This is a genomic window from Streptomyces sp. NPDC042336 (assembly GCF_055581985.1).
Map to the genome: position 1 here is coordinate 1 of NZ_JBVJEA010000021.1, position 55,963 is coordinate 55,963.

The following is a 55,963-nucleotide window of genomic DNA, read 5'->3' on the forward strand; positions in this document are numbered from 1 at the left end:
CTTCCCTTCGGTCTTGCGTTTCCGACTCTATCAGATCTTTCCGATCCGATTTCCTCGGTGCTTTCCAGGTTCCCGCTTTCGCGTTTCCCTTTCCGCCGATTCCGACTCTATCAGATCCTTTCGGTCCTGATTCCCCGTCAGAAGGGGTTGCCGTCCCGGCTGTTGGGCCGTTCCGACGAGATGAGACTCTAGCGGACTCCCGGCTCCCGAGCTAATCGGGGGCCGCGTTCTTTCGAACGTGGATTCCTCATTCCGTTAATACGCGCACCGACAGCACGACGACGCCGACAACGCGACTGTTCGTCGAAGTGTGGTGGGTACTTGCGGAATCGCTGTCCGGGGACCGACCGGGGTCGGCGCTCACGTCGGACAACTCGGAGAACACTAGGAGTGCCTGGCGGTCGTGTCAAATCCCGGGTGGGGCGGGCCGCGAAGGCGTACGGTGGGGCCGTGATGACGCGTACGTGCACCCAGCTCTGGCGGGCCGCCTGACGGCGGCCGTACGCACGTATGCACTCGACGGCCGCCGCTTCGGCGGCCGTTCTCGTATCTCCCTCCAGGAGGGGCGGCCGGCGGGTGGCGGCGGCCCTGACCAGGAGGTGGAGAGATGACACGGGTCTTCAGTGGGGTCAAGCCGACCGGGCACCTGACGCTGGGGAACTATCTGGGGGCCATGCGGCGGTGGGCCGCCGTGGACCAGCACCAGTCGGACGCTTTGTTCTGCGTGGTCGACCTGCACGCGCTGACCGTGGACCACGATCCGGCGCGGGTGCGCAGACTCAGCCGGCAGGCGGCGTCGCTGTTGCTGGCGGCGGGGCTCGATCCCGAGCTGTGCACCGTGTTCGTGCAGAGCCACGTGGACGAGCACGCCCGGCTGTCGTACGTACTGGAGTGCGTGGCGACCGACGGGGAGATGCGGCGGATGATCCAGTACAAGGAGAAGGCCTCGCGGGAACGGGAGCGGGGCGGGAGTGTGCGGCTGTCGCTGCTGACGTATCCCGTGCTGATGGCGGCCGACATCCTGGCGTACGGGACGGACGAGGTGCCGGTCGGGGACGACCAGACCCAGCACGTGGAGCTGGCGCGGGACCTCGCGGTGCGGTTCAACCAGCGGTACGGACACACGTTCGTGGTGCCGCGGGCGACCAGTCCGGCGCTGGCGGCCCGGGTCATGAATCTGCAGGAGCCCGCGTCGAAGATGGGCAAGAGCGACGATGTCGGGCCGGGGATCGTCTATCTGCTGGACGAGCCGGACGTGGTGCGGAAGAAGGTCGCGCGGGCCGTGACCGACAGCGGGAGAGAGGTCGTGTACGACCGGGAGGAGCGGCCGGGGCTCGCGAACCTGCTGGAGATCCTCGCGGCCTGCACGGGTGGGGAGCCGGCGGAGCTGGCGGGCGGTTACGACTCGTACGGCGCGCTGAAGAAGGACACCGCGGAGGCGGTCGTCGAGGTGCTGCGGCCCGTGCGGGAGCGGCACCAGGAGCTGTGCGCCGATCCCGGGTATGTCGAGGGTGTGCTCCGGGAGGGGGCCGAGAAGGCGCGGGCGGCGGCGCGGCCGACCGTGGACGCCGCCTACCGGGCGATCGGGCTGCTGCCGCCGGTGGACGCGGCCCGGTAGGCGCGGGGCCGGTCGGGGCCGGTTCGGCCGGTCGTCAGTCCTTGGTGCCGGAGGCCAGTTCGCGGCTGCGGTCGCGGGCGGCCTCCAAGGCGGCGATGAGGGCGGCGCGGACGCCGTGGTTCTCCAGTTCGCGAATGGCGTTGATGGTGGTGCCGGCGGGGGACGTGACGTTCTCGCGGAGCTTGACCGGGTGCTCGCCGCTGTCGCGGAGCATCTTCGCGGCGCCGATCGCGGACTGGACGATCAGGTCGTGGGCCTTGTCGCGGGGCAGGCCGAGGAGGATGCCGGCGTCCGTCATGGCCTCGACCAGGTAGAAGAAGTACGCCGGTCCCGAGCCGGAGAGGGCGGTGCAGGCGTCCTGCTGGGACTCGGGGACGCGGAGGGTCTTGCCGACGGCGCCGAAGATCTCCTCGGTGTGGGTCAGGTGGGCCTCGGTCGCGTGGGTGCCGGCCGAGATCACGGACATGGCCTCGTCGACGAGGGCCGGGGTGTTCGTCATGACGCGGACGACCGGGGTGCCGGGGGCGAGGCGCTCCTCGAAGAAGGAGGTGGGGATGCCCGCCGCACCGCTGATGACCAGGCGGTCGGCGGGGACGTGCGGGGCGAGTTCGTCGAGGAGGGTGCCCATGTCCTGGGGCTTCACCGTGAGGATCAGGGTGTCGGCGGTCTTGGCGGCCTCGGCGTTGGTGACCGGGGTGACTCCGTGGCGGGCGCGGAGTTCGTCGGCCCGCTCCCGGCGGCGGGCGGTGACCAGAAGGTCGGCGGGTGCCCAGCCGGCTCCGATCATGCCGCTGAGCAGGGCTTCGCCGATCTTGCCGGTGCCGAGGACTGCGACTTTCTGGGTCATGGGTTCGGTGCCCTCCGGTGCCCTGTCTGTTCTTGGGTGCGTCGTGCGTGCTGCGTCGTGCGTGCTGCGTCGTCCTTCGTCGTCATCCTCGCATTCAGGGGGGTGGGTGGGGCTTCGCGTCCAGTCCGCGGGACGGTGGCGGGTGGGGCGCTCGGGTTCCTTCGCCCCCGCCGCTCCTTCCCGTTCCTCGGGCTGGTCGGTCATGACGTTCGGCGTTTCAGGGTTGCCGCGCCCAGGGTCAGGACGAGCAGGGCGCAGCCGGCGACGATCAGGGCGTCGCGTACGAAGGTGGTGGTCATGTCGGTGTGGCGCAGGACCTCGTTCATGCCGTCGACGGCGTAGGACATGGGCAGGACGTCGGAGACGGCCTCCAGGGCCGGGTGCATGTTGTCGCGCGGGGTGAAGAGGCCGCAGAGGAGTAGTTGGGGGAAGATCACGGCCGGCATGAACTGGACCGCCTGGAATTCCGAGGCCGCGAAGGCCGAGACGAAGAGGCCGAGCGCGGTGCCCAGGAGGGCGTCGAGCAGGGCGACCAGGAGGAGGAGCCAGGGGCTGCCGACCACGTCCAGGCCCAGGAACCAGACCGCCAGGCCGGTGGCGAGGGCCGACTGGACGATGGCGAGGGCGCCGAAGGCCAGGGCGTAGCCGGAGATGAGGTCGCCTTTGCCGAGCGGCATGGCGAGGAGGCGTTCGAGAGTGCCGGAGGTGCGCTCGCGCAACGTCGCGATGGACGTGACCAGGAACATCGTGATCAGCGGGAAGATGCCGAGCAGCGAGGCGCCGATGTTGTCGAAGGTGCGCGGGCTGCCGTCGAAGACGTAGCGCAGCAGGAAGAGCATCACGCAGGGGATCAGCATCAGCAGGGCGATGGTGCGGGGGTCGTGGCTCAGCTGGCGCAGGACGCGGGCCGCGGTGGCTGTGGTGCGGGAGAGGCTCAGGGGGCGGGTGGGGGCCGGGGTGAGGGTGGGCGCGGGGGCCGTGGGCGTGGTCATCGGGTGGTCTCCTTCGTGCGGGCCGCCGCTTTCGCCTTCGCCTCGTCGACCAGGTGGAGGAACGCCTCCTCGACCGTCTCGGAGTCGGTACGGGTGCGCAGGGCGTCGGGGGTGTCGTCGGCGAGGACCTCGCCCTCGCGCATCAGGAGCAGCCGGTGGCAGCGCTCGGCCTCGTCCATGACGTGGGAGGAGACGAGGAGGGTGGCGCCGCGGTCGGTGGCGATGGAGTGGAAGAGGGCCCACAGGTCTCGGCGGAGTACGGGGTCGAGGCCGACCGTGGGTTCGTCGAGGACCAGGAGTTCGGGGGCGCCCAGGAGGGCCACGGCGAGGGAGACCCGGCTGCGCTGGCCGCCGGAGAGGTTGCCGGCCAGGGCGTCGGCGTGGGTGGTGAGGTCGACGTCGGAGACGACCCGGGTGACGTCCTCGCGGCGGCGGTCGGCGGCCTCTCGGCCGGGGTCGAGGATCCCGGCGAAGTAGTCCAGGTTCTGCCGGACGGTCAGGTCGTCGAAGACGGACGGGGCCTGGGTGACGTAGCCGATGCGGGTGCGCAGGGCCGGGTGGCCGGCCGGGCGGCCGAGGACGTCCAGGGTGCCGGTGACCTTGGACTGGGTGCCGACGATCGCCCGCATCAGGGTCGACTTGCCGCAGCCGGAGGGGCCGAGGAGGCCGGTGATGCGACCGCGCGGGACGGTGAAGCCGAGGCCCCGCAGGACGGTGCGGGTACCGCGGACGACGGTGAGGTCTTCGGCGTGGACGGCGGGCGGGGCGGGGCCGTCGCCGTGGGCTTCGGGTGGCCGGGAGGAGGGCTCGGTCGAGTAATTCATCATGTGATGAATAATCCTCCCGGGTGTCCGCGGCGTCAAGGGGCGTCAAGCCGTGGGGGTCGTCCCGATGAGGAGGTGGACGTCGTACGTCTCCTCGACGAGTCCGGCCGGGAAGACGGCCAGCAGGTGGCGGCGCTCCTCGGCGAAGAAGGCCGCGGCGCGTTCCTCGGTGTCGGTCAGGAAGACCGAGTGGCTGCCGAGGTTGGCCAGGTGGGTGTCGAGCGGGACGTGCCGGCTCCAGCGGATCTCGCGGTGGACGAAGCCGAGGTGGCCGGTGGGGTCGGCGAAGCGGGCGTCGAGGTTGCGCTTCTCGGCGGAGAGGTTCAGGTGTGCGAAGTGCCGGTCGATGCGTCGTCCCGAGTCCGCGATCCACGGCACGTCGTGGGCGTCGGTGTTCCACCACAGCGCCAGCGCGCCGCCCGGACGCAGCACGCGCAGCGCCTCCGGGACGGCCAGGGCGGGGTCGGTCCAGTGCCAGGCCTGGGCGTAGGTGAGGAGGTCGGCGGTGTGATCGGCCAGGGGGAGGGCGTTGCCGTTGCCCCGGACGATCGGCACGCCGGGGAGAGTGCGGCGGAACTCGGCGGCCATGCCGGCGCCGGGTTCCACGGCGATCACGTCGGCGCCGCGCTCGTGCAGGCGGGCGGTGGCGAGGCCCGTACCGGCACCGACGTCCACGACGCGGGCGCCCTTGAGGGGACGGCCGGTCAGCTCCTCCAGCGCGTCGAAGAGGGCGGGCGGGTAGGAGGGGCGGTTGGCGGCGTACTGGGCGGCGGCGTCGTTGAAGGAACGGGCACGGGCCGTGTGGTCGGCCTGTGTGGGAGCGGCTTCGGGAGTGGCCCGGTCGTCCGGGGTCGTCGGTGTCGTCATACGGCCATGGTGGCCGGGCGGGGCGGCGGGGCGTAGGGGGCCGCGGGTGGGGCGGACCGGCCGGTCAGGCACACGCGACCCCGGACGGACCCCATCAGCCGGTGAGGCAGAGGCGGCCACGGACGGACCGCACCAGCCGGTGAAGCACAGACGGTTCCGGACGGACCGGACCGGCCTGTTCAGGCACACGCGACCGCAGGTGGGCCGCACCAGCCGGTGAGACACACGGCCCCAGGCGGACCGCACCAGCCGGTCAAGCACACGCGACCCCGGACGGACCGCACCAGCCGGTGAGGCACAGGCGGCCCCGGGTGGGCAAAGGGGATGCGGAGGGGCGTCGGCGTTGCCGGGAGCGTTGACGGGGCGGGACTCCGGATGCTCGTTCTCTTCGCTCGCGGTGTCTCGGCTTCGGCGCCTTCGCGTGCTGCGCCTACTTCTGGCGGCGCTTCTTCGACGGGTTGCCCGAGCGGCGGGTGGTGCGCTTCTCGAACTCCTCTCGGGCCTTCTCGTACTCCTCGCGGTGCAGCTTCTCGCCCGGTGCCTCGGTGAAGGTGCGGAAGAAGTAGGCGAGCAGGGAGCCGACGAAGCCGATGGCGAGCAGGCCACGCATGGAGGCCTGGCGGTCGGGGTCGGGGCGGCTGGTGAAGCCGGACCAGGTGTGGCGGAAGGCCAGGGCGCTGCAGATCGCGAACATCACGATCATCAGCAGCGAGACGAAGCTGCCGATGTCGGCGATCTGGAGGCCCTGGTATGCGATGCGGAGCACGAAGCAGGCGGCGGCCGCCACGGCGAGGGAGCCCACGGCGAGGCCCGCCCGGCGGGCGGTGTAGCCGTGGTCGTGGTCCACCCAGGTCGTGCCGTAGAACCGGAGGGGTTCGGGGCGGGGGCCCGCGGGGGTGTCCGGGATGCCGTTCTTGCCGTTCGCTGCGCTCACGGGTCGATTATGGCGCCGGGGCGGCGCGGGCCCCGGGCGGGCCCGGCACAACCGGACGAGGCTCGCGGGGCGTGCGGTCAGCCGCCCTGGCCGGCGCTGCCGAGCGGGCCGACCCGCACCGGCGAGCCGGAGCCGTCCGTGGCGGGCAGGGTGGCACCGCCCGGCCAGTCGAGGGTGACCGACTTGGTCTCGTCCGGCGGGGTCACCACGAGGCCCGTGATGCGGACGCCGGAGCCGCCCGTGTCGTTGATCGGGTAGGTGATGCCGAAGGTCACCGTCTCCCCGTCCGCGAGGACGATCGAGGGGGCCGGCTCCCCCGTGCGCTCGGCCGACAGGGTGCCGGCGTTCGTCTTCAGGTCGACGCCCGCGTAGCCCGCGAGTGAGCAGTCCCGGCCGCCGCCGTTCTTCAGGTCCACCGCGACCGTGCCGTCGGTGTCGCCGTCGATGGTGGCGTCGATCGCCGTGATCTCCAGCTCGTCGGTGCGGCACTTGGCGGCCTTGCCGTTGTCGTCGGCACCGCCGGTGCCCCCGGTGCCGCCCGACCCGCCGGTGCCGCCGGTCCCGTTGGGGGTCTTGCCCGCGGAGTCCGTCCCGCCCCCCTGGTCCGAGCCGGCCGGTCCCGAGCCGCCGGTCGACGAGGACGCGGTGGAGGCGGCCGGCGGGGCGGCGCTCTGGTCCGTGCCGCCGTCATCGTTCTGGCAGGCCGTGAGCGAGAGACCGGCGGCGAGGGCCATGGCGGCGAGGGTCAGCTTGCGAACGCGCATCGTTGTCTACCTCAGAGTCGGTTGGCGTGCCGGGCCGCCCGTACCGATCGGTGCGAGCGGGCGCTTCTGATCACCTAGAGCCACTCGGCCCGGCACGCCGTTCCTCTCGGCAACCTCCTAATACGTCCCTAAGACAGCCCTGTTACAAGGTCAGCAGCGCGGGGCCACGTAACCGTCGCTGCCGGTGCGGATGTAGGTGTCGGAGACGTACTGGCCGCTGCCGATGTTGTCCCAGATGTTCGAGGTGCCGTAGGGGCCGGAGACCCACTGCCCCGTGCGCTGGCAGTTGATCGTGACCCTGGCGCCCTCGGGCAGGACCCGCACCACGGAGTAGTTGGTGCCCGGTCCGCTGCGGACCTTCAGGCGGTAGCCCGGCGCGACCGGGTAGGAGGCCGTGGCCGCCGCCGTGACGACTCCCTCGGCCTGCCCCGCCGCTCCCTCTTCGCCGCCGCCGGTGTTCTGGACCTGCTCGACAGACATGGACGAACTCCCCCCCGTTGAACCCCACGTCTTTCGCGGGGCACCGTTGATTCCCCAAGAACAAGCCATGAAACACCAGTTCGCAAGCCGCACACGCGGGTCGGCAGGCCGCCTCTGTCCCCCGCGCCCCATCGACTAGGCTCCGAGCAGCGCTCGCGCGAACGAACAGCACGGGGGTGGTTCCATGGCGCCGCAGCGGGATGCCGGAGCGGACGCGGAAGCGGAACTTCCGGAGTACGCCGGCCACTACCGGCTGGAGTCCCGCCTCGGCTCGGGCGGCATGGGCGTCGTACACCTCGCCCGCAGCACCTCGGGGATGCGCGTCGCGGTCAAGGTCGTGCACGCCACGTATGCCAGGGACCCCGAGTTCAGGGGGCGTTTCCGGCAGGAGGTGGCCGCGGCCCGGCGGGTGAGCGGGGCCTTCACGGCGCCGGTCGTGGACGCCGACCCGGAGGCCGGGCGGCCCTGGATGGCCACGCTGTACATCCCCGGTCCCACCCTCTCGGAGCACGTGAAGCGGAACGGGCCGATGGACGAGCCCCAGCTGCGCCGGCTGATGGCCGGGCTCGCCGAGGCGCTACGCGACATCCACCGGGTCGGTGTCGTGCACCGGGATCTGAAACCGAGCAACGTCCTGCTCGCCGAGGACGGCCCGAAGGTCATCGACTTCGGCATCTCCCGGCCGAAGGACAGCGAACTGCGCACCGAGACCGGGAAGTTGATCGGCACCCCGCCGTACATGGCGCCCGAGCAGTTCCGGCGGCCCCGGGAGGTGGGGCCCGCGGCCGACGTCTTCACCCTCGGTTCGCTGATGGTGCACGCGGCGACCGGCCGGGGGCCCTTCGACTCCGACAGCCCGTACGTCGTCGCCTACCAGGTCGTGCACGACGAGCCCGAGCTGACCGGCGTACCGGACTCGCTCGCGCCGCTGGTGCTGCGGTGTCTCGCCAAGGAGCCCGAGGACCGGCCGACGCCGGACGAGTTGATGCGGGAGCTGCGGTCGGTCGCGGCGGCCTACGACACCCAGGTGTTCATACCGGCACCGCGGACGGAACGGACCGGGGCCCCGGAGGAGACCGGTGCGGAACCCGCCCAGCGGGCCGCCGCCGAGCCGTCCGTACGGTCCGGGGGGTCCGAGCGGTCCGGGCGGCTCGTGCGACGGCTGGGGAAACGGTCGGCACTCGTCGCCGGGGCGTTGTGCCTTGCCGTGATCGGGGGCGTCGTGGCCGTGCAGGCGTTCGGCGGTGCCGAGCCCGCGCGCACGCCCACGGCGCAGAGCGCGTCGGGCGGGTTCGGGGCGTGGGAGGCGGTGCCCGCGGCGCAGGGCGGCGGGATGCCGCAGTGCTCGTACGCGGCGCGGCGGCTGTTGTGCGCGCGGCCCGGTCTGGTCTTCGCCCTCGACCCGGCCGACGGGAGCACGCTGTGGCGGCACCCCGTCGAGGAGGCCGTGCGGGGCGAACCGCCGGTCGTGTCGGGCGGGCTCGTGCAGCCCGAGGTCGGCCTGCTGGGTCCGCTGGAGGCGCTCGACCCCGCCACGGGTGAGCCGAAGTGGCAGCAGGACATGCCCGCGTACGACGGACTGCGCACCGTCGGCGACATGCTGCTGCTCACCCGCGCCGACGGGATGGTCACCGGCGTGGACGGCGCCTCGGGACGGACCCGGTGGACGCACCGGATCCCCGGGCAGGCGGTGCCCTACTTCACCTCGTTCGCCGGGGAGCGGCACCCGGCGGCGTACGCGACGAGCCAGAGCGCGGACGGGAAGCGGACCCGGGTCACCGCGGTGGACCCGGCGAGCGGGGACGTGCGCTGGGACGCGGAGCTGGCGGGGACGCTGACGCCCGTGGGGGCCGCGGACGGCGCCGTCTTCCTCGTCGCCGAGGGCGCGACCTACGGCGACGTCAGGACCGTGGTCCGCTACACGCCCGCCACCGGGGCGACCCGGCGGGTGACGCTGCCGATCCCGGTCGAGCAGGCGTCGGCGTCGGCGGGCGTGCGCGGGGACACCGTGTACCTCATGGGCGCGGGCGGTTCGCTGGTCGCCGTGGACATGGCGGCGGGGAAGCAGGCGTGGCGGCTGGAGACGGGCGTGAGCCGGGGCTCGGCGCCGGTCTCCGACGGGCGGCACGTGTACGTCACCGCGCCCGACGGGCGGCTCCTAGGCGTCGACGCGCGCGAGGGCAGACTCCTCGGGCAGACCCGGCCGCGGCTCGGCTCCGACTCCGACAAGGTGCCCGCGTCCCTTCCGGCCCCGCTGCTCGCGGGCGGGCACGTGTACGCCGGCGCGCCCGACGGGACGGTGTTCGGGGTGGCGGGGCGGGACCCGGGGGCCTGGTAGGCCGTCGCCCGGGTCCCCCGGCGGGTGTCAGCCCAGCTTGCTGACGTCGCGCACGGCGCCCCTGTCGGCGCTGGTGGCCATCGCGGCGTACGCCTTCAGGGCCGCGGAGACCTTGCGGTCGCGGTTCTTCGGGGCGTACACGCCGTTCAGGGCCTGCTCGCGGCGGGTCAGCTCGGCGTCGTCCACGAGCAGCTCGATGGAGCGGTTCGGGATGTCGATGCGGATGCGGTCGCCGTCCTCGACCAGGGCGATCGTGCCGCCGGCCGCCGCCTCCGGCGAGGCGTGGCCGATGGACAGGCCCGAGGTGCCGCCGGAGAAGCGGCCGTCGGTGACCAGGGCGCAGGCCTTGCCCAGGCCGCGGCCCTTCAGGTACGAGGTCGGGTAGAGCATCTCCTGCATGCCGGGGCCGCCCTTGGGGCCCTCGTAGCGGATGACGACGACGTCGCCCTCCTTGACCTGCTGGGTGAGGATCTTCTGGACGGCCTCCTCCTGCGACTCGCAGACGACGGCCGGGCCCTCGAAGGTCCAGATCGACTCGTCGACGCCGGCCGTCTTGACCACGCAGCCGTCCACGGCGAGGTTGCCGCGCAGGACCGCGAGGCCGCCGTCCTTGGAGTAGGCGTGCTCGACGGAGCGGATGCAGCCGCCCTCGGCGTCCTCGTCCAGGGAGTCCCAGCGCTCGGACTGGGAGAATGCCTCGGCGGAGCGGACGCAGCCGGGGGCCGCGTGCCACAGCTCGACCGCCTCCGGGGAGGGGGAGCCGCCGCGGATGTCCCAGGTCTTCAGCCAGTCGGAGAGCGACGGGCTGTGGACGGAGTGCACGTCCTCGTTGAGCAGGCCCCCGCGGTGCAGCTCGCCGAGGAGGGCGGGGATGCCGCCCGCGCGGTGCACGTCCTCCATGTAGTACGTGCGGTCCTTGGCGACGTTCGGCGCGACCTTGGCGAGGCACGGGACGCGGCGCGAGAGGGCGTCCATCTCGGTGAGGCCGTAGGGGACCTCCGCCTCCTGGGCGGCGGCCAGCAGGTGCAGGATCGTGTTGGTGGAGCCGCCCATCGCGATGTCGAGCGCCATGGCGTTCTCGAAGGCCGCGGGGGTGGCGATGTTGCGGGGCAGGACCGAGTCGTCGTCCTGCTCGTAGTAGCGGCGGGTCAGGTCCAGGACCGTGCGGGCGGCGTTCTCGTAGAGCGCCTTGCGGGCGGTGTGGGTGGCCAGGACCGAGCCGTTGCCGGGGAGGGAGAGGCCGATGGCCTCGGTGAGGCAGTTCATCGAGTTGGCGGTGAACATGCCGGAACAGGAGCCGCAGGTGGGGCAGGCGTTCTCCTCGATGCGGAGGATGTCGGCGTCGGAGATCTTCTCGTTGACCGCCTCCGACATCGCGTCGACCAGGTCGAGGGTGCGGACCGTGCCGTCGACCAGGGTGGCGCGGCCGGACTCCATCGGGCCGCCGGAGACGAAGACCGTCGGGATGTTCAGGCGGAGCGCCGCGTTGAGCATGCCCGGGGTGATCTTGTCGCAGTTGGAGATGCAGATCAGGGCGTCGGCGCAGTGCGCCTCGACCATGTACTCCACGCTGTCCGCGATCAGGTCGCGGGAGGGGAGGCTGTAGAGCATGCCGCCGTGGCCCATGGCGATGCCGTCGTCCACGGCGATCGTGTTGAACTCGCGCGGGATGCCGCCGGCCGCGACGACCGCCTCGCTGACGATCCGGCCGACCGGCGCCAGGTGCGTGTGGCCCGGCACGAACTCCGTGAAGCTGTTGGCGACGGCGATGATCGGCTTCCGCCCGATGTCCGCGCCGGGTACACCGGAGGCACGCATAAGGGCGCGGGCGCCCGCCATGTTGCGGCCGTGGGTGACTGTGCGGGACCTCAGTTCGGGCATCGTCGCTCGCTCCTTCGGAGAGTTATGACTGTCGTCGAGCGTACGCCGGTCATCCAGGGGTCGGGACGGGGTGTCCGGAATGCGGGACGCCTGTCTCGTCGTACGCCGTGGGCACGTGCTTTCAGGGGCCGGTGAGGTGCCCCTGTACGACCGGTGCCACGCGGGCGATGATCTGCTCCGCGTCCGCGGAGGCCAGCGGCTCCACCTTGATCACGTAGCGGAGCATCGCGCAGCCCACCAGCTGTGCCGCCGCCAGCTCGACGCGCAGCTCCGCGTCCGGCAGGCCCATCTGGGCGGCGACACGACGCAGCAGCTGGGCGGAGATGAGCCGGCGGAAGACGGCCGCGGCGGTCTCGTTGTTCACGGCGGAGCGGACGATGGCCAGCAGCGGGGTCCGGCTGGCCGGGTTCTCCCAGAGGCCGAGGATGAAGCGGGTGAGCCGCTCGCCGACCTCGTCGAGAGGGCCGTCGCCGATCGCTTCGGGGGCCTTCAGGGCGGGCGCGAAGGCGACCTCGATGGCCGCCTCGAAGACCTGCTCCTTGGTGCCGAAGTAGTGGTGGACCAGCGCGGGGTCCACGCCCGCGGCCTTGGCGATGCCGCGCACGGAGGTCTTGTCGTAACCGCGCTCGGAGAACTCCTCGCGGGCCGTGGTGAGGATGCGGTCGCGGGTGTCGGCGGACTCCGTACGGGGCGGGCGGCCGCGGCGCCGGGTGGCCCCGGCGGCGTCGTCGCTCACCGGCGGTCCGTCCTCGTCGCCGGGCCCCCCGGTACCGGGGACGCCGACTGCGCCAGGTGCAGACGGGTGAAGGCCAGCGCCTCGGCGAGATCGGCCTCGCGTTCGGCGCCGGACATCGCGCGCCTGGTGTTGACCTCGATGACGACGTGGCCGTCGAAGCCGGTGTGCGCGAGGTGCTCCAGCACTTCGGCGCAGGGCTGGTTGCCGCGGCCGGGGACGAGGTGCTCGTCCTTGGCGGAGCCACGGCCGTCGGCCAGGTGGACGTGGCCGAGGCGGTCGCTCATGCGGTCGAGCATGTCGAGGGCGTCGGTGCGGGAGGTGGCGGCGTGGCTGAGGTCGATCGTGAAGTGCCGGTAGTCGTCCTTCGTCACGTCCCAGTCGGGGGCGTACGCCTGCATCTCGCGGTCGCGGTAGCGCCAGGGGTACATGTTCTCCACGGCGAAGCGGACGTCCGTCTCGTCGGCCATCCGCCAGATGCCGTCGACGAAGTCCCGCGCGTACTGGCGCTGCCAGCGGAACGGGGGGTGGACCACCACGGTGCTCGCGCCGAGCTTCTCGGCGGCGGCGCGGGCGCGCTGGAGCTTGACCCAGGGGTCGGTGGACCAGACGCGCTGGGTGATGAGCAGGCACGGTGCGTGCACGGCGAGTATCGGCATGCGGTGGTAGTCGCTGAGCCTGCGCAGCGCCTCGATGTCCTGGCTGACCGGGTCCGTCCAGACCATCACCTCCACGCCGTCGTAACCGAGGCGCGCGGCGATCTCGAAGGCCGTCGCCGTCGACTCCGGATAGACGGAAGCCGTCGACAGGGCGACCTTCGTGTCAGGGATGCGGACGTCGTCCCTTGGTTTTGCCACGGGGGTCAGGGTACGGGGTGCGGGTCGAGGGCTGCGGGGGGCCTGATCGATGTTGTGGTGCGTGCCATAGGGGTGAGTGCCATGGGTGGGGGCCTTGGGGGTGGGGGTGCGTGGGGGATGGAGGTGCGTGGGGGTGGAGGTGCATGGGGGTGGAGGTGCATGGGGGGTGGGGGTGCGGGTGGGGTGGGGGTGCGGGTGGGGTGGGGGTGGGGGTGCGGGTGGGTGTCGTTACTGGCCCATGTGGTCCAGGCGACGCAGGATCACGCCCTCTCTGAGTGCCCACGGGCAGATTTCCAGGTTCTCCACGCGGAAGAGGTCCATCGCGGCCTCGGCCACCAGGGCGCCGGCCACGAGCTGGTGCGCCCTGCCCTCGGAGACGCCGGGGAGTTCGGCGCGCTCGCTGGCGGTCATGGCGGCCAGGCGGGGCACCCAGGCCTCCAGCGAGGCACGCTTCAGCTCGCGCTGGACGTAGAGGCCCTCGGCGGAGCGGGCGGCGCCGGTGATGCGGGCAAGCTGCCGGAAGGTCTTCGAGGTGGCGACCACGTGGTCGGGGGCGCCGAGGCGGCTGAACTCGCCGACGGTCCGGGCGATCTCCGTACGGACGTGGCGGCGCAGCGCCCTGACGTCGTCCGGGTGGGGCGGGTCGTCGGGCAGCCGGGCCGCGGTCAGCCGGCCCGCGCCGAGCGGCAGCGACACGGCGGCGTCCGGTTCCTCGTCGATGCCGTAGGCGATCTCCAGGGAGCCGCCGCCGATGTCGAGGACCAGCAGCCTGCCCGCGGACCAGCCGAACCAGCGGCGGGCGGCGAGGAAGGTGAGCCGGGCTTCCTCGGCGCCGCTGAGGACGGTCAGCTCGACGCCGGTCTCGGCGCGCACGCGCGCGAGGACGTCGTCGGCGTTGCTCGCCTCGCGCACGGCCGAGGTGGCGAACGGCAGCAGGTCCTCGACGCCCTTGTCCTCGGCGGCCTGGAGCGCCTCCCGGACCACCGCGGCCAGCCGGTCGACGCCGTCGGGGCCGATCGCACCGTCCTCGTCGAGGAGCTGGGCGAGGCGCAGTTCCACCTTGTGCGAGTGGGCGGGCAGCGGGCGGGCGCCCGGGTGCGCGTCCACCACCAGCAGATGCACCGTGTTCGAACCCACGTCGAGGACACCGAGTCTCATGTACGGAACGCTACTGCCGGCGATGCCCGCGGTGGTGCCGTCCTTGGTGCCGTCTTCGCGCTCGGGCGACTTACCCTGGAGCCGTGCCAAAGACGAAAAAGGCGAAGGACGAAAAGTCGGCCAAGAAGGATAAAAAGGGCGTACTGGGCGAAGCGGCGGGCGGCGAGAAGGGGCTCGACTTCGCGCGCGCGTGGGTGGAGTTTCCGGATCCGGCGGACGACGAGCAGGTCTTCCGCTGCGATCTGACATGGCTGACCTCCCGTTGGAACTGCATCTTCGGCAGCGGCTGCCAGGGCATCCAGGCGGGCCGCGCGGACGACGGGTGCTGCTCGCTGGGCGCGCACTTCTCCGACGAGGACGACGAGAAGCGGGTCGCCGGGCACGTGGCGAGGCTCACGCCGGACATCTGGCAGCACCACGCCGAGGGCACGCGGAACGGCTGGACCTCCGAGGACGACGAGGGCTCCCGGCAGACCCGGCCCTTCCAGGGCTCGTGCATCTTCCAGAACCGGCCGGGGTTCTCCGGGGGCGCGGGCTGCTCGCTGCACATCCTGGCGCTGAAGGAGGGCCGGGAGCCGCTGGAGACGAAGCCGGACGTGTGCTGGCAGCTGCCGGTCCGGCGGACGTACGAGTGGATCGACCGGCCCGACGACACGCGCGTGCTGCAGGTGTCCATCGGTGAGTACGACCGTCGGGGGTGGGGTCCGGGCGGCCACGACCTGCACTGGTGGTGCACCTCGGCGACCTCGGCGCACGGCGCGGGTGACCCGGTGTACGTGTCCTACCGGCCGGAGCTGATCGAGCTGATGGGCAAGGCGGGGTACGACCGGCTGGCCGAGCTGTGCGAGGAGCGGCTGGCCTCGCAGCTGCCGTTGCTGGCGCCGCATCCGGCCGACCCCGCTCGCTGAGACCGGTGCCCGGGCACGTGCCGCCCCGGGCACCGCGCCGGTCCTACGGGCCGGACGGGCTCGGGGTGCCGCTGTCACCGTCGCTCGGCGGGGGTGACGAGCCGTCCGTGCCACCGGTCGGGGACGGCTCCCCGGTCGTCGGCTCCGGGTCGGGCGACGTCGGCGGCGGGTCGTCGGTGGGCGTCGGGTCCGGATCGGTGGGCTGCGAGGTGGGCGGGTCCGGGTTCTGGCCCGGGTGGGACGGGGACGACGTGTCGTCGGGCGGGCTCGGGCGGGTCCCGACCGGGCGGGACGGGGCGGGTGCGGGGCCGTACCCCTCGATGGCCACGACGGCTCCGGCGGGCGACACGGTCACCCGTGCGCGCCAGTGGCCGGACGGCTCGCGCAGGTGGTCGACGTACACCCTGACCGTCACGGCATCGCCGGGGCGCAGGGTGCCCGAGGACTGGCTCAGGTAGAGCCAGGAGGCGCCGACGGACATGGACCAGCGCACCGGGGTGTCGCCGGTCGCGGTCAGGGTGACCAGCGTGGTGTCGCCGTCGTGGCCTGCCGTCACGCCGAGGTGGCCGGCGCCCTTCGCGGCGGCGCCGGAGACTCCGACGACCTCCACGGAGACGTCGGCCTCGCCGTTCTTGCCGAAGCCGGTGCCCGGGGTGGTGCTCGCGTTGCCGGCGTTCTCGTACCCGTAGCCGCCGCCCGCCGACTCGCCCTCCAGACCGTCCGGGTTCTGCGCCTCGCTGGCGCTGGCCGAGCGGCCCTCCTCGCCCTCGACGACGGGGGTGCCCCGGTAGGCCGCCCACAGGGCGAGCACGGGGGCCGCCACGACGGTGGCGACGACGGTGGTGGTGACGGCGCGGGCGCGCATACGGTCGCGCCGGGCCGCGCGGTCCTTGGGGTCCATCGGGAAGCCGCGCCGGTCGAAGCGGGGGGCGCTGCCGCGCGCGCGGGAGGTGTGGGCCGGGGTTCTGTGGAGCGCGGCGCGGGGGGCCTCCAGGACGGGCAGCTCGGCGGGGGTGACGCTGGTGCCGGGCCAGCGGCCTGGGACCGCGCGCTCGGCGGTCCGGCGGCAGCGGGGGCAGTCGTCGACGTGCCGGACCAGCTCACGGCGCAGGGCGCTGCTCAGGACGTAGCGGTTGTCGCCGGTGAGGCGGGCGACGCCGGAGCAGGTGCCGGTCTCCACCACGGCCAGGGCGGCGCGGGTGCGTTCCACCTCGCAGGCGGCCGAGGCGAGCAGTTCGCGGGTGGTGGGGAGGTCCATGCCTAGGACGGCGGCGACCTCTCGGGGGGCGAGGTGGTGGCGCACGGCGAGTTCGAGGGCCTCGCGCTGCTCGGGGGTGGTGCCGGCGGCCTCCGGCCAGGCCAGGAGGGCGAGTTCGCTGCGGTGTCGCTGGTCGGTCTCGTCGTGGACGGGGGTGGGGGTGGGGGTTTCGGGGGTGGTGCTGATGGTGGGGGTGGCGGGCGGCCTGGGGCGGCCTGCGGCGTGGCTGCTCGGACGTTTCTGCTTGGCCTCGGCCAGCTTGCGCAGACAGGACCAGCGGGCCAGGGCGTAGAGCCAGGCCCTGCGGTCGGCCGCGGAACCGGGGGCGCGGTGGCCGCGGCGCTCGGCGAGCGCGAGGACGTCGCCCAGGGCGGCGGTCGCGGCGTCGTGGTCGCAGAGCACGGACAGGCAGTACGTGAACAGGCCGTCCAGATACGCGTCGTACGCGGCGTATCGCGCGGGCGGACGCTGCGCCGGCGGCTGCGCCAGCGCCCTCGCCGCTGCGCGGTCACGCGCTTCCCGGTGCGCCCGGTGTGCGCCGGTCGTGCGGGTCGTGGTTTCCGGACTGCTCCTCATCACTCGGCGACCGTAGGGGGCTATGGGTGGCGCGAACTGGCGCGTTGGGCACTTTTAATCCGTACGGGTGAAACGATCCCTCATAAGGGGACAGGAAGCTGTTCTTCCGTGGCCGGGAGGGGGTGGAGGTCGTCCGTTCGGGGTGCCTGCGGCTCCTGTGCGGCTCCGGTGGGGGGTGCCTGCGGCGCCTGTGCGGGTTCGGTGGGGGTGCGCGGTGCGCGGTGGGTTCGGTGGGTGGGTCGGGGCCGTGCCGGGGGGTGTCCGTCCTCGGAACGGCGCGGAATCGGTCGGCCACAGATCTCCCCCGGCGTTGACGCGCCAACCGCTGCGGGCGGACACCCCCCGACACGGCCCCTTCTCGCCGTACGCGACTGCGGCCCGCCGACGCCCGCGCTGCCCCGGCCCGCCGTACGCGGCTGCGGCCCGCCGACGCCCGCGCTGCCCCGGTCCGCCGTACGCGGCTCTCCCGCCGCGTCGCCATGCCGCCCCGGCTGCCGGCCGTCGCCCGTCGCCCTCGCTGCGGGCAGTCGCCATGCCACTTAGCTGCGGGCAGTCGCGCCGCTGGGGCGATGGGGGTCCCCCCGCTCGAGCGAAGCCGAGAGTGGGGGAGGGTGGGCGCAGCGGCACCCCGTTGCGCCGGGCCGCGCTCCCCTCGCGTTCGCACCCGCGCCGGGCACCTTGCTACGCCGGGCCGCGCGACCCACTCCCGCGCCCACATCCGCGCCGGACGACCGTCGAATGGACCGCTGGGGGTGGTGTCAGTGGGGGCGGTTACGGTTCGTGCATGGCTGCCCGTACGAAGTCCGCCAAGGAACGGCCGTCCTACCGCTGCACCGAGTGCGGCTGGCAGACGGCCAAGTGGCTCGGCCGCTGCCCCGAATGCCAGGCATGGGGCACGGTCGAGGAGTACGGTGCGCCCGCCGTGCGTACGACCGCCCCGGGGCGCGTGACCACCTCCGCGGTGCCGATCGGGCAGGTCGACGGCCGGCAGGCGACCGCTCGCTCCACCGGTGTGCCCGAGCTGGACCGGGTGCTCGGGGGCGGGCTGGTGCCCGGGGCCGTGGTGCTGGTCGCCGGTGAGCCCGGGGTCGGCAAGTCCACGCTGCTGCTGGACGTGGCGGCCAAGGCGGCGAGCGAGGACCACCGGACGCTCTATGTCACCGGTGAGGAGTCGGCCAGCCAGGTGCGGCTGCGGGCCGACCGGATCCACGCCATCGACGACCATCTGTATCTCACCGCCGAGACGGACCTCGCGGCGGTGCTCGGGCACCTGGACGCCGTCAAGCCGTCGCTGCTCATCCTGGACTCCGTGCAGACCGTCGCCTCCCCCGAGATCGACGGTGCTCCGGGCGGCATGGCGCAGGTGCGGGAGGTGGCCGGGGCGCTGATCCGCGCCTCCAAGGAGCGCGGCATGTCCACGCTGCTCGTGGGCCATGTCACCAAGGACGGGGCCATCGCGGGGCCCCGGCTGCTGGAGCACCTCGTGGACGTCGTGCTGCATTTCGAGGGCGACCGGCATGCGCGGCTGAGGCTGGTGCGGGGGGTCAAGAACCGGTACGGGACGACGGACGAGGTCGGCTGCTTCGAGCTGCACGACGAAGGGATCACGGGGCTTGCCGATCCCAGCGGACTCTTCCTCACCCGGCGGGCCGAGCCGGTGCCCGGTACCTGTCTGACCGTCACCCTGGAGGGGCGCCGGCCGCTGGTCGCCGAGGTGCAGGCGCTGACCGTGGACTCGCAGATTCCGTCGCCGCGGCGTACGACTTCGGGGCTCGAGACCTCGCGGGTGTCGATGATGCTGGCCGTGCTGGAGCAGCGCGGGCGCATCAGCGCGCTGGGCAAAAGGGACATCTACAGCGCGACGGTGGGTGGGGTGAAGCTCTCCGAGCCGGCCGCCGACCTCGCCATCGCGCTGGCGTTGGCGAGTGCGGCCAGTGACACTCCGCTGCCCAAGAACCTCGTCGCGATCGGCGAAGTCGGCCTCGCCGGAGAGGTGAGACGGGTCACGGGGGTGCAGCGCAGGCTCTCCGAAGCCCACCGGCTGGGCTTCACGCACGCCCTGGTACCGGCCGATCCGGGCAGGGTCCCTGACGGCATGAAGGTCCTGGAAGTCGCGGACATGGGCGACGCCCTGCGGGTGCTTCCGCGCTCGCGTCGGCGAGAGGCCCCACGGGAGGAGGAGGACCGCCGGTAGACTTTGCCCTGGTCTCGCCCGTCCGTACGACCGAGTGTGCGACGCGGGAGCGCCAGAAGAACCTGCGACCGGAGGAGTGCAGTGGCAGCCAACGACCGGGCAGCAGCTCCCGGAAAGTCCGGTGGGAGTGCCGGTGCCGATGGCCTGATGCGCGCCTCACTGAGCGCCGTGGCGCCCGGCACCCCGCTGCGCGACGGCCTGGAGCGGGTCCTGCGCGGCAACACCGGCGGTCTGATCGTGCTGGGTTCCGACAAGACCGTCGAGCAGATGTGCACGGGCGGTTTCGTGCTGGATGTCGAGTTCACCGCGACCCGGCTGCGGGAGCTGTGCAAGCTCGACGGCGGCATCGTGCTGTCCTCGGACCTGTCGAAGATCCTGCGGGCGGGGGTGCAGCTCCTTCCCGACCCGACCATTCCCACGGAGGAGACCGGTACGCGGCACCGTACGGCGGACCGGGTCAGCAAGCAGGTCGGGTTCCCCGTCGTGTCGGTCTCGCAGTCGATGCGGCTGATCGCCCTGTACGTGGACGGGCAGCGGCGGGTGCTGGAGGATTCGGCGGCGATCCTGTCGCGGGCCAATCAGGCGCTGGCGACCCTGGAGCGGTACAAGCTGCGGCTCGACGAGGTCGCGGGCACCCTGTCGGCGCTGGAGATCGAGGACCTGGTGACGGTGCGGGACGTCTCGGCGGTCGCGCAGCGGCTCGAGATGGTGCGCCGGATCGCCACCGAGATCGCCGAGTACGTGGTGGAGCTGGGGACGGACGGGCGGCTGCTGGCGCTGCAGTTGGACGAGTTGATCGCCGGTGTGGAGCCGGAGCGCGAGCTGGTGGTGCGGGACTACGTGCCCGAGCCGACCGCGAAGCGGTCGCGGACCGTCGACGAGGCGCTCGCCGAGCTGGACAAGCTCAGCCACGCCGAGCTGCTGGAACTCTCCACGGTGGCGCGCGCCTTGGGATACACCGGGTCGCCCGAGACGCTGGACTCCGCGGTCTCGCCGCGCGGCTTCCGGCTGCTGGCCAAGGTGCCGCGGCTGCCGGGCGCGATCATCGACCGGCTCGTGGAGCACTTCGGCGGTCTGCAGAAGCTGCTCGCCGCCAGTGTCGACGACCTCCAGACCGTGGACGGCGTCGGCGAGGCGCGGGCCCGCAGCGTGCGGGAGGGGCTGTCGCGGCTGGCGGAGTCGTCGATCCTGGAGCGCTACGTCTGACACGCGGCGGGCCCGAGGGAGTGGCCGCGCGTTGCGTCAGTCGTTCTTCAGGACGAAGGACGTCTGGACCTTCTCGAAGCCGGGCGCCTTGGCCTCCACCAGGTAGGTGCCCGCCTTGGCCGAACCCGCCTGCGGCGTAGCGCACTCGGGGGCGCTCGGCTTGCGGTCCCACTTCACGGTGTAGGTGATGCCGCTGCCGGCGGCCACCCGGTAGCGCAGGCTGCCCGCGCCCTCGACGCAGTCGTCGGAGGCCCAGTAGGCGTCGTCGCCGCTGGCCGGAGTGATCGTGAACACCGCGTGCTTCGGGCCGAGATCGACCTTGCAGTCGCTGCCGGAGGTGTTCCGCGCGGTCAGTTCGAAGGCGGGGGTCTGTCCGGGCGAGTAGCTGTTGCGGACGCTGCGCAGACTCAACTTCACCGCACCCGGAGTGCAGTTGGGCAGGGCCGACCCGGTCGGCAGTGTGTCGTCCGCGCCGACGCCGGTCACCGCGCCGCCGCCACCTCCGGCGCTGCCCGATCCCTCGTCGCCACCGCCGGACTCGCCGCCGCCGGACCCGGAACCGTCACCGCCGGAACTCGGTCCGGAACCGGAGCCGTTGGAGTCCCCCGACTCGTCGCGTCCACCCGGTGCCTGGCTGATCGCCGGACCCGAACCCGAGGGGCCCGGGGTGATCGAGGGCGCCGGGTTCTTGCCGTTGGCCCCGTCGTCCCGGCCCTTGCCGCCGTCCCCGCCGCCGGAGACCACGATCCACGTGATCAACAGCGCCAACAGGGCGAAAAGAGACAGCAGTACGGCCCTCCTTCGCCAGTAGATGGAGGAGGGAAGCGGCCCGACCGGATTGCGCAGAGATCCCACGGCGCAAACTGTACGAGAGATCGGCGCGTTCACTTGTCCCACCCGCCGTTCGGCCCGCAACTTTTACGGATCATCATTCCGGAGACCGCCCGGGACCCACCCGGTGGCGGTGTTCCCGCGCGGAGGCCCTCCCATGGCAGGATCGGAGGGTCATGACTGCGCCCACGAAGCCCTCGCCAGGCGGACCCCCCGACCCCGCCGCGTCCGGTGTGCCGCTGCACGCCCCCGTCATCGACTGGTTCGACGAGCACGCCCGCGATCTGCCGTGGCGGCGCCCAGAGGCCGGTGCCTGGGGCGTGATGGTCAGTGAGTTCATGCTCCAGCAGACTCCGGTCAGCCGCGTCCAGCCCGTCTACGAGCAGTGGCTGGCCCGCTGGCCGCGCCCCGCCGACCTCGCCGCCGAGGCGCCCGGCGAGGCCGTGCGTGCCTGGGGCCGGCTCGGCTACCCGCGCCGCGCCCTGCGCCTGCACGGCGCCGCCGCGGCCATAACGGAACGGCACGGCGGCGACGTACCCTCCGACCACGCCCAGTTGCTGGCGCTGCCCGGCATCGGCGAGTACACGGCCGCGGCGGTCGCCTCCTTCGCCTACGGCCAGCGGCACGCCGTACTGGACACCAACGTCCGCCGGGTCCTCGCGCGCGCGGTGACCGGCGTGCAGTACCCGCCGAACGCCACCACCGCCGCCGAGCGGAAGCTGGCCCGGGCGCTGCTGCCCGCCGAGGAGGCGAGCGCCGCCCGCTGGGCCGCCGCCTCGATGGAGCTGGGCGCGCTGGTCTGCACGGCGAAGAACGAGTCCTGCCACCGCTGCCCGATCGCGGCCCAGTGCGCCTGGCGGCTGGCCGGCAAGCCCGCCCACGACGGTCCGCCACGACGCGGCCAGACGTACGCGGGCACCGACCGGCAGGTGCGCGGGCGGCTGCTCGCGGTGCTGCGGGACGCGGCCGGGCCGGTGTCGCAGGCGGCCCTCGACCAGGTGTGGCAGGAACCGGTGCAGCGCGCCCGCGCCCTGGACGGTCTGGTGGCCGACGGTCTGGTGGAGCCGCTGGCGGACGGGTTGTACCGGCTGCCGCTGAGCTGACACACGGCAGCTCCCGCGACGCCTTTGTGACGGCACCCATATCGGACCCATCACCCGATGTCGACATCAAGTGGTTCGTTCATTTGCCCGGTTCCTCCTTCCGTTACACAACCGACGGACAGCCGAGGGTTTGCCGCAGGCTGCTTCGCACAGCGCCGTGACAACGCTTCCCTAACTTCGTTTGCGTGCCCAGAGGGCGCGGCACGACAACGGACCACAGGCAGTGGGCCGGCGGTGACCACCGTCGGAGTACGGGGATCGGAAGGCGGTTGACATGGGCGAGGTGCTCGAGTTCGAGGAGTACGTCCGCACCCGGCAGGACGCGCTGCTGCGCAGCGCCAGGCGCCTGGTCCCCGACCCCGTCGACGCCCAGGACCTGCTGCAGACCGCGCTGGCGCGGACGTACGGGCGCTGGGAGACCATCGAGGACAAGCGGCTCGCGGACGCCTACCTGCGCCGGGTGATGATCAACACCCGGACCGAGTGGTGGCGGGCGCGGAAGCTGGAGGAGGTGCCGACCGAGCAGCTCCCCGAGTCCCCCATGGACGACGCGACCGAGCAGCACGCGGACCGCGCCCTGCTGATGGACGTCCTGAAGGTGCTCGCCCCGAAACAGCGCAGCGTCGTGGTGCTGCGACACTGGGAGCAGATGTCGACGGAGGAGACCGCCGCCGCCCTCGGCATGTCGGCGGGAACGGTCAAGAGCACGCTGCACCGGGCGCTCGCCCGGCTCCGCGAGGAGCTGGTCGCCCGCGATCTGGACGCACGGGCGCTGGAGCGTGAGGAGCGGGAGCGTTGCGCGGCCTGACCGACGGTCGGACACCCGGGGGGACCGGGAGAACCACGCAGGCGGCGAGTGCGGCGGTGGCCGTGTTCGTCGCCCTCGGCGTTTCCCTGTCCGGCTGCGGGACCGGCGGCACCGGCGCCCGGGACGAGGGGCCGGCCCACGCGGACACGGTGGGCGGCGCGGCCTCGTCGTCCCCCGAGCCGGCGGCGAAGGCGTCCCCCTCCCCCTCGAAGGTCCCCGACCGCGTCGACGCGGTGCGGCTCGTCAAGGCGGACCCCGAGGTCTCCCCGGAGGTCAAGCGCGAGCTGAAGCCGTGCGTCGCCGACGAGTACCCCGTCGACGTGTCGTACGGGAAGCTGACGGACAGCCCGGCGGACGACGTCGTCGTCAATGTGCTGACGTGCGGTGACGCGGTGGGTGTGGGCAGTTACGTGTACCGCGAGGAGGACGGCGCGTACCAGAATGTGTTCAAGGCGGAGGAGCCTCCGGTCTACGCGGAGATCGACCGCGGCGACCTGGTGGTGACTAAGCAGGTGTACGACAAGGGGGACCCGGTGTCGAGTCCGTCCAGCGAGAACGTGATCACGTACCGCTGGGCGTCGGGCCGGTTCACCGAGGAGTACCGCACCCACAACGACTACAGCAAGGCCGCGGGGAACGCGCCCACCCCTGTTCCGGAGCCGGACAGCTGAACCGCGTCGTCGCGGCGGCCGGCGTGAACCGATCGGGCCGCTCGTACCGATGACCGGGTGAAGGCGCTGTAGGCGATCCGGCGACCGACCCGTTCGACCGACCACACCCTGAGGACTGAGAGCACCGGGATGGCAGACCAGACCCACGTCCTGTTCGTCGAGGACGACGACGTCATCCGCGAGGCCACCCAGCTCGCCCTGGAGCGGGACGGCTTCGCGGTCACCGCGATGCCCGACGGGCTCTCGGGCCTGGAGTCCTTCCGGGCCGACCGTCCCGACATCGCCCTGCTCGACGTCATGCTCCCCGGCCTCGACGGCGTCAGCCTGTGCCGCCGTATCCGGGACGAGTCCACGGTGCCGGTGATCATGCTGTCGGCGCGGGCGGACTCCATCGACGTGGTGCTCGGCCTGGAGGCCGGCGCCGACGACTACGTGACCAAGCCGTTCGACGGGGCCGTGCTGGTCGCCCGTATCCGGGCGGTGCTGCGGCGCTTCGGGCACGCCGGGGGCGGCGACCGGGCGGATGCGGCCGGTGCCGGGGACACCGGGGGCGTGCTCACCTTCGGCGACCTGGAGGTGGACACGGACGGCATGGAGGTGCACCGCGCCGGGCGGCCGGTGGGGCTCACGCCGACCGAGATGCGGCTGCTGCTGGAGTTCTCCTCGGCGCCCGGCACCGTGCTCTCGCGCGACAAGCTGCTGGAACGGGTGTGGGACTACGGCTGGGGCGGGGACACCCGGGTCGTCGACGTGCACGTGCAGCGGCTGCGCACCAAGATCGGCCAGGACCGGATCGAGACGGTCCGCGGCTTCGGCTACAAGTTGAAGGCCTGAGCGGGGATACAGGGATATGCGGGGGTTCTTCCGACAACGCCGGAGCGTCTCGCCGCCGGGGCACCCGTCCGGCCGCACGGGGCCGTCCGGCCGCACGGGGCCCGGCGAGCAGGCGGGGCCGGGCGGGCGTACGCGGGTCCTCGGTGTGCGCGGTCTGCGTGCCCGCGGCATCCGCACGGGGCTGCGCTGGAAGCTGAGCGCGGCCATCGCGCTGGTCGGCGCGCTGGTGGCGGTCGCGCTGAGCCTGGTCGTGCACAACGCCGCCCGGGTGTCGATGCTCGACAACGCCCGGGACCTCGCCGACGACCGGATCCTGATCGCCCAGCGCAACTACGAGCTGTCCGGGCGGCAGAACTTCCCCAACGCCCAGATCGACGACCCCGCTCTGCCGCCGGAGCTGCGCCGCAAGGTCGAGGCGGGGCGGCGGGCCACGTACGTCTCCGAGCGGCCGGACGGCGTGCCGGACATCTGGGCGGCCGTGCCGCTCAAGGACGGGCACGTGATGTCGCTGCACTCCGGTTTCACCGACCGCAGCGCGGACATCCTCAGCGACCTGGACCAGGCCCTGGTCATCGGTTCCATCGCGGTCGTCCTCGGCGGCAGCGCGCTGGGCGTGCTCATCGGCGGTCAGCTGTCGCGCCGGCTGCGCAAGGCCGCCGCCGCCGCGAACCAGGTGGCCAACGGCGAGGCCGAGGTCCGGGTGCGGGAGGCTATCGGCGGTGTCGTGCGGGACGAGACGGACGACGTGGCCCGCGCCGTGGACGCGATGGCCGACGCCTTGCAGCAGCGCATCGAGGCCGAGCGCCGGGTCACCGCGGACATCGCGCACGAGCTGCGCACCCCGGTGACCGGTCTGCTCACGGCCGCCGAGCTGCTGCCGCCGGGCCGGCCGACCGAGCTGGTGCTCGACCGGGCGAAGGCGATGCGCACGCTCGTCGAGGACGTCCTGGAGGTGGCCCGGCTCGACGGGGCCTCGGAGCGGGCCGAGCTGCAGGACATCATGCTGGGCGACTTCGTGACCCGGCGGGTGGCGGCCAAGGACCCGGCCGTCGAGGTGCGGGTGATCCACGAGTCCGAGGTCACCACCGACCCGCGCCGCCTGGAGCGCGTGCTGTTCAACCTGCTCGCGAACGCCGCCCGGCACGGCCGCTCGCCCGTCGAGGTCAGCGTCGAGGGCCGGGTGATCCGGGTCCGCGACCACGGCCCCGGGTTCCCCGAGGACCTGCTGGCCGAGGGCCCGAGCCGGTTCCGCACCGGCAGCACGGACCGGGCCGGCCGCGGGCACGGGCTCGGGCTGACCATCGCCGCGGGCCAGGCCCGGGTGCTGGGCGCCCGGCTCACCTTCCGCAACGTGCGCCCGGCCGGTGCCCCCGCGCACATACCGGCCGAGGGCGCGGTCGCCGTCCTGTGGCTCCCTGAGCACGCACCGACCAGCACGGGGAGCTATCCGATGCTGCCGGACCGGTCGAGCGGGGGCACGTCGTCGCCGTCGTCCCGGGAGGCGTCCCCGGAGACGTCCCGGAGGCGGTGACGCCCGGCTCGGCGGTCGCGTCCGGTTCGGCGGTCACATCCGGTTCGGCGGTCACATCCGGTCGAGTGCGGCACGGACCCGGTGGAGTCCCTCGGCCCTCCAGTGGTCCCGGTCGGGCATCTGGTCGTCCCGGCGCCAGCGCCAGGCGGAGAACAGCGCCCAGTTCAGCGCGCGGCACCGGTGGACCAGAGCGGGATCGGCGCCCGCGTAGTGGTCCGCCGCTTCTTCGGGGCCATGGGCGAGGTCGAACTCGACCGGCCCGCGGCAGCAGGTGGCGAGGTCGACGAAGAGCGGGCCTCTGCGCGTGTTCAGGAGGTTTCCGGGGTGCGGCTCGCCGTGCAGTAGCTGCTCGCGTGCCCGGTCGGCACTGATCCCGGCGCTCAGACCACTGAGGGTGTCGTGGAGGAATCCCCGGTCGGACTCGGACAGCTCGGGCGACCGCTGCCGGTCGTCCACCCCTGCCAGCGCCACGGCCACTCGATGGGTGAAGTGCGGTGCGTCCAGGTCGATCCGGCGCAGGGCGGCATGGTGCCGCATGAGCGCGTCCGCGTAGTCGGCCGGCGCGATCGGCGGTCCCACGGGTTCGTAGTAGGTCCAGAGCGAGATGACGAAGGCGTCCCGCACATGGGCCCGGGGGGCGACCCGGGGATCCAGCTCCCCCACCGGAGCCTCGACGTCGGCGAGCCGATGGGCGACCTCCACCTCGAACGCGGCCTCGGCCAGGTGCCCCGCGGACGCGACCCGGGCCAGGACCTCGCACGGGAGCAGACGCAGTGCGACGCGGTCCGAGTTGTGGACGACGAGCACCTCGTCGGCCTGGAGGCCCAGCTCCGAAGCGGTGCTCCGGGCGCTCTCTGCCGCGCGGCGCAGTTCCGCTGGCTCCACACCGTCCTCCTCCGCGGGTTCGGCGCTCATGCTCCTGGTGCGGGCCGTCCCGGTCGAGTGGTTTTCGCTCGCCGGCCGCAGCCGCCGCAGCTTGTCCGTACGCCGATGTGGCACGGGGCACTGGCGTCGGCCGGACGCGGGACGTCACAGGGGCAGGGGGCGGGCCTCGACCAGGTTGGCCATCACGAGGGTGGAGCTGAGGCGCTGGACGCCGGGGAGGGAGGCGAGGCGCTCGTCGTAGAGCCACCGGTACGCCTCCAGGTCGCGGGTGACGACCCGCAGCAGGTAGTCGGGGTCGCCGAACAGCCGCTGGGCCTGGAGGACGTGGGGGATCTCGGCGACGGCCGTCTCGAAGGCGGCCACGGTCTGCCGGTCCTCGTAGCGCATGGTGACGAAGACCAGCGCCTCGAAGCCCAGGCCGAGCGCGGGAGCGTTCAGCGCGGCGTGGTAGCCGGTGATCGCGCCGGAGCGTTCCAGGGCGCGCAGGCGCCGGTGGCAGGGGGAGACGCTGAGGCCGACCCGCCCGGCGAGTTCGGTCAGGGTCTGCCGGCCGTCCTTCTGCAGCTCCGCAAGGATCTGCCGGTCCAGGTCGTCCATGGACCAGATCCTTCCACGAGTGGTGCCTGTCGAGGAAAAAGTTGGAAGCACCTTTCGGGCAGTTTTTCCTAATCTTCCCAGGAGAGTCGGAAGAAGTGTGAGGTGGAGACGGTGGAGATGGCCGGCATCGGGGCGTTCTGGTCGGTGTCCTTCCTGCTGGTACTGGTCCCGGGGGCGGACTGGGCGTACGCGATCACGGCGGGGCTGCGCCACCGGTCGGTGCTGCCCGCCGTCGGCGGCATGCTGAGCGGATACGTCCTGCTGACCGCCGTGGTCGCCGCGGGCCTGGCGACCGCGGTCGCCGGTTCACCGACGGTGCTGACCGTGCTGACGGCCGCCGGGGCGGCGTATCTGATCTGGCTCGGCGCCACGACGCTGGCCCGCCCCTCGGCGCCCCGGGCCGCGGACGGTTACGCGGGGGACGGCTCCGGCTCGTGGCTGGGCCGGGCGGCCAGAGGGGTCGGCATCAGCGGCCTCAATCCCAAGGCGCTGCTGCTGTTCCTCGCCCTGCTGCCGCAGTTCGCCACCCGGGACGCCGACTGGCCCTTCGCCGCGCAGATCGTCGCCCTCGGCCTGGTGCACACGGCCAACTGCGCCGTGGTCTACACGGGCGTCGGCACCACCGCCCGCCGGGTCCTGGGCGCGCGCCCGGCCGTCGCCACGGCGGTGTCCCGCTGCTCGGGCGCGGCGATGATCCTGGTCGGCGCCCTGCTGCTGGTGGAGCGGCTGCTCGCCCAAGGGTGAGCGCACTAGTCTGACGATCATGGCGGATTGGGGACTGCGGTCGGCCTCGGCGGCGGACGTCGAGGCGGTGGCCGAGTTGCGTGCCATGGTGCTGCGGGCGGATCTGGAGCGGCTCGGGCGGTACGACGGTCAGCGGGTGCGGCAGCGGCTGCGGGACGGGTTCGTCCCGGCGCACACCCGGGTGATCGAGGTGGGCGGCGCGTTCGCCGGATGCGTGTCGCTGCGGCCGGCCGAGGACGCCCACTGGCTGGAGCACTTCTATCTGGCCCCGCAGTCGCAGGGCGGCGGCATCGGAACGGCCGTACTGCGCGAACTGCTGGAGCGGTGCGACCGCGAGGGCATCGTGGTCCGGCTGAACGTGCTGCGGGGCAGTCCCGCACGCCGACTGTACGAACGGCACGGTTTCGCCGTGGAGAGCGAGGATCCGGTGGACGTGTTCATGGTTCGCACGCCCGTAACCTGAGGCGCCATGGGCATACGCATCGAGGCAGAGGTCAGTTACCCGGTCAACGACGAGGTCGAGCGGGTGCTGGGGTTGGCCGAGGCGGTCGGGGAGCCGGTCACGGTCACGTTCGTCTGGGAGGGGGGTCGGCCCTCGGAACGGGCGGTGCTGGTCCCCGCGGCCACGCTGGCGCTCTGGGAGCACTGGGCGCCCACCGTCTACGCGACGCCAGACCGGGCCCCGGCGGAGGAGCCCGAGCTGGCCCACCCCGAGGAGTTCGGCCCGTTCACGCTCTTCCGCCGTCGTGTGGGAGGCCGTACGGCGGTGGCCCGCGACGGCGTGGTGGTCGCGGTACTGCTCGACCCCGACGAGGCGCACTGGCTGGAGGAGAGGGCCCGCAATGTCCGCCAGGGCTTCATGGATCCGAAGCAGCGGGCGGCGTTCGAGGATTTCCTCGCACGGCAGGCGGGCCGCGGTGAGCAGTAGCCCTCTGGTTACCGCAGTCCGTCGACGAACGCCTGCCAGGCGCCGGCTCCGACGGTGACGACCGGGCCGGACGGGTCCTTGCTGCCGCGTGCGCTTCCTGCTCCGGCCGGGCTCGGTACGGGTGGAGGTCGCCGACGACTGCCCCGAGCCGCCGGTTCCCGGGGCTGCCGACGCGCTGGGCGAGGGCGGGCGCGGACTGCTGATCGTCGCCGCGGTGACCGACCGGTGGGGCGTCACGCCGTACCCGGACGGGCGCGGCAAGACGGTGTGGTCCGAGTGCGTCGGCACAGCGGACGAGGAAGGCCCCCGGGCGGCCGAAGCCGTCCGGGGGCCTGGTGAGGGGGCAGGCGGGCCGCCGCGAGGTCAGACCGCCTCGGGCACCGGCGCCTTCGCCGTGGCCGGGTCGTCGCCGTCGGCCGGGGCGTCGGCGGCCTTCGGACCCGCGCCCTTGAGCGGGACCTCCTTCACGAAGACCGCCGCGACCAGCGCGAGGACCGCCACCACGGAGCCGAGGAGGAACGCGCCGTGGGTGCCGGAGGACACCGCGTGCTGGTAGGCGTCGCGGACCGTCGCGGGCAGCGCGTTCAGCGCGTCCGCCGTGAGGGTCGCCGACTGCTCCGTCGCCTGGGCGCCAGAGGCCGGGGCCCGCTCGGCCATGACGTCCTGGACGCGGTGGTTGAACAGCGCGCCCATGATCGCGACGCCGAAGGAGGAGCCGAGGGTGCGGAAGAGGGTGGTGGAGGAGGACGCGACGCCCATGTCCTTCATCTCCACGCTGTTCTGCGCCACCAGCATGGTGATCTGCATCAGGCAGCCCATGCCGAGACCGACGACGGCCATGTACAGGCCGGAGGTGAAGCGGGTGGTGTCGGTGTCCATGGTCGACAGCAGGAACAGGCCGACCGTCATCAGCACGCCGCCCGCCACCGGGAAGACCTTGTAGCGGCCGGTGTTGGTGGTGACCCGCCCGGCGACCATCGAGGTGACGAGCATCGCGCCCAGCATGGGCAGGAGCAGCAGGCCGGAGTTGGTGGCGGACGCGCCCTGCACCGCCTGCTGGTACAGCGGCAGGAAGAGGGTGGCGCCGAACATCACGAAGCCGACGATGAAGCCGATGAGGGACATCAGCGTGAAGTTGCGGCTGCGGAAGATGTGCAGCGGCACGACCGGCTCGGCGGCCCTGGTCTGCCAGAACACGAACCCGACCAGCGCGGCGACGCCGATGCCGATCAGTTCCATGATCCGCGCGGAGGTCCAGGCGTACTCGGTGCCGCCCCAGGTGGTGACGAGCACGATGGCGGTGATGCCGATGGTCAGCAGCGCGGCACCCAGGTAGTCGATCCGGGCCTCGCTGCGCTTCTTCGGCAGGTGCAGCACCGCGCTGATGGCGATCAGGGCGACCGCGCCGAGCGGCAGGTTGATGTAGAAGGACCAGCGCCAGCCCCAGTGGTCGGTGATGGTGCCGCCGACCAGCGGTCCGCCGATCATCGCCAGCGCCATGACGCCGGCCATCATGCCCTGGTACTTGCCGCGCTCCCGGGGCGGTATCAGGTCGCCGATGATCGCCATGACGCCGACCATCAGACCGCCGGCGCCCAGGCCCTGGACGGCGCGGAAGCCGATGAGCTGGCCCATGTCCTGGGCCATGCCGCTGAGCGCCGAGCCCACCAGGAAGATCACGATCGACGTCATGAACGAGCCCTTGCGCCCGTACATGTCGCCGAGCTTGCCCCACAGCGGGGTGGAGGCCGCCGTGGCCAGGGTGTAGGCGGTGACGACCCAGGAGAGGTGCTCCAGGCCGCCCAGCTCGCCCACGATCGTCGGCATCGCGGTGCCGATGATCATGTTGTCCAGCATCGCGAGCATCATCGCGATCATGAGGGCGAGCAGGACGACCCGCACGCTCCTCGGCTGCTTGCCGGCGCCGGCTTCCCCGGCCGCCGCCTGCGTTTTCTCGGCCATCTCTCCTACTCCCCCAGCTACCGCTGTGCCACTTGCCACTTACTTGCCGCCCGGCAAGCTGTCTACACTGGGGAAGGTAGTAGGCTAACTAGCCGGGCGTCAAGTAAGTTTTTCGGAAAGTGCGCGGGGGCAGGAGGTGCGTAGGAAGATGGGCGGCACAATGAACGGCACCAAGCAGCAGCGACGCCGCGGGGACACCCGCCAGCGCATCCAGGACGTCGCGCTCGAGCTCTTCGCGGAGCAGGGGTACGAGAAGACCTCCCTGCGCGAGATCGCCGAGCGTCTGGACGTGACCAAGGCCGCGCTCTACTACCACTTCAAGACCAAGGAAGAGATCCTCGTCAGCATCTTCGAGGACCTCTCCCGGCCGCTGGAGCACCTGATCGACTGGGGGCGGGAGCAGCCGCACACCCTGGAGACGAAACAGGAGATCATCCGCCGCTACAGCGAGGCGCTGGCCGGCGCGGCGCCGCTGTTCCGCTTCATGCAGGAGAACCAGGCGACGGTGCGGGACCTGCGCATCGGCGAGCTGTTCAAGACCCGGATGTTCGGCCTGCGCGACATCCTCATGGACCCCGAGGCGGACCTGGTCGACCAGGTCCGCTGCATCAGCGCGCTGTTCACGCTGCACGCCGGGATGTTCGTGCTCCGGGACCTCGAAGGCGACCCCGAGGAACAGCGTGCTGCCGTTCTCGAGGTCGCCACCGATCTGGTCACCCAGGCCCACCGGGGAGCCGCGGGCGCGTAGTCCCGTCCGTCAGACGGTCACGCCCTTGCCGCGCAGGAAGGCGACCGGGTCCACGGCCGAGCCGTAGTTCGGGGTGGTGCGGATCTCGAAGTGCAGGTGCGGACCGCTGGAGTTGCCGGTGTTGCCGGACTTGGCGATCGACTGGCCGGTCTTCACGACCTGGCCTATCTTGACGTTGATCTTGGACAGGTGCGCGTACTGGGAGTACGTGCCGTTGCCGTGCTTGATGACGATCGCGTTGCCGTAGGCGGGGCCGTCACCGGCGCCGTTGCCGCCGGCCTTGACCACGGTGCCGCCGTGGGCGGCGACGACGTTGGTGCCGATCGGCACGGCGAAGTCCTGGCCGCTGTGCTTGTGCGCCCACATGCCGCCGTTCTGGGCGAAGCTGGCGCTCAGCTCGTACTTCTTGACCGGGTCGACCCAGGAGGCGGCCTTCTTCTTGGTGGCCGTCTTCTTGGCGGTGGTGGTCTGCTTGGCGCTCGCGGCGGCCTTCTCGGCCTTCGCCGCCTTGGCCTGCGCCGCGGCCTGGGCCTCTACGGCGCTCGCGGCGGCGGTGGTGCTGGGGGCCGCCGTGGTGCCGGTGGCGGCCGCGACCCCGGCTCCCAGTGCGACCGAGGCTCCGAGGCCGGCGGCCATCACCGCGGCGCGGGTGCGGATGGTCGTACGGGAAGAACGGGACGTGACACGCGGGAACATTCGAACCTCATGGGGACGGGTGCAGAGGAATGCCCACCGGCGGGACGCACCAGGCGCTCACCGGGCGGGCTCAACCTTGGTAACCCGGCAACCCCGAACCACACAAAGGTGTGACCTACGACCCTATTTAGTACTTCAGAGTGAAACTTCATGACCCACACCAGAGCGGCCATTTTGGACAAAACCAGCTCAGAGCCCCGGAAACCCCCCTGTCGGTCGCTCCCTTATGTCCGTTTTCATAGTTCTTGCGGCTGCCACTATTCCCCGTAGTACACACCGATCGGCCTGTGCGGCACATCACCGGCGGCCATGATCGAAGGGCCGGTGAATGTGACGGGGGCTACTCCCGTCCCGGCTAACCCGCCCACCGCACAAGGGGGGTCACCTAGGCTCGGAGCATGGTCGACGTCACAGCACTCGGGGCCCGTGTCGCGTCCAGCGCGGTCGCACCACTCGTCCGCCGGCTCTTCGTGCGGGACGGGCCGGGAGCGGGGCTGGTGGACCGCCCGGTGCGGATATCGGCGCTGGTGTCCTTCCGGAGCGAGAAGCGGGACGTCACGCCGAAGGACGTCGACAAGATCGCCTCGGAGCTGGTGCGCAGGGCGCTGACCTCGGCAGGACCCGGCGAGGAGCCCGTCGACGCCGCCGAGGCGACGGCCGTCGAGGACGCCCTGGCCCGCACGCTCACCCGGCTCGGCGAGATCACCGTCGAGGACTACGAGGCCGTCGGCCTCGGCCCCGAGCGCTTCGCCCGCGCTCTGGGCTCCGGCGTGTCCCTGGCCCCGTACGGGCTCGGCGAGGGCGGCACCCTGCTGTACGAGCGGCTGCTGCGCACCGCCTCGCTGCACATCCTGAACTTCCTCACCCAGCGCTCCACCTACGTCGCCCGCCAGCAGACCGTCCAGACGCAGCAGCTGGCCCGGCTGGTCCAGGCCGCCGACGTCCTGCTGGAACGGCTGCCGTCCCAGTCGGCCGAGGACGCCGGGTTCGAGGAGCGTTACGCGGACCACGTCGCCGTCCGGTACGGCACCCTCACCATCTACGGTCTGGACGCCGGAACGCGCGAGTGGCCGCTGGACACGGCGTATCTGAGCCTGGAGGCGACCCGGCCGCAGGCGGGCCGGGACGGGCGCCGGGACCCGGAGTACCCGACCGTGGCGGCCGAGCAGGTCCTCGCCGGTCACGACCAGGTGTTCCTGCGCGGCGTCGCCGGGTCCGGCAAGACCACCCTCGTGCAGTGGCTGGCGGTCACCGCGTCGAGCCGCTCCTACGACCACGGGATGCCCCACCTGATCGGGCGGGTGCCGTTCGTGCTGCCGATGCGCCGGATCGTGCGGCCCGGGGCCGAGCTGCCCTTCCCCGGTGACTTCCTGCGCGCGGTCGGCTGCCCCGTCGCCGGGGAGCAGCCGCCGGGCTGGGTGGAGCGCGTCCTGCGCGCGCGGCGCGGGGTGCTGCTGGTCGACGGCATCGACGAGATCGCCCAGGACTGCCGGACCGCCGCCCGGCGCTGGCTGCGGGAGCTGGTGCGGGCCTTCCCGGGGAACCTGTGGCTGGTCACCTCGCGCCCCTCGGCCGTGCCGGAGGAATGGCTGGCCGCCGAGGGCTTCAGCGAACTCGTCCTCGCCCCGATGGGCCGCGACGGCGTCGCCACCTTCGTACGGCGCTGGCACCGGGCGGCCGAGGTGGACGAGTCCGTCGGCGAGTCCCTGCTGGCCTCCGTGCGGGGCACCTCGGAGCTGAACGGGCTGGCCACCAACCCGCTCATGTGCGGCATGCTGTGCGCCCTCCACCGCGACCGGCGCGGTTTCCTGCCCCAGGACCGCAGGTCGCTCTACGAGGCCGCCCTGACCATGCTCCTGGAACGCCGGGACCGGGAACGGGAGCTGCACGGCTCCGACGGGGTGCGCCTCGCGTACGCCACGCAGGTGCAGCTGCTGCAGCGGCTGGCGTGGTGGCTGATCCGCAACAGCCGGCAGGAGATGGACCGGGACGAGGCGCTCGGCATCGTGGACCGGGTGCTGCCCGCGCTGAACCTGGCCGATGCCGGCGGGGAGGAGGTCTACCGTGCGCTGCTGTTGCGCTCCGGGCTGCTGCGCGAGCCCGCCGAGGGCCGGGTGGACTTCCTGCACCGCACCTTCCAGGACTACCTGGGGGCCCGGCTGGCCGTGCAGGAGATGGACTTCGACCTGCTGGTCAACCACGCCCACCTGGACGAGTGGGACGACGTGATCCTGCTCGCCCTCGCCCATGCCCGGCCCAAGGAGGCGGAGCAGATGCTGCGCCGGCTGACGGAGCTGGACACCCCGCGCGGGACGCTGCTCGCGGCGGCCGGGCTTCGGTACGCGGCGGAGGTGGCGCCCGGGGTACGGGGGCGGGTGGAGCAAGGGCTGGCCACGCATGTTCCGCCGACCACCGCCAAGGCGGCGCAGGAACTGGCGCGGGCAGGTGGCGATCTCGTACTGGGGCTGCTGCCGGGGCCGGAGGAGATCGACGACGACCTGACGGCGACCAGGGTGGTGGAGACGGCGATCGGCGTGGGGAGCGAGGCGGCGCTGCAGTTCCTGGCCCGGTTCCGGAAACACCCCGGTGGTGATGTACAGCAGCTCCTCGCCGCCTCCTGGCACAAGTTCGAGCGTGAGACCTACGCCCGGGAGGTACTGGCCCACTTGCCCGCGCAGTGGGCCGTCGATGTGTCCACCACCGACGACCTCCGCGCCTTGCGCTCGCTGGGGGGCTGGAAGCACATCCTCGTCCGGGGCGCCTACCGGGTCGAAGACCTGACCGAGCTGATCGTCCGGGAACGCCTCGTCCACTTGACGCTCGAAGCGCCCCACCCCGTCGAAGGGCTGTCCTGGGTCTCGGCCTTCCCCGCCCTCAAGACGGTCTCGGTCCTCGCGGACGTGGACGAGGCGGTGGCCCGGCAACTGCCGAGCGGGGTCTTCCTCCACAGCCCGTTCGCCCCTTTGTCCTCCGAGCCCCAGGGGTAACCCACCTTCATGGATGCCGTCGTCCGCACGCCCTCCCGTCTCGCCGCCCCCCTCGTCCACCGGCTCTTCCGCGATCCCGCCCGGCCACCGGTGTTCTCGGAGCCGGTCCCCGGCCTCGTCACCTGGCGCGGCGCCAGGGCCACGGCCACCCCGGACGACGTCCACCGCACCGCGGCCGACCTGGTGCACCTCGCCGCCGAGCGGCATGCCGCGCCCACCGCCGAACTGGCCCCGGTCGTCGACGTCCTGGCCCGCACCCTGCTCGCCATCGCCGAGGTCGACGTCACCGACGCCGACGCCGTACGGCTGGGGCCGCAGGACTACGCGCGGCGGCTGCGGGGCGCGGTGCAGGGCGCGGACCGGGAACTGTCGCCGGACGCGGCCTGGTTCCACGACGCGCTACTGGTCTCGGTGTGCCTGCACGTCCTGCACCACCTGGTGCGGCGCTCCGCATACCTCCAGCGGCAACTGCCGGGGCGGGCGAGCCGGATCGCCCAGCTGGTCGACCTGGGCGACGCCGAGGCGGCGGCACGGCATGCCGAACGGCCCGAGGAGGACGTGGCGTTCGAGGCCGAGTACGCCCAGTGGGTGGCCCGGCGGCACGGCTGGCTCACCATCGTCGGCGTGGACTTCCCCAACGCGCCCGACCGTTGGCCGCTGGAGGAGACCTATCTGAGCCTGGAGGCGGAGGAGCGCAGCGGCGGCGTGAGCGGGGCCGAGGACGAGCAGCGCACCGTGCTGCTCGCGGACCGCGCCCTGGTGGACCACGAACGGGTCCTGCTGCGCGGCGGCGCCGGGTCGGGCAAGACCACGCTGGTGCAGTGGCTGGCCGTCGCCGCCGCCCGCGAGGGCTCCCGCGTCCCCTTCGTGCTCCCGGTACGCCGCTTCGCGCGCGAGGGATTCCCGGCCCCGGACGACTTCCTGCACGCGGTCCGCCACCCGCTCGCCGACCGGGCGCCCGAGGGGTGGGTGGTGCGCACCCTGCTCGCGGGCCGCGCGCTGCTGCTGGTCGACGGCATCGACGAGGCGCCGGAGAAGACGCGCGGCGAACTGCGCGACCGGCTCCGCCGGCTGCTGCGCGTCTTCTCCGGCAACGGCTGCCTGGTCACCTCCCGGCCCTCCGCGGTGGCGGACGGCTGGCTGTCCGGGGGCGGACTGGCCGAGGAGGACTTCGTCGAGCTGTCCCTCGCGCCCATGTCCCGGGACCAGGTCACGCGGTTCATCCGGGACTGGCACTCGGCGGCCCGCCTCGACGGTCAGAGCCGCGCCGCCGGGCCGCGCGAGCGGGAGCGGGAGCGGGAGCGCAGCACGCTGGACGAGTACGAGCAGCGGCTGCTGCACTCCGTGCGGATCTACCGCGAACTGCGCCAGCTCGCCACCAACCCCCTGATGTGCGGCCTGATATGCGCCCTCAACCGGGACCGCGCCGGTTCGCTGCCCAGCGGCCGCAAGGAGCTGTACGACGCTGCTCTGGAGATGCTGCTCCAGCGCCGCGACCCCGAGCGGGACGTGCTGTACGCGGACGACGTGCGGCTCCAGCAGAGCACCAGGGAACGGCTGTTGCAGAAGCTGGCCCACGCCATGCTGGAGGAGGACGCCTCCGAGCTGACCCGGGAACGGGCGGTCGGCATCCTGGAGGCCGCGCTGCCCGCGATGCCCGCGGCCCGCGCGCAGGGGGACGGCGAGAAGATCTTCCGGCATCTGCTGCACCGCACCGGCCTGCTGCGCGAACGGCCGGGCGAGTCGGTCGACTTCGTCCACCGCACCTTCCAGGACTACCTGGCCGCCAAGGAGATCGTGGCCCGCGGCCGCTTCCCCACGCTGGTGGACCACGCCCACCAGTCCGAGTGGGAGGAGGTCATCCGCATGGCCGCCGCCCATGCCCGCCCCGAGGAGTGCGCCCAGTTCCTGGAACGGCTGCTGGCGCCCGCGCCCGGACTGCGCCGCCCGCAGATCAACCACCGCCGGCTGATGGCCGCGGCCTGCCTGGACCACGTCACCGAACTCGACCCGGCCGTCCAGCGCCTCGTCCACGACCGCACGAAGAACCTGGTGCGCCCGACGACGGAGCTGGCCGCCCGGGGGCTCGGCTGGGTCGGCCCCATCGTCCTGGAGCTGCTGCCCGACCCGGGCCAGGTCCCCGACGACCGGAAGGCCCTGCTGCTCGCCTACACCGCGACCCGCGTCCAGGACGACGCCGCCATCGACTACCTGGTGCGGCTGCGCTCCCGTGCCGCCCTGCCGGTGCGCACCGAACTGGCCCGGGGATGGCGGCACTTCGACACCGAGCGGTACGCCCAGGAGATCATCGCCCACCTGGACCCGGACGGCCTCTACTTCCCGGTCGCCGACACCGCCGAGCTGGCGGCCCTGCGCGAACTCGGCGGGCGTCCGCGCATCCAGGTGGCCGGGGTGATGCGGGCCGAGGAACTGCTGGCGGGACTGCTCCCCGACCAGCTGACCCACCTGTGGCTGAACGCTGAACTGCCGGACACGGACGTCTCGTGGCTCGCCGGCTTCCCCCGGCTGCGGGTGCTGCGGGTCAATCCCCGGCTGCCGCGGGTGCGGAACGTGCCGGACGGGGTGGAGATCACGGCGTAGGCGCTGGCCGGGCAGGCGACTACTACTCAGTCACCCAATCGTTGCCGTCCGGCCGACCGTACCTGAGGGAGCGGCTCGCCAACTCGACACCCGGCGAGTAGCAGACGATCGCCCTCGACATCGACAACACCTCCCTGGAGACCGACTTCGGCTTCAGCCACCCGCAGCCCGCCAACCGGCCGGTCCTGGAGGTCGCCGAGTACACCCAGGAGCACGGCGTCGCCCTGTTCTTCGAGACCGCCCGCCCCGGCATCATCGAGGCGCCCACGAAGTGGAACCTCGCCCACGCCGGGTACGAGTCCTCCGGGCTGTACGCCCGCGGCTTCCTCGACCTGTTCAAGGACGTCGCCGAGTACAAGACCGAACAGCGCGCCGAGAGCGAGTCCCAGGGCTACACGATCACCCGCGAACATCGGCAACAGCGCCACCGACCTGTCGGGCGGCCACGCCGAGCGCACCTTCAAGCTCCCGGACCACGGGGGGCAGTTGTCCTGACGCGGGTCTCCTGTCGCCGGATAGGCTCCCCTCGTCGACCGACAACCACGGGGGTGGCAGATGGAACCGGCGGTACTGGGCGGAAAGTTGGCGTCAAGCCTGGTCGCCCCGCTGGTGAAGAAGCTGTTCGTCACGGGCGGCCCCGGCGCCGGACTGGTCGACCGGCCGGTCCGGCTGGACCGACTGGTGTCCTTCCGGGGCGAGCGGCGCCACCTCGGTGAGACGGAGGTGGGCAAGCTCGCCGAGCGGCTGGTCGGGGCGTCCCTGGACTCCCCCGGCGAGCCGCCCTTTCGGCGCGACGAGGAGACGGCCGTCGCCCTCGCCCTGGCCGCCCGGCTGCTCGCCCTCGGCGACCTGGACATGGACGACGTACAGGCGGTGCGGCTGGGGCACCGGGAGCTGGCCGCCCGGCTGAGGCGGCAGGCGGCCGGGTCCGGAGACGGGCCCTCCGCCGACGCCCGCTACTTCCTCGACTCGGCGACCGAGTGGGCCTGCCTGCACATCCTGGAGTTCTTCACCCGGCGGTCGACGTTCGTCGCGCGGACGCTGGTGGAGCAGACGCGGTCGCAGACGGAACTGATCGCGAAGGTGGACGAGCTGATCGCCCGCACCCCGCGCCCGGACAGCCGGGACACCGCGTTCGAGCGCCGCTACCTGCCGTACGTCGCCGAACGGCACAACCACCTCACCATCTACGGCCTCGACCTGCGCGACTCGCCTGATCGGTGGCCGCTGGAGGTCGCCTACCTGAGCCTGGAGGCGACGGCGGACGGGGAACCCGGCCGGGACACCTTGCCCGGCGAGAACGCGCCGGCCCGCACCGGACGGATGCCCGCCGACGCGGCACTCGACAGGGAACCCCGTGTGCTGCTGCGCGGCGACGCGGGTTCCGGCAAGACGACCCTGGTGCAATGGCTGGCCGTGACCGCGGCACGGGAGGGCACGCGCATCCCGTTCGTCCTCCCCCTGCGCACCCTGATCCGCACCGGTCCCCTGCCGGCCCCGTCCGCCTTCCTCAGCGCGGTCGGCTGCCCACTGTCACCGCCGGACGGCTGGGCGGAACGCGTCCTGACAGCGGGCCGCGCCCTGGTCATGGTCGACGGACTGGACGAGATTCCGCAGGCCGACCGCCACGCCACCCGGGACTGGCTGAGCGGCCTCCTCCACGCCTACCCCCGCAACCGCTGGCTGCTGACCACCCGCCCCACGGCCGTGCGCGCCGACTGGCTTGCCCAGGAACGCTTCGGAGAACTCTCCCTCGCGCCGATGGGCCGGGCGGAGGTCGCCACCTTCGTCCACCGCTGGCACGAGGCCGCCCGCGCCCCCGAGTACGAGCAGCGACTGCTGGACTCCCTGCGCACCAAGCGCGACCTGGCCCGCCTCGTCACCAACCCGCTGATGTGCGGCCTGGTCTGCGCCCTGCACCGCGAACGCCGCGGTTATCTGCCCACGGGACGCAAGGAGTTGTACGACGCGGCCCTCACCATGCTCCTGGCCCGCCGGGACCGGGAACGGGGCATGGGCGCCGTGGACGGCCCGGAGCCGGGCGAGGAGGCCCAACTCGAACTGCTGCAGCGGATCGCCTACGCCCTCGTCCTCAGCGGTCGGCAAGAGATGACGCTGGAGACTGCCGAGGGCATCGTGGACCGGGCCCTGCCTGCCCTCGGCCCCGTCTCCGGGCAGCGGGACGCCGCCGCGGTGCTGAGGGCCCTGCTGCTGCGCAGCGGCGTACTGCGCCGCCCGGCCGAGGGCATCCTGGACTTCGTCCACCGCACCTTCCAGGACTACCTGGCGGCCCGGTACGCGGTCGAGCAGGGTCACCTCGGCGTGCTCACCGGCCGAGCCGACGACACCGAGTGGGAGGACGTCATCCGCATGGCCGTGGCCCACGCCCGGCCCCGCGAACGCGTCTCCGTGCTCAGGGAACTGCTGCGCAGGGACGATCCCCGGCTCACCCTGCTGGCCCTGGCCTGCCTGGAGCACGCCGCGGCCCTGGACCCGGCGGTACGAGCCGAGGTGGAGGACCGAGCCGCCGAGCTGATCCCGCCGCGCACTGCCGAGGCTGCTCGGGAGCTTGCGGGGGCGGGACCGCTGGTGCTGGAGCTGCTGCCGGGACCGGATGGCTTGTCGGCCGAGGAGGCCCTGGGCGTCACGGTCACGGCCTCGGTTCTGGGTGGCGAGGAACCCGACGGCGCCCTCACCGTGTTGCGCCGCTTCCGGGACCACCCCGACCTCGACGTGCGGCGGCAGCTCGTTGGCACGTGGCACCGCTTCGACGCGGCGGAGTACGCGGCCGAGGTTCTGGACCACCTGGACCGGGCGGACCTCGTCCTCGCCTGCGACACGCCCGAGCAGCTCGCGACGCTCGCCGGAATGCGTCCGTGGAACCAACTGAGCATCTCAGGGAGGTACTCCGCCGGGGACATCGCCGCCCGGGTCCCCGAGCCCTCGGCGGTGACGGAGCTGACTCTCGCCGACAACCCGCTGCTGACGGAGTTGGACGCCCTGCACCGTTTCACCTCACTGACGCGGCTTGCGTACTACAGGTGTCCGAACGCACGCGGCCTGGACCGGCTGGCGGGGCTCGGCCTGAGCGAACTCATCCTCGGCTCCGACACCGACCCCTCGGGGATCCGGTCCCTCAGCTCCTTGACCCTGCTTTCGCTGACGCCGGACCTGCCGGGCGCCGGGCTCACCGACGCACTGCCCACCGACGCCCCGCTGCGCTTCCTCTACCTGGGCGACACGTGTACGGAGCCGGGCGGGCTGCTGGGACTCGGCCACTGGAGGACGCTACAGACCCTCAGCCTCGGCGCGTTGACCACGGAGCTGACGGAGGACGACTGGCAGGAGGTCGCCTCCCTGCCCGCGCTCACCTACCTGTACCTGGACGCCGCGATCCTCCGGGAGGTGCCCGCCTCCATCGGCCGTATGCCGGAGCTGCCGGGCATCGAGGTGCTGACGGTCCACGGCATGGAAGGCACCGAACACCTCGCGGCACTCGCGGCCCGGCTGCCGGGCGTGCACCACGTGACCCTCGCGAACCGCCTCGGCCACTCCTTCCCCCTGTCCGACTTCCGTCCGCTCTTTCCCAGCGCCGAAGTGGTTCTGAGCAGACGCTGACCCGGGCATGCGAAAGGGGCTGTCCCGGGACCGGAGTCCCGGGACAGCCCCTTTCCAGGCTCACCCCCGGAGGGCTACGCCTCCTTGCTCAGGTTCGGGCCCGCGCCGCCGCCGGCCGCCTGCTCGATCGGCGGGACGTCGGGGAGGGCCGACTTCTCCTCACCCCGGAAGGTGAAGGTCTTGGCGTCGCCCTCGCCCTCGGTGTCCACGACCACGATGTGACCGGGACGCAGCTCGCCGAAGAGGATCTTCTCCGACAGCGTGTCCTCGACCTCGCGCTGGATCGTGCGGCGCAGCGGACGCGCGCCCAGCACCGGGTCGTAGCCCTTCTTGGACAGCAGCTCCTTGGCGGACTGGGAGAGCTCGATGCCCATGTCCCGGTCCTTGAGGCGCTCGTCCACCTTCTGGATCATCAGGTCGACGATCCGCAGGATGTCCTCCTGGCTGAGCTGCGGGAAGACGACCACGTCGTCGACACGGTTGAGGAACTCGGGCCGGAAGTGCTGCTTGAGCTCGTCCTGGACCTTGTTCTTCATGCGCTCGTAGTTGGACTTCGTGTCACCCGCGGCGGCGAAGCCGAGGTTGAAGCCCTTGGAGATGTCCCGGGTGCCGAGGTTGGTCGTCATGATGATGACCGTGTTCTTGAAGTCCACGACCCGGCCCTGGGAGTCGGTCAGGCGACCGTCCTCCAGGATCTGCAGCAGCGAGTTGAAGATGTCCGGGTGGGCCTTCTCGACCTCGTCGAAGAGGACGACCGAGAACGGCTTGCGGCGGACCTTCTCCGTCAGCTGGCCGCCCTCCTCGTAGCCCACGTAGCCGGGGGGCGAACCGAAGAGGCGGGAGACCGTGTGCTTCTCGCTGAACTCCGACATGTCGAGGGAGATCAGCGCGTCCTCGTCACCGAAGAGGAACTCCGCCAGCGCCTTGGACAGCTCGGTCTTACCGACACCGGACGGGCCGGCGAAGATGAACGAGCCACCGGGACGCTTCGGGTCCTTCAGACCGGCACGGGTACGCCGGATCGCCTTGGACAGCGCCTTGACGGCGTCGACCTGGCCGATGACCCGCTTGTGGAGCTCGTCCTCCATGCGCAGCAGGCGGGACGACTCCTCCTCCGTGAGCTTGAAGACCGGGATGCCCGTCGCCGTGGCGAGGACCTCGGCGATCAGCTCGCCGTCGACCTCGGCGACGACGTCCATGTCGCCGGCCTTCCACTCCTTCTCCCGCTTGGCCTTGGCGGCCAGGAGCTGCTTCTCCTTGTCGCGGAGGGAGGCGGCCTTCTCGAAGTCCTGCGAGTCGATCGCGGACTCCTTGTCACGGCGGACGCCGGCGATCTTCTCGTCGAACTCGCGCAGGTCCGGCGGCGCGGTCATCCGGCGGATGCGCATCCGGGAACCGGCCTCGTCGATCAGGTCGATCGCCTTGTCCGGCAGGAAGCGGTCCGAGATGTAGCGGTCGGCGAGCGTCGCCGCCTGGACCAGGGCCTCGTCCGTGATGGAGACGCGGTGGTGGGCCTCGTAGCGGTCGCGCAGACCCTTGAGGATCTCGATCGTGTGCGGCAGCGACGGCTCCGCGACCTGGATCGGCTGGAAGCGGCGCTCAAGGGCCGCGTCCTTCTCCAGGTGCTTGCGGTACTCGTCCAGCGTGGTCGCACCGATGGTCTGCAGCTCACCGCGGGCCAGCATCGGCTTGAGGATGCTCGCGGCGTCGATGGCGCCCTCGGCGGCACCCGCACCGACCAGCGTGTGCAGCTCGTCGATGAACAGGATGATGTCGCCGCGGGTACGGATCTCCTTGAGCACCTTCTTCAGGCGCTCCTCGAAGTCACCGCGGTAGCGGGAGCCGGCGACCAGCGCGCCGAGGTCCAGGGTGTAGAGGTGCTTGTCCTTGAGGGTCTCGGGCACCTCGCCCTTGACGATGGCCTGCGCGAGGCCCTCGACGACGGCGGTCTTGCCGACGCCGGGCTCACCGATCAGCACCGGGTTGTTCTTGGTACGGCGGGACAGCACCTGCATGACCCGCTCGATCTCCTTCTCGCGCCCGATGACCGGGTCGAGCTTGGACTCACGAGCGGCCTGGGTGAGGTTCCGGCCGAACTGGTCGAGGACCAGGGACGTGGAGGGGGTGCCCTCCGCAGGACCGCCGGCGGTGGCGGTCTCCTTGCCCTGGTAGCCGGAGAGCAGCTGGATGACCTGCTGCCGCACCCGGTTCAGATCTGCGCCCAGCTTGACCAGGACCTGGGCGGCGACGCCCTCGCCCTCACGGATCAGGCCGAGCAGGATGTGCTCCGTGCCGATGTAGTTGTGGCCCAGCTGGAGGGCCTCGCGGAGCGACAGCTCCAGAACCTTCTTGGCACGGGGGGTGAAGGGGATGTGGCCGGACGGGGCCTGCTGGCCCTGGCCGATGATCTCCTCCACCTGCTGGCGGACCGCCTCGAGCGAAATCCCGAGGCTCTCAAGGGCCTTGGCGGCGACACCCTCACCCTCGTGGATCAGGCCCAGGAGGATGTGCTCGGTGCCGATGTAGTTGTGGTTGAGCATCCGGGCTTCTTCCTGAGCCAGGACGACAACCCGCCGCGCGCGGTCGGTGAACCTCTCGAACATCGTTAATCGCTCCTCAGAGCGGTCAGGCAGTAAGGGGAACTTCCCCTCCCTGTCCTTCCGCAGCTTAGTCCCGCAAGCGGGGACCGCTCATTCCAACTGCCGACACCGTCGATGGCCTCCTGACCCCTGACGCCGACATCTGCCACAACCCGATGGTGCGAGACGATGTTCCCGCAGGCCAGGCACTTACCCCACTCGCCAGTACGCCGATGGCGAACGCGAGACGGCCCGATCTGCATGTCGCCCCCTCCCACTAGGGATGTCTTACCCGCTGGGACGGACACTCCATGCCGCGCGCACCGGTTCCCTCCGCTACGGGCGAACAACCTTGCGCCTCCCCGCACCCCCGCACGCCCCCTCTTGCCGCCCTCGTCCAGCACTCTGCGCATTCGGATCAACACCCAGCGTAACCCGAGGGCTCTTCGGACGGTTGCACTTGGCATGGTTGGCGCCCCGCACCCCGTCTCCCCCGTCGCTCCCGTGTCCCCCGTTGTGCCGTCGCCCCGGCGGCCCACCCAGAACGGCGGCTCGGCGTCGGAGCGGATGCGGTGGTGGTACGAGAGCGGGCTCGGGTGGCCGACGGCGCCCGGGGAACCGGTGCGGCTGCGCACGGGCGTGCGCTTCGACGTCCTCGACGTGCCGGCCGAAGCGGGGTACGCGACGCTGGAGCGGCTGGACCGGCTGATGCGTGCCGGCCGGTCCGGACAGGCCGGTGCGGATTCGCCGGCACCGGGCTTCCCGGTGGCCGTCCAGGGCGGGCGGATGTTGCTGCTCGTGGCGGCGGGCGCCGCGGAGGAGCTGCCGGGGCTGCTGGAGTGGCTGGAGTGGGGCTCGCTGGCACTCGACCTGACGGCTGTCGGGGCGGGCGGCCTCGTGGACGCTCCCCTTGCTCCGGAGCCCGGCCCGGCCGGGCTGCCGCCGCGTCCCCCGGAGCGCGACGGCCTGCGAGGGGCCGCCGTCTGGCTGCGACCCCCGGAGCCGGGGTGCGAGGTGGGGTCCTCGCTGCCGGCGATGTCGGTCCCCGGACGGACCGGGACCGCCCTCGATCTCGCCCGGCTGGTCCACACACTGGCCACGCATTGCCACCGCGTCCGGCTCACCGCGAGCGGCCCGCCGCGGGCGCGGCCCGTGGCACCGATCGCGTGATCAGCCGTTGGCCTGCTCGTACGCCTCGCGGACCTTCGCGGGGACACGGCCGCGGTCGTTGACGTCCCAGCCGTTCTCCTTCGCCCAGGCGCGGATCGCCGCGGTGTCCTGGCTGCCGCCGGAAGCGGCGCGCGCCTTGCCGCGACCGCCCGAGGCACGGCCACCGGTACGACGGCCACCCTTCAGGTACGGATCGAGAAGACCGCGGAGCTTGTCCGCGTTGGCGGTGGTGAGGTCGATCTCGTAGGTCTTGCCGTCCAGTGCGAACGTCACGGTCTCGTCTGCCTCGCCGCCGTCGAGGTCGTCGACAAGAAGGACCTGAACCTTCTGTGCCACCGGATTTCCTTTCATCGATAACTTGAGGGTCGGGAGTCCGCCGGCGTCCGCCGTATCGCCGCCCCTTGTTATATGCAGTACTGCAGTACGCCGGAAAGCAAACCGCTTTTGCCGGAAAAACACAAACCCCCGGCGGAGGCCGGTAGCCCGGCCCCGGGCCGGAAACATGCGCGTTTCGGACATAGGGAACCCGTGAAGGGTGCGTCGGTGGAATAAACCTCAAACCTCGAGGGCCGTGGACGCCTGGCGCTGCCCGGCGATCACAGATGCAGAAGCATCCGGCTGTTGCCCAAGGTGTTCGGTTTCACTCGTTCGAGCCCCAGGAACTCCGCAACGCCCTCGTCATAGGAACGCAGCAGCTCCGCGTACACATCGGTGTCGACCGGTGTCTCCCCGATCTCCACGAAGCCGTGCTTGCCGAAGAAGTCCACTTCGAAGGTGAGGCAGAAAACGCGGCGAACACCGAGCCAGCGCGCCGTGTCCAGCAACTTCTCCAGCAGCTTGTGGCCGACACCCGCGCCCTTCAGGCCGGGCTTCACCGCGAGAGTCCGCACTTCCGCGAGGTCTTCCCACATCACGTGCAGCGCGCCGCAGCCGACCACCTCGGCGTTGTCGTCCCGTTCCGCGACCCAGAACTCCTGGATGCTCTCGTAAAGCGTCACCATCGCTTTGTCGAGCAGGATGCGGTCACGTACGTACGCATCGAGGAGCCGGCGTACGTCCGGGACATCGCTGGTGCGGGCCCGCCGGACGCTGATGGCATTTGACATGTGGGGACGCTATCGCTCGCCGCCGTCCGGTACGGCGCCGGGTCCCGGTGCGGGGGTTTCCGGTCCCTGCACGATGCGGATGGCGTCTCCGAGTGCCTGGCGCTGTTCCTCGCTCATCATGCCGAAGAAGGCGACGAGGGCCGCGGCGGGGTTGTCGCTCTGGGACCAGGCGTCGTTCATGAGGGCGGCGGCGTAGGCGGCGCGAGTGGAGACCGCCTCATATCGATAGGCCCGGCCTTCGGACTCGCGGCGCACCCAGCCCTTCTGATGGAGATTGTCCAAAACGGTCATCACGGTGGTGTACGCGATGGACCGTTCCTGTTGCAGGTCTTCCAGGACTTCTCGAACGGTCACGGGGCGGTTCCACTTCCACACCCTCGTCATGACCGCGTCTTCGAGTTCTCCCAATGGGCGAGGCACGCTTCGAACGATAGTGGGAGATCGGAGCGATCGCGTGCCGGACGTGCACTTTCGCCGGAAAACGGGCGTAAAAGGGGCGTACGGCTCCTTGGGCGGAGCCGTACGGGAGGGGGCCGTCAGGTCGCAGGGGGTGGCGGTCTCAGGCCGTGGGGGTGGCGGTCAGGCCTTGGAGGGCGGGGACGCCTGCCGGGCGCCCTCCGCCCGCGCGAGGGCGGCGTCGACGACCGCGTCCTCCTTGGCCTTGTTGGCGCCGCCCTGGGTCTTCACGATCACCCGGATCACGCCGATGAAGAAGACGGCCATCACGGCCGGGGGCAGGAGCGCGGAGACGTAGTCCATGGGACCAGGGTAGCCAGGCGCCGTCAGCCCGCCGCGAGGTGGTGCCGGGAGTCCGGGGCGGGCGGCGCCGGCGGGGCGGGCTTGCGGCGGGGGAAGACCTCGCCTGGGGTGGGGACGGGGCGCTTGGGGGTGGCCGGAGCGGGCTGGGGGGACGGCTTCGGGGCGGGCTTCTGCGCGGGGTCCTTGTCCGGCTGCCGGCCGCCGGGGAGGGCGTGGAGGGCGTGCAGGCGGGTGCGCGCGGCGGGGAGCGTGGGGCGGCAGCGGGCGAGGAGCGCCGCCGCGGCGGGGTTGCCGCGCAGGGCGCCCAGGGCGGCGAGGTCGTCCGCGTCGGGGCGGTGGCCGGCGTTCAGCGCCTCGTCCAGGAGTGTGAGGTAGCCGGTGGCGGTGCCGGGGAGGGCGGCGCGGTACCGGGCCAGGTCGGCCACCAGGAAGGCACGGTGCCGGGCACCCTCCCGCATCGCCTCGTCTAGCGACTCTGCGAGCTGGAGGCAGTCCGTGGCCTCCTGGGCCGAGACCGGGCTGGGGTTCAGGGCGAGGGCGAGGGCTCGCCGGAGCACGCGCAGCTCCTGAGCACCGAACGCCATGCCGCCGCGGGGTCCGTAGGGCGTGGGCATGTGGCGACGATACGCGCTAATCAGACAAACTTCGCATAGGGGGTGTGGGTGTGGCGCGTGTGCCCACCCGGATGCGGGTGCCTTCGGCGCCTGTGCGGGCTGCGGGGGGTGCGGGGTGCCTGCGGCGCCTGTGCGGGTTCGGGTGCGGGGTGCCTGCGGCGCCTGTGCGGGTTCGGTGGGGGTGCGCGGTGCGCGGTGCGTTGTGGGTGGGTCGGGGCCGCGCCGGGGGGTGTCCGTCCTCGGAACGGCGCGGAATCGGTCGGCCACAGATCTCCCCCGGCGTTGACGCGCCAACCGCTGCGGGCGGACACCCCCCGACACGACCCCTTCTCGCCGTACGCGACTGCGGCCCGCCGACGCCCGCCCTGCCCCGGCCCGCCGTACGCGGCTCTCCCGCCGCGTCGCCACATCCTCCAGCTGCGGGCCGTCGTCCGTCGCCCTCGCCGCGGGCCGTCGTGCCGCTGGGGCGGCACGGGTGGGCGCAGCGGCACCCCGCTGCGCCGGGCCGCGCTCCCCACCCCCGCGGCCACACCCGCGCCGGGTGTCGGCTACATGCGTGACACGTTTCGCTCGTACACCAGTCGCAGCCCCATCAGCGTCAGCCACGGCTCGTGCTCGTCGATGACCGAGGACTCGCCCAGCACCATCGGCGCCAGTCCGCCCGTCGCGATGACCGTCACGTCGTCCGGGTCGTCGGCCAGCTCGCGGGCCATGCGGTTGACGACGCCGTCGACCTGGCCGGCGAAGCCGTACACGATCCCGGACTGCATCGCCTCGACCGTGTTCTTGCCGATCACGCTCCGCGGCCGGGCCACCTCGATCTTGCGGAGCTGGGCGCCCTTGACGCCGAGCGCCTCGACCGAGATCTCGATGCCGGGGGCGATGACGCCGCCGATGTACTCCCCGCGCGCGCTGACCGCGTCGAACGTCGTCGCGGTACCGAAGTCCACGACGATGGCCGGGCCGCCGTACAGCTCGACCGCGGCGACCGCGTTGATGATGCGGTCGGCGCCGACCTCCTTGGGGTGGTCGGTGAGGATCGGGACGCCGGTCTTGACGCCCGGTTCGACGAGGACCGCGGGGACGTCGCCGTAGTAGCGGCGGGTGACCTCGCGGAGTTCGTGGAGGACCGAGGGGACCGTCGCGCAGATGGCGATGCCGTCGATGCCGTCGCCCAGCTCGTCGCCCAGCAGCGGGTGCATGCCCATCAGTCCCTGGAGGAGGACCGCCAGCTCGTCGGCCGTGCGGCGCGAGTCCGTGGAGATGCGCCAGTGCTCGACGATGTCCTCGCCGTCGAAGAGGCCGAGGACGGTGTGCGTGTTGCCTACGTCGATCGTCAGCAGCATGGTCTACTCCGCCGCTCGCAGGTCCAGGCCGATGTCCAGGATCGGGGAGCTGTGGGTGAGGGCGCCCACGGCCAGGTAGTCGACGCCGGTGGCCGCGTACGCCTTGGCGTTGCCGAGGGTCAGGCGGCCCGAGGCCTCCAGGGCGGCCCGGCCGGCGACCAGGGCGACGGCTTCCCCGCACTCGTCCGGGGTGAAGTTGTCCAGGAGGATCAGGTCGGCTCCGGCGTCCAGGACCTCGCGGAGCTGGTGCAGGGTGTCGACCTCGACCTCGATCGGCACGTCGGGGAAGCTCTCGCGCACGGCGTTGAAGGCCTCGGCGACGCCGCCCGCGGCGACCACGTGGTTGTCCTTGACCAGGGCCGCGTCCGAGAGGGACATGCGGTGGTTGACGCCGCCGCCGCAGCGGACCGCGAACTTCTCCAGGCTGCGCAGCCCGGGGGTGGTCTTGCGGGTGTCGCGGACCTTGGCCTTCGTGCCGTCCAGGGCGTCCGCCCACGCGCGCGTGGCCGACGCGATGCCCGACATGCGGCACAGGAGGTTCAGCGCGCTGCGTTCGGCGGTCAGGATGTCGCGGGTGCGGGTGGTCACGGAGAGGAGCTTCTGGCCCTCCTCCACGCGGTCGCCGTCCTCGACGTGGCGCTCCACCTCGAACTCGTCGGTGCAGACGATCGACAGCACCGCCTCGGCGACCCGGAGGCCCGCGACGACCCCCGCCTCGCGCGCGGTGAAGTCGGCCGTGGCCACGGCGTCCTCGGGGATCGTCGCGACCGTCGTCACGTCCACGCCGCCCGCCAGGTCCTCCTGGATGGCGACGTTCGCGATGTCCTCGACCTCGACCGGGTCGAGTCCTGAGTCCAGCAGGAGCGCCGCGAGCGCGGGGTCGAGGCCGCACTCCATGTAGGTGTCTTCTTCGGTGTCCGCGCCGCAGGCGCAGCCGTCGCCGCAGCCTCCGCCGGAGGCGAGGGGGAGTTCGGAGGGGTCGGAGGGGTTCACTGCTGTCACTGCTCCTGGGGACGGTGCGTCGGCTGGGCGCCGTGGACGGTAGGGGGGAATTCTGGCGTGTCCGTGGTGTGCACGGCGAGCGTCCGGTCCGGGTTCAGCCGTACGACGATGTGGCGGCGCCACGTCGTGTCGTCGCGGTCCGCGTGGTCCTCGCGCCAGTGGCAGCCGCGGGTCTCCTCGCGCCGGGCCGCCGCGGCGACCAGGACCCGGGCCACGCACAGGAGGTTGGTGGCCTCCCAGGTGTCGACACCCGGCTCGGAGGTCTTGCCGTTCTCGTGCAGGGCCTCGCGGGCCTCGGCGTGCAGGCCGTGCAGCCGCTCGGCCGCGCGCGTGAGGGAGTCCGCCGAGCGCAGGACGCCGGCGCCCTCCGACATGATCCGCTGGATCGTGAGGCGGGCCTCGGGCGGGAGGAGGGGGTGCTCCGGGTGCTGGGGGTGCGGAAGGGGAGCCGGTACGCGCGCGTGGACCGTCCCGGCCGCGATGTCGGCCGCGATGCGTTCGGCGTAGACCAGGCCCTCCAGGAGGGAGTTGGACGCCAGGCGGTTGGCGCCGTGCACCCCCGTGCAGGCGACCTCGCCGCAGGCGTACAGGCCGGGGACCGTCGTACGGCCGTGGGCGTCGGTGCGCACGCCGCCCGAGGCGTAGTGGGCGGCCGGGGCCACGGGGACCGGCTCGGTGACCGGGTCGATGCCGTGGGCGCGGCAGGCGGCGAGGATCGTGGGGAAGCGCTGCTCCCACATCGCCCTGCCGAAGTGGCGGGCGTCCAGGTACATGTGGTCGGCGTCGCGCTCCTGCATGCGGCGGGTGATGGCCTTCGCGACGATGTCCCGTGGGGCGAGTTCCGCCAGTTCGTGCTGTCCCAGCATGAAGCGCACGCCGTCCGCGTCCACCAGGTGGGCGCCCTCGCCGCGCACCGCCTCGGAGACCAGGGGCTGCTGGCCCTCGGCGTCCGGGCCGAGGAAGAGGACGGTGGGGTGGAACTGGACGAATTCGAGGTCGCTGACCTCGGCACCCGCGCGCAGGGCGAGGGCCACGCCGTCGCCCGTGGAGACGGAGGGGTTCGTCGTCGCCGAGAACACCTGGCCCATGCCGCCGGTGGCGAGGACGACCGCGGGGGCGTGGACCGCTCCGACGCCGTCGTGCTGGCCCTCGCCCATGACGTGCAGGGTGACGCCGGCGGTGCGGCCGTCGGCGTCCGTGAGGAGGTCGAGCACGAGGGCGTTCTCGATCGTGCGCAGCCCGCGCGCGCGTACCGCCTCCACCAGGGCGCGGGAGATCTCGGCGCCCGTCGCGTCGCCGCCCGCGTGGGCGATGCGGCGGCGGTGGTGGCCGCCCTCGCGGGTGAGGGCCAGGCCGCCCTCGGTGGACTCGTCGAAGTGCGCGCCGGTCGCGATGAGCCGGCGTACGGCGTCGGGGCCCTCGGTGGCCAGGATGCGGACCGCTTCCGCGTCGCACAGGCCGGCGCCGGCCACCAGGGTGTCGTCCAGGTGCTGCTCGGGGGTGTCGCCCTCGCCGAGGGCCGCGGCGACGCCGCCCTGCGCCCACCGGGTGGAGCCGTCGTCCAGGCGGGCCTTGGTGACGACGACGGTCCGCAGACCGGCGGCCTCGCAGCGCAGGGCAGCGGTGAGGCCCGCGACGCCGGAGCCGACGACCACCACGTCGGCGGCGATGGCCCAGCCGGGCGCGGGGGCGTGCAGTCGTATGCCTGTGCTGGTCACGAGGCGGCTCCGAGGGGTCCGAAGGTGAGATGGACGTTGTCGATCAGGCGGGTCGCGCCGACCCGGGCCGCGACGGCGAGGACGGCCTCGCCGGTGTGGTCGTCGCCGATCTCGGTGAAGTCGGCCGGGTCGACCAGGGCGAGGTAGTCCAGCTCCAGGGGCGGGGTGGCGCGGGCGGCGTCGTCCAGCACCAGGCGGGCGGCGTCCCGGACGGCCGTGGCGCTGCCGGGCGCGGACGTGGCGACGGCGTGCGCGTCGGCCGCCGCGCGGGACTCGCCCAGGGCGCTGAGCGCCTCGGCGCGCGCCCGGGTGGCGGGCACCTCGCGGGCCCGCGCGCACAGCGCCTCCTGGGCCGCGTGCCGGTCCTGGCCGGCGAAGAGCGCCTGCGAGAGCGCGAGGGCGGTACGGCGCTCCGCCGCGGAGAGGTAGCGGTTGCGGCTGGACAGGGCCAGGCCGTCCTCCTCGCGCACGGTGGGGACGCCGACGATCTCCACGCCGAAGTTCAGGTCGCGGACCATGCGGCGGATCAGCGCGAGCTGCTGGGCGTCCTTCTGGCCGTAGAGGGCGAGGTCGGGGCGGGTGAGGTGGAGCAGCTTGGCGACGACGGTGAGCATGCCGTCGAAGTGGCCGGGGCGGGAGGCGCCCTCCAGGCGTTCTCCCATGGGGCCGGCGGTGATGCGCACCTGGGGTTCGCCGCCCGGGTAGACCTCGTCGACGGAGGGGGCGAAGACGGCGTCGGCGCCCGCCCGCCCGGCGATCTCCAGGTCGGCGTCCAGGGTGCGCGGGTAGCGGTCGAGGTCCTCGCCGGCGCCGAACTGGAGGGGGTTCACGAAGACCGTGACGACGACCTCGCCGTCGGGGCCCGCGAGGCCGCGGGCGGTGCGGATCAGGGTGGCGTGGCCCTCGTGCAGGGCACCCATGGTCATCACGACGGCCCGGCGGCCGTGCCGCACGCGCGCGTGCAGCTCGTCGGCGGTGCGGAGCAGGACGGGCGGGGTGGTGGTCATCGGGCGCCTCCGTCGGGGCCTTCGGTGCCTGGGGTTCCGTCGGGGCCCTCGGTGCCGCCCCTGGCTCCGTCCGCGAGCACGTCGAGCAGGTCCTCGGCGAGTTCGGCCTTCAGCAGCCCGTGGTCCAGCGCGCGGTCGGCGGTCGCGCGGGCCATCGCCAGGTAGCCGGCGACGGCCTGGGGGGCGTGTTCGCGCAGTTCCACGATGTGGGCGGCGACCGTGCCCGCGTCCCCGCGCGCGACGGGGCCGGTCAGGGCCGCGTCGCCGGAGCGCAGGGCGTTGTCGAGGGAGGCGCCGAGCAGCGGGCCGAGCATCCGGTCGGGGGCCGCGACGCCGGCCGTGCGCAGCAGCTCCATCGACTGGGCCACCAACGTGATCAGGTGGTTGGAGCCCAGGGCCAGCGCCGCGTGGTAGAGCGGGCGCCGGTCCTCGGCGATCCACTCCGGCTCGCCGCCCATCTCGATGACCAGGGCCTCCGCGGCCAGCCTCAGTTCCTCGGGCGCGGTGACGCCGAAGGAGCAGCCCGCCAGGCGCTGGACGTCCACCGGAGTGCCGGTGAAGGTCATCGCCGGGTGCAGGGCCAGCGGCAGAGCGCCTGCGCGCAGAGCGGGGTCCAGGACCCTGGCGCCGTACCGCCCGGAGGTGTGCACCAGAAGCTGGCCCGGGCGCACCGCCCCGGTCTCGGCGAGCCCGGTCACCAGGCCGGGCAGGGCGTCGTCGGGGACGGTCAGCAGGACCAGTTCGGCGCGCTGGAGGACTTCCGCGGGCGTCATGAGCGGCACGTCGGGGAGGAGGGCGGCGGCACGCCTCCTGGAGGCGTCGGAGACCCCCGAGACGGCCACCGGGCGGTGCCCGGCGAGCTGGAGGGACGCGGCCAGCGCGGGGCCCACCCGTCCGGCGCCGACGACGCCTACGGTGAGCCGCGCGGGGCGGTCCTTGGGGTCTGGCTGTGGGGTTGTGTTCACGCGACGACGGCCTTCCCGTTCCAGTCCGCTCGGGGTACCGGACGATTTCTCGTCATGTTAACGCGATCGGTCCGGGCGACGTCCGGTTGTCCACAGGCTGTGGGTTTCCGTGCGGCACCGGAGCACACACACCGCGCGCGTGTGGGAACGTGTGCGGAAACCGGGTGCCCGGCGCCCGCCCCGCGCGACATGATCCCCGCATGAGTGAGCAAGAAGAGCGGGCGGAACGGGACGGGCCGGCGGAACGGGCACCGGACGAGCGGGCGGAGCCGGAGGAGCAGCGGCACAGGCGGCTGCGCGAGCGGCGCGTGGCCGCCCTCCGCGGTGCGCGCCGCGTCCTCGCCCGCCCGGGCTACGTCACGACCCTGCGGGAGCGCCTCGCCGTGCTGGACGGGGCCGACGAGCTGTACGACCTCGACGAGCCGTCCGACCTGTACGGCAACGGTGTCGTGGCGGCGCTGGAGGAGCGGACCGCCGCCCTGCTCGGCACCGAGGCCGCCGCCTTCTTCCCGACCGGGACCATGGCCCAGCAGGTGGCCCTGCGCTGCTGGGCGGGCCGCACCGGGAACCCGGTCGTCGCCCTGCACGGGCTCGGCCACCCCGAGGTGCACGAGCGCGGCGCCTTCAGCAGGGTCGCCGGACTGCGTCCGGTACGGCTGACCGACGCGCCGCGGCAGCCGACCGCCGACGAGGTGCGCGGCTTCGAGGAGCCGTTCGGGGCGCTGATGCTGGAACTGCCGCTCCGGGAGGCCGGATATCTGCTGCCCACCTGGGAGGAGCTCACCGAGGTCGTCGAGGCCGCCCGGGAGCGCGACGCGGTGGTGCACTTCGACGGTGCCCGCCTGTGGGAATGCGCCGTCCACTTCGGCCGCCCGCTGGCCGAGATCGCGGGCCTGGCGGACAGCGTGTACGTCTCGTTCTACAAGTCCCTCAAGGGCTATGGCGGCGCCGCCCTGGCCGGTCCCCGGACGCTGGTCGAGGAGGCGAAGGCATGGCGGCACCGGTACGGCGGCCAGGTGTTCCAGCAGTTCCCCACGGTGCTGTCCGCCCTGGCCGGCCTGGAGCGCGAGCTGCCCCGGCTGCCCGCGTACGTGGCCCACGCGCGCGTGGTGGCCGCCGCGCTGCGCGAGGGGTTCGCGGCGGCCGGGCTGCCGTGGGCGCGGGTGCACCCGGAGGTGCCGCACACGCACGAGTTCCAGGTCTGGCTGCCGTACGACCCCGAGACCGCGGGTGAGGCCGCGCTGCGCCAGGCGGAGGAGACCGGGACGATGCTGTTCGCCCAGTCCTGGGACGCGGGCGGTCCCGGGATCGCCCTCACCGAGGTCTCCGTGGGCGAGTCGGGCCTGGAGTGGACGGCCGACGACGTGCGGGCCGCGGTCGCCGACTTCGCCGCCCGGCTGGCGGCCTGACGGGGAACGCCCCGGCCGGTCAGCCCAGGGCGCGCGGCCACAGGGACCACCACCGGCGCAGGGCCCGCCGTACCCGGCCCCGCGCCGGGCGGCCGGCGAGCACGGCCCGGAACCGGCGGCGGTCGTGCCACTCGCGTACGACCTGCCGGTCGTGGGTGCCGGGCGCGGGCGGCGCGGGCTCGCCGAGCTGCCGGGCACGGTAGGAGTCGAGGAGGTACTGCTGCGTGATGCTCATGGCGGATCGCCCTCTCATGGAGACGTAGGGGTGGAGTACGGGCTCCGCGGCAGCCCCGATGACCCCAGACTGCT

At 72.6% G+C, this 55,963-nt stretch carries 47 protein-coding genes and 3 pseudogenes; 20 read left to right on the forward strand and 30 right to left on the reverse strand.

The genetic code is table 11. From position 1 onward, the window contains the following. The first annotated feature begins 607 nt into the window (after positions 1 to 607). Positions 608 to 1,618 (forward strand): tryptophan--tRNA ligase, encoded by a 1,011-nt coding sequence (gene trpS / locus ACZ6IM_RS32315; RefSeq protein WP_052843893.1) that lies wholly within the window; start codon positions 608 to 610, stop codon positions 1,616 to 1,618. Positions 1,619 to 1,652: 34 nt separating this feature from the next. Here trpS and proC read toward each other — a convergent pair whose 3' ends face one another. The 7 genes from proC to ACZ6IM_RS32350 form a co-directional block, all read right to left on the reverse strand. Then, on the reverse strand, positions 1,653 to 2,465 hold the full coding sequence (proC, locus tag ACZ6IM_RS32320; protein ID WP_052843892.1) for a pyrroline-5-carboxylate reductase: 813 nt from the start codon (positions 2,463 to 2,465) through the stop codon (positions 1,653 to 1,655). Between the two features lie 200 nt (positions 2,466 to 2,665). Next, complete coding sequence (locus ACZ6IM_RS32325; RefSeq protein WP_469561452.1) at positions 2,666 to 3,457, reverse strand: ABC transporter permease; 792 nt, start codon at positions 3,455 to 3,457, stop codon at positions 2,666 to 2,668. After that, positions 3,454 to 4,284: an ABC transporter ATP-binding protein gene (locus ACZ6IM_RS32330; protein ID WP_469561455.1), complete on the reverse strand. Its 831-nt coding sequence runs from the start codon at positions 4,282 to 4,284 to the stop codon at positions 3,454 to 3,456. Before ACZ6IM_RS32330 ends, ACZ6IM_RS32325 begins: the two co-directional genes overlap by 4 nt. Positions 4,285 to 4,326: 42 nt before the next feature. Next, on the reverse strand, positions 4,327 to 5,148 hold the full coding sequence (locus tag ACZ6IM_RS32335; protein WP_469561457.1) for a class I SAM-dependent methyltransferase: 822 nt from the start codon (positions 5,146 to 5,148) through the stop codon (positions 4,327 to 4,329). 430 nt (positions 5,149 to 5,578) lie between these two features. Beyond that, positions 5,579 to 6,082, reverse strand: coding sequence for an EamA/RhaT family transporter (locus tag ACZ6IM_RS32340; protein ID WP_469561460.1), 504 nt, complete (start codon positions 6,080 to 6,082; stop codon positions 5,579 to 5,581). 77 nt (positions 6,083 to 6,159) lie between these two features. Continuing rightward, positions 6,160 to 6,846 (reverse strand): DUF4232 domain-containing protein, encoded by a 687-nt coding sequence (locus ACZ6IM_RS32345; RefSeq protein WP_469561462.1) that lies wholly within the window; start codon positions 6,844 to 6,846, stop codon positions 6,160 to 6,162. Positions 6,847 to 6,996: 150 nt separating this feature from the next. After that, positions 6,997 to 7,326, reverse strand: a complete 330-nt coding sequence (locus ACZ6IM_RS32350; protein ID WP_052843500.1) for an SH3 domain-containing protein — start codon at positions 7,324 to 7,326, stop codon at positions 6,997 to 6,999. Positions 7,327 to 7,510: 184 nt separating this feature from the next. Here ACZ6IM_RS32350 and ACZ6IM_RS32355 point away from each other — a divergent pair, with 184 nt between their 5' ends. Continuing rightward, positions 7,511 to 9,664 (forward strand): serine/threonine-protein kinase, encoded by a 2,154-nt coding sequence (locus ACZ6IM_RS32355; protein ID WP_052843502.1) that lies wholly within the window; start codon positions 7,511 to 7,513, stop codon positions 9,662 to 9,664. A 27-nt stretch (positions 9,665 to 9,691) separates the two neighbouring features. Here ACZ6IM_RS32355 and ilvD read toward each other — a convergent pair whose 3' ends face one another. The 4 genes from ilvD to ACZ6IM_RS32375 all read right to left on the reverse strand — a co-directional run bounded on the left by ilvD (position 9,692) and on the right by ACZ6IM_RS32375 (position 14,293). Then, positions 9,692 to 11,545 (reverse strand): dihydroxy-acid dehydratase, encoded by a 1,854-nt coding sequence (gene ilvD, locus ACZ6IM_RS32360; protein WP_052843504.1) that lies wholly within the window; start codon positions 11,543 to 11,545, stop codon positions 9,692 to 9,694. 121 nt (positions 11,546 to 11,666) lie between these two features. Beyond that, the gene (locus ACZ6IM_RS32365; protein ID WP_052843506.1) at positions 11,667 to 12,281 is read right to left on the reverse strand and encodes a TetR/AcrR family transcriptional regulator; all 615 of its coding nucleotides are present in this window, start codon (positions 12,279 to 12,281) and stop codon (positions 11,667 to 11,669) included. Next, positions 12,278 to 13,135 carry a sugar phosphate isomerase/epimerase family protein gene (locus tag ACZ6IM_RS32370; RefSeq protein WP_052843508.1) on the reverse strand — a complete coding sequence of 286 codons (858 nt, stop codon included), beginning with the start codon at positions 13,133 to 13,135 and terminating at the stop codon, positions 12,278 to 12,280. The genes ACZ6IM_RS32365 and ACZ6IM_RS32370 overlap by 4 nt, the downstream gene beginning before the upstream one ends. Before the next feature lie 228 nt (positions 13,136 to 13,363). Further along, the gene (locus ACZ6IM_RS32375; protein ID WP_052843510.1) at positions 13,364 to 14,293 is read right to left on the reverse strand and encodes a Ppx/GppA family phosphatase; all 930 of its coding nucleotides are present in this window, start codon (positions 14,291 to 14,293) and stop codon (positions 13,364 to 13,366) included. A gap of 83 nt (positions 14,294 to 14,376) precedes the next feature. On the opposite strand from ACZ6IM_RS32375, the gene ACZ6IM_RS32380 reads away from it, so the two are divergent. Further along, on the forward strand, positions 14,377 to 15,201 hold the full coding sequence (locus ACZ6IM_RS32380) for a DUF3109 family protein (protein WP_469561468.1): 825 nt from the start codon (positions 14,377 to 14,379) through the stop codon (positions 15,199 to 15,201). A gap of 43 nt (positions 15,202 to 15,244) precedes the next feature. On the opposite strand, the gene ACZ6IM_RS32385 is transcribed toward ACZ6IM_RS32380, so the two are convergent. Beyond that, complete coding sequence (locus ACZ6IM_RS32385) at positions 15,245 to 17,035, reverse strand: BACON domain-containing protein (protein WP_469561471.1); 1,791 nt, start codon at positions 17,033 to 17,035, stop codon at positions 15,245 to 15,247. Positions 17,036 to 17,819: 784 nt separating this feature from the next. Here ACZ6IM_RS32385 and radA point away from each other — a divergent pair. Further along, positions 17,820 to 19,229 carry a DNA repair protein RadA gene (radA, locus tag ACZ6IM_RS32390; protein ID WP_052843516.1) on the forward strand — a complete coding sequence of 470 codons (1,410 nt, stop codon included), beginning with the start codon at positions 17,820 to 17,822 and terminating at the stop codon, positions 19,227 to 19,229. 81 nt (positions 19,230 to 19,310) lie between these two features. Next, positions 19,311 to 20,435, forward strand: coding sequence for a DNA integrity scanning diadenylate cyclase DisA (disA, locus tag ACZ6IM_RS32395; protein WP_030184212.1), 1,125 nt, complete (start codon positions 19,311 to 19,313; stop codon positions 20,433 to 20,435). A 36-nt stretch (positions 20,436 to 20,471) separates the two neighbouring features. On the opposite strand, the gene ACZ6IM_RS32400 is transcribed toward disA, so the two are convergent. Then, entirely contained in the window at positions 20,472 to 21,290 is an 819-nt protein-coding gene (locus ACZ6IM_RS32400) for a hypothetical protein (protein WP_469561475.1), read from the reverse strand. A gap of 152 nt (positions 21,291 to 21,442) precedes the next feature. Between ACZ6IM_RS32400 and ACZ6IM_RS32405 the strand changes: the two genes are divergently transcribed. The 5 genes and pseudogenes from ACZ6IM_RS32405 to cseC all read left to right on the forward strand — a co-directional run. Next, the gene (locus tag ACZ6IM_RS32405; RefSeq protein ID WP_052843518.1) at positions 21,443 to 22,369 is read left to right on the forward strand and encodes an HhH-GPD family protein; all 927 of its coding nucleotides are present in this window, start codon (positions 21,443 to 21,445) and stop codon (positions 22,367 to 22,369) included. Between the two features lie 274 nt (positions 22,370 to 22,643). Next, a complete protein-coding gene (locus ACZ6IM_RS32410) occupies positions 22,644 to 23,177 on the forward strand; it encodes a SigE family RNA polymerase sigma factor (protein WP_003975479.1) in 534 nt (177 codons plus the stop codon). Further along, positions 23,165 to 23,848 carry a hypothetical protein gene (locus ACZ6IM_RS32415; protein ID WP_469561478.1) on the forward strand — a complete coding sequence of 228 codons (684 nt, stop codon included), beginning with the start codon at positions 23,165 to 23,167 and terminating at the stop codon, positions 23,846 to 23,848. The genes ACZ6IM_RS32410 and ACZ6IM_RS32415 overlap by 13 nt, the downstream gene beginning before the upstream one ends. Positions 23,849 to 23,977: 129 nt before the next feature. Further along, positions 23,978 to 24,682 carry a two-component system response regulator CseB gene (gene cseB / locus ACZ6IM_RS32420; RefSeq protein ID WP_052843522.1) on the forward strand — a complete coding sequence of 235 codons (705 nt, stop codon included), beginning with the start codon at positions 23,978 to 23,980 and terminating at the stop codon, positions 24,680 to 24,682. 16 nt (positions 24,683 to 24,698) lie between these two features. Continuing rightward, positions 24,699 to 26,213, forward strand: a pseudogene (cseC, locus tag ACZ6IM_RS32425) (two-component system sensor histidine kinase CseC); the annotation flags it as partial. Between the two features lie 51 nt (positions 26,214 to 26,264). Here the strand turns inward: cseC and ACZ6IM_RS32430 are convergent. Beyond that, positions 26,265 to 27,098 (reverse strand): aminoglycoside phosphotransferase, encoded by an 834-nt coding sequence (locus ACZ6IM_RS32430; protein ID WP_052843560.1) that lies wholly within the window; start codon positions 27,096 to 27,098, stop codon positions 26,265 to 26,267. Positions 27,099 to 27,242: 144 nt separating this feature from the next. Beyond that, the gene (locus ACZ6IM_RS32435) at positions 27,243 to 27,695 is read right to left on the reverse strand and encodes an Lrp/AsnC family transcriptional regulator (RefSeq protein ID WP_052843526.1); all 453 of its coding nucleotides are present in this window, start codon (positions 27,693 to 27,695) and stop codon (positions 27,243 to 27,245) included. Positions 27,696 to 27,812: 117 nt separating this feature from the next. Between ACZ6IM_RS32435 and ACZ6IM_RS32440 the strand changes: the two genes are divergently transcribed. Genes ACZ6IM_RS32440 through ACZ6IM_RS32450 form a run of 3 tightly spaced genes read left to right on the forward strand, consistent with a single transcriptional unit; the run spans position 27,813 to position 29,367 of the window. Then, positions 27,813 to 28,439: a LysE family translocator gene (locus ACZ6IM_RS32440; protein ID WP_052843562.1), complete on the forward strand. Its 627-nt coding sequence runs from the start codon at positions 27,813 to 27,815 to the stop codon at positions 28,437 to 28,439. Positions 28,440 to 28,458: 19 nt separating this feature from the next. Continuing rightward, positions 28,459 to 28,902, forward strand: coding sequence for a GNAT family N-acetyltransferase (locus ACZ6IM_RS32445; protein WP_052843529.1), 444 nt, complete (start codon positions 28,459 to 28,461; stop codon positions 28,900 to 28,902). 6 nt (positions 28,903 to 28,908) lie between these two features. Beyond that, complete coding sequence (locus ACZ6IM_RS32450) at positions 28,909 to 29,367, forward strand: hypothetical protein (protein WP_469561483.1); 459 nt, start codon at positions 28,909 to 28,911, stop codon at positions 29,365 to 29,367. Between the two features lie 8 nt (positions 29,368 to 29,375). Here ACZ6IM_RS32450 and ACZ6IM_RS32455 read toward each other — a convergent pair. Together ACZ6IM_RS32455 and ACZ6IM_RS32460 are read right to left on the reverse strand one after the other, a co-directional pair. Beyond that, a pseudogene (locus tag ACZ6IM_RS32455) lies at positions 29,376 to 29,423 on the reverse strand (DUF397 domain-containing protein); the annotation flags it as partial. A 307-nt stretch (positions 29,424 to 29,730) separates the two neighbouring features. Then, positions 29,731 to 31,329, reverse strand: coding sequence for an MDR family MFS transporter (locus ACZ6IM_RS32460; RefSeq protein ID WP_052843533.1), 1,599 nt, complete (start codon positions 31,327 to 31,329; stop codon positions 29,731 to 29,733). Positions 31,330 to 31,477: 148 nt separating this feature from the next. Here ACZ6IM_RS32460 and ACZ6IM_RS32465 point away from each other — a divergent pair, with 148 nt between their 5' ends. Beyond that, positions 31,478 to 32,077 carry a TetR/AcrR family transcriptional regulator gene (locus ACZ6IM_RS32465; protein ID WP_469561485.1) on the forward strand — a complete coding sequence of 200 codons (600 nt, stop codon included), beginning with the start codon at positions 31,478 to 31,480 and terminating at the stop codon, positions 32,075 to 32,077. A 9-nt stretch (positions 32,078 to 32,086) separates the two neighbouring features. Here the strand turns inward: ACZ6IM_RS32465 and ACZ6IM_RS32470 are convergent, their stop codons facing one another. After that, entirely contained in the window at positions 32,087 to 32,773 is a 687-nt protein-coding gene (locus tag ACZ6IM_RS32470; RefSeq protein ID WP_052843537.1) for a M23 family metallopeptidase, read from the reverse strand. Between the two features lie 398 nt (positions 32,774 to 33,171). On the opposite strand from ACZ6IM_RS32470, the gene ACZ6IM_RS32475 reads away from it, so the two are divergent. From ACZ6IM_RS32475 to ACZ6IM_RS32490, 4 genes and pseudogenes are all read left to right on the forward strand, one after another. Next, on the forward strand, positions 33,172 to 35,760 hold the full coding sequence (locus ACZ6IM_RS32475; protein WP_469561489.1) for an NACHT domain-containing protein: 2,589 nt from the start codon (positions 33,172 to 33,174) through the stop codon (positions 35,758 to 35,760). Positions 35,761 to 35,769: 9 nt separating this feature from the next. After that, positions 35,770 to 38,361, forward strand: a complete 2,592-nt coding sequence (locus tag ACZ6IM_RS32480; protein WP_469561491.1) for an NACHT domain-containing protein — start codon at positions 35,770 to 35,772, stop codon at positions 38,359 to 38,361. Continuing rightward, positions 38,265 to 38,856, forward strand: a pseudogene (locus ACZ6IM_RS32485) (HAD family acid phosphatase). Before ACZ6IM_RS32480 ends, ACZ6IM_RS32485 begins: the two are co-directional and overlap by 97 nt. 60 nt (positions 38,857 to 38,916) lie before the next feature. Continuing rightward, positions 38,917 to 41,979, forward strand: a complete 3,063-nt coding sequence (locus ACZ6IM_RS32490; RefSeq protein WP_469561494.1) for an NACHT domain-containing protein — start codon at positions 38,917 to 38,919, stop codon at positions 41,977 to 41,979. Between the two features lie 74 nt (positions 41,980 to 42,053). Here ACZ6IM_RS32490 and ACZ6IM_RS32495 read toward each other — a convergent pair whose 3' ends face one another. Further along, entirely contained in the window at positions 42,054 to 44,582 is a 2,529-nt protein-coding gene (locus tag ACZ6IM_RS32495) for an ATP-dependent Clp protease ATP-binding subunit (RefSeq protein ID WP_052843546.1), read from the reverse strand. Positions 44,583 to 45,023: 441 nt separating this feature from the next. Between ACZ6IM_RS32495 and ACZ6IM_RS32500 the strand changes: the two genes are divergently transcribed. Continuing rightward, positions 45,024 to 45,728: an SCO3374 family protein gene (locus ACZ6IM_RS32500; RefSeq protein WP_052843549.1), complete on the forward strand. Its 705-nt coding sequence runs from the start codon at positions 45,024 to 45,026 to the stop codon at positions 45,726 to 45,728. Here the strand turns inward: ACZ6IM_RS32500 and ACZ6IM_RS32505 are convergent, their stop codons facing one another. From ACZ6IM_RS32505 to ACZ6IM_RS32550, 10 genes are all read right to left on the reverse strand, one after another. Then, on the reverse strand, positions 45,729 to 46,064 hold the full coding sequence (locus ACZ6IM_RS32505; RefSeq protein WP_003975458.1) for a histone-like nucleoid-structuring protein Lsr2: 336 nt from the start codon (positions 46,062 to 46,064) through the stop codon (positions 45,729 to 45,731). Positions 46,065 to 46,324: 260 nt separating this feature from the next. Continuing rightward, complete coding sequence (locus ACZ6IM_RS32510; protein WP_052843550.1) at positions 46,325 to 46,834, reverse strand: amino-acid N-acetyltransferase; 510 nt, start codon at positions 46,832 to 46,834, stop codon at positions 46,325 to 46,327. Between the two features lie 9 nt (positions 46,835 to 46,843). After that, the gene (locus ACZ6IM_RS32515) at positions 46,844 to 47,242 is read right to left on the reverse strand and encodes a BlaI/MecI/CopY family transcriptional regulator (protein WP_076974913.1); all 399 of its coding nucleotides are present in this window, start codon (positions 47,240 to 47,242) and stop codon (positions 46,844 to 46,846) included. A 171-nt stretch (positions 47,243 to 47,413) separates the two neighbouring features. Next, the gene (locus ACZ6IM_RS32520; protein WP_052843554.1) at positions 47,414 to 47,593 is read right to left on the reverse strand and encodes a hypothetical protein; all 180 of its coding nucleotides are present in this window, start codon (positions 47,591 to 47,593) and stop codon (positions 47,414 to 47,416) included. A gap of 23 nt (positions 47,594 to 47,616) precedes the next feature. Then, positions 47,617 to 48,207, reverse strand: coding sequence for a hypothetical protein (locus tag ACZ6IM_RS32525; protein WP_469561500.1), 591 nt, complete (start codon positions 48,205 to 48,207; stop codon positions 47,617 to 47,619). A gap of 548 nt (positions 48,208 to 48,755) precedes the next feature. After that, positions 48,756 to 49,553 carry a type III pantothenate kinase gene (locus ACZ6IM_RS32530; protein WP_003975453.1) on the reverse strand — a complete coding sequence of 266 codons (798 nt, stop codon included), beginning with the start codon at positions 49,551 to 49,553 and terminating at the stop codon, positions 48,756 to 48,758. 3 nt (positions 49,554 to 49,556) lie between these two features. Beyond that, a complete protein-coding gene (nadC, locus tag ACZ6IM_RS32535; protein WP_469561606.1) occupies positions 49,557 to 50,546 on the reverse strand; it encodes a carboxylating nicotinate-nucleotide diphosphorylase in 990 nt (329 codons plus the stop codon). Positions 50,547 to 50,551: 5 nt separating this feature from the next. Further along, positions 50,552 to 52,273, reverse strand: coding sequence for an L-aspartate oxidase (locus ACZ6IM_RS32540; RefSeq protein ID WP_469561503.1), 1,722 nt, complete (start codon positions 52,271 to 52,273; stop codon positions 50,552 to 50,554). Next, positions 52,270 to 53,280 carry a pantoate--beta-alanine ligase gene (gene panC, locus ACZ6IM_RS32545; RefSeq protein WP_052836352.1) on the reverse strand — a complete coding sequence of 337 codons (1,011 nt, stop codon included), beginning with the start codon at positions 53,278 to 53,280 and terminating at the stop codon, positions 52,270 to 52,272. Before panC ends, ACZ6IM_RS32540 begins: the two co-directional genes overlap by 4 nt. Beyond that, positions 53,277 to 54,245 carry a Rossmann-like and DUF2520 domain-containing protein gene (locus ACZ6IM_RS32550; RefSeq protein ID WP_469561506.1) on the reverse strand — a complete coding sequence of 323 codons (969 nt, stop codon included), beginning with the start codon at positions 54,243 to 54,245 and terminating at the stop codon, positions 53,277 to 53,279. Before ACZ6IM_RS32550 ends, panC begins: the two co-directional genes overlap by 4 nt. Before the next feature lie 200 nt (positions 54,246 to 54,445). On the opposite strand from ACZ6IM_RS32550, the gene ACZ6IM_RS32555 reads away from it, so the two are divergent. After that, the gene (locus ACZ6IM_RS32555) at positions 54,446 to 55,654 is read left to right on the forward strand and encodes a threonine aldolase family protein (protein ID WP_052836354.1); all 1,209 of its coding nucleotides are present in this window, start codon (positions 54,446 to 54,448) and stop codon (positions 55,652 to 55,654) included. A 19-nt stretch (positions 55,655 to 55,673) separates the two neighbouring features. Here the strand turns inward: ACZ6IM_RS32555 and ACZ6IM_RS32560 are convergent, their stop codons facing one another. Beyond that, complete coding sequence (locus tag ACZ6IM_RS32560; RefSeq protein WP_469561510.1) at positions 55,674 to 55,889, reverse strand: hypothetical protein; 216 nt, start codon at positions 55,887 to 55,889, stop codon at positions 55,674 to 55,676. Between the last annotated feature and the right edge of the window lie 74 nt (positions 55,890 to 55,963).

Coding starts and splice junctions, on each gene's coding strand:
- trpS (WP_052843893.1), top strand. CDS start 608: ATGACACGGGTCTTCAGTGGGGTCAAGCCGACCGGGCACCTGACGCTG.
- proC (WP_052843892.1), bottom strand. CDS start 2,465: ATGACCCAGAAAGTCGCAGTCCTCGGCACCGGCAAGATCGGCGAAGCC.
- ACZ6IM_RS32325 (WP_469561452.1), bottom strand. CDS start 3,457: ATGACCACGCCCACGGCCCCCGCGCCCACCCTCACCCCGGCCCCCACC.
- ACZ6IM_RS32330 (WP_469561455.1), bottom strand. CDS start 4,284: ATGATGAATTACTCGACCGAGCCCTCCTCCCGGCCACCCGAAGCCCAC.
- ACZ6IM_RS32335 (WP_469561457.1), bottom strand. CDS start 5,148: ATGACGACACCGACGACCCCGGACGACCGGGCCACTCCCGAAGCCGCT.
- ACZ6IM_RS32345 (WP_469561462.1), bottom strand. CDS start 6,846: ATGCGCGTTCGCAAGCTGACCCTCGCCGCCATGGCCCTCGCCGCCGGT.
- ACZ6IM_RS32350 (WP_052843500.1), bottom strand. CDS start 7,326: ATGTCTGTCGAGCAGGTCCAGAACACCGGCGGCGGCGAAGAGGGAGCG.
- ACZ6IM_RS32355 (WP_052843502.1), top strand. CDS start 7,511: ATGGCGCCGCAGCGGGATGCCGGAGCGGACGCGGAAGCGGAACTTCCG.
- ilvD (WP_052843504.1), bottom strand. CDS start 11,545: ATGCCCGAACTGAGGTCCCGCACAGTCACCCACGGCCGCAACATGGCG.
- ACZ6IM_RS32375 (WP_052843510.1), bottom strand. CDS start 14,293: ATGAGACTCGGTGTCCTCGACGTGGGTTCGAACACGGTGCATCTGCTG.
- ACZ6IM_RS32385 (WP_469561471.1), bottom strand. CDS start 17,035: ATGAGGAGCAGTCCGGAAACCACGACCCGCACGACCGGCGCACACCGG.
- radA (WP_052843516.1), top strand. CDS start 17,820: ATGGCTGCCCGTACGAAGTCCGCCAAGGAACGGCCGTCCTACCGCTGC.
- ACZ6IM_RS32405 (WP_052843518.1), top strand. CDS start 21,443: ATGACTGCGCCCACGAAGCCCTCGCCAGGCGGACCCCCCGACCCCGCC.
- ACZ6IM_RS32410 (WP_003975479.1), top strand. CDS start 22,644: ATGGGCGAGGTGCTCGAGTTCGAGGAGTACGTCCGCACCCGGCAGGAC.
- cseB (WP_052843522.1), top strand. CDS start 23,978: ATGGCAGACCAGACCCACGTCCTGTTCGTCGAGGACGACGACGTCATC.
- ACZ6IM_RS32435 (WP_052843526.1), bottom strand. CDS start 27,695: ATGGACGACCTGGACCGGCAGATCCTTGCGGAGCTGCAGAAGGACGGC.
- ACZ6IM_RS32440 (WP_052843562.1), top strand. CDS start 27,813: ATGGCCGGCATCGGGGCGTTCTGGTCGGTGTCCTTCCTGCTGGTACTG.
- ACZ6IM_RS32445 (WP_052843529.1), top strand. CDS start 28,459: ATGGCGGATTGGGGACTGCGGTCGGCCTCGGCGGCGGACGTCGAGGCG.
- ACZ6IM_RS32450 (WP_469561483.1), top strand. CDS start 28,909: ATGGGCATACGCATCGAGGCAGAGGTCAGTTACCCGGTCAACGACGAG.
- ACZ6IM_RS32460 (WP_052843533.1), bottom strand. CDS start 31,329: ATGGCCGAGAAAACGCAGGCGGCGGCCGGGGAAGCCGGCGCCGGCAAG.
- ACZ6IM_RS32465 (WP_469561485.1), top strand. CDS start 31,478: ATGGGCGGCACAATGAACGGCACCAAGCAGCAGCGACGCCGCGGGGAC.
- ACZ6IM_RS32470 (WP_052843537.1), bottom strand. CDS start 32,773: ATGTTCCCGCGTGTCACGTCCCGTTCTTCCCGTACGACCATCCGCACC.
- ACZ6IM_RS32475 (WP_469561489.1), top strand. CDS start 33,172: ATGGTCGACGTCACAGCACTCGGGGCCCGTGTCGCGTCCAGCGCGGTC.
- ACZ6IM_RS32480 (WP_469561491.1), top strand. CDS start 35,770: ATGGATGCCGTCGTCCGCACGCCCTCCCGTCTCGCCGCCCCCCTCGTC.
- ACZ6IM_RS32490 (WP_469561494.1), top strand. CDS start 38,917: ATGGAACCGGCGGTACTGGGCGGAAAGTTGGCGTCAAGCCTGGTCGCC.
- ACZ6IM_RS32495 (WP_052843546.1), bottom strand. CDS start 44,582: ATGTTCGAGAGGTTCACCGACCGCGCGCGGCGGGTTGTCGTCCTGGCT.
- ACZ6IM_RS32500 (WP_052843549.1), top strand. CDS start 45,024: ATGGTTGGCGCCCCGCACCCCGTCTCCCCCGTCGCTCCCGTGTCCCCC.
- ACZ6IM_RS32510 (WP_052843550.1), bottom strand. CDS start 46,834: ATGTCAAATGCCATCAGCGTCCGGCGGGCCCGCACCAGCGATGTCCCG.
- ACZ6IM_RS32520 (WP_052843554.1), bottom strand. CDS start 47,593: ATGGACTACGTCTCCGCGCTCCTGCCCCCGGCCGTGATGGCCGTCTTC.
- ACZ6IM_RS32525 (WP_469561500.1), bottom strand. CDS start 48,207: ATGCCCACGCCCTACGGACCCCGCGGCGGCATGGCGTTCGGTGCTCAG.
- ACZ6IM_RS32530 (WP_003975453.1), bottom strand. CDS start 49,553: ATGCTGCTGACGATCGACGTAGGCAACACGCACACCGTCCTCGGCCTC.
- panC (WP_052836352.1), bottom strand. CDS start 53,280: ATGACCACCACCCCGCCCGTCCTGCTCCGCACCGCCGACGAGCTGCAC.
- ACZ6IM_RS32555 (WP_052836354.1), top strand. CDS start 54,446: ATGAGTGAGCAAGAAGAGCGGGCGGAACGGGACGGGCCGGCGGAACGG.
- ACZ6IM_RS32560 (WP_469561510.1), bottom strand. CDS start 55,889: ATGAGCATCACGCAGCAGTACCTCCTCGACTCCTACCGTGCCCGGCAG.